Here is a 57,671-nt window from a genome sequence, read left to right on the forward strand (position 1 = left end):
AGAAGTCGCATCACAAATCGCAATAGGTACATCTAAAAATCTTGCTAATGTCTGTGCTAGTAAAGTTTTTCCACTCCCTGTTGGGCCTACTAATAAAATATTTGATTTAGCTAGTTCTGTATCATCATCTTCTAAGTCAGATCTAAAAAGCCTTTTGTAGTGATTATACACCCCTACACTAAAAATTTTTTTAGCCCTATCTTGACCTATTACATATTTATCTAAATATGCTTTTAATTCTTTAGGAGTAATATTTTTAAAATTTTCTTTATCTATTTCTTTATTTTTTAATTCTTTTTCTTCTCCAAAGAAAATATTACAAGCACTCTCAGCACAATATTCGCATATAAAGGCATTATTATAATCATTTACTAAAATTCTTCTTTCACTTGTTTCTATTTCATTGCAAAAACTACATCTTTTAACCATGATTTTTTTCCTTATAAATAGGAATTCCTCTTTTTGTTTCTAAGATAAAATTACACATTTTTTTAACATTACTACTTTGAGTTTCTTCTAATAATCTTAAGGCATTTTCTTTTAAAGAACCATGTCTAAATAAAATTTTAAAGGCTTTACTTAAAATATCTGCTTCGTCTTTATCAAAACGTCTTCTAATGCCTACTAAATTCAAACTTCTAATACTTGCACGATTACCTTCTGCTAAACAAAAAGGGACCACATCTTGAGAAAGTGCACTTGCCCCTGCTATCATACAACCTTCACCTACCTTGACAAATTGATGAATCGGAGTAAGCCCCCCAACAACTGTATAATCTCCAAGCTCAACATGACCTGCCAAAGTGGCATTGTTTGCTAAAATAATATTATCTCCTAAAATACAATCATGCGCAATATGTGAATAAGCCATTATAAAAGCATTATCGCCTATTCTTGTAAATCCATCTCCTTTGGCTGTTCCTGAGTTGATGGTAACAAATTCTCTAATTACTGCGTTTTTACCTATAATAACACCTGAATTTATTTCATCTTTGTAGGAAATATCTTGTGGAATATCCCCAACTATAGCATAAGAAAAAACTTTAGAATTTTCACCAATAATGACATTGGGTAAAATTCTAGCACCTTGCTTAATAACACTATTAGCGCCTATATTAGCGTTTTTTCCAACATAAGCATAAGCTTCTATCACAACATCATCTGCAATAATAGCTCCATCTTCTACAACTGCACTTGGATGAATTTTACTCATTATTTATCTACTATCATAGCTTTTAATTCAGCTTCTGCTACCAATTGTCCATCTACAAAAGCTTTTCCTTGAAAAATCCACATATTTCCGCGATTTTTTACAACGCTCATTTCATAATCAAGTCTATCACCTGGACGCACAGGATTTCTAAATTTAGCATTATCAATGCCTGTAAAGTATACTACTTTAGTGCTTGGATCTACTTTATCATCCATGCTTTCAAACGCTAAAACACCACCTGTTTGTGCCATACCTTCCAAAATCAATACACCTGGATAAATCGGATGATCAGGAAAATGTCCCATAAAAACATGATCACTTATGCTAATATTTTTATAACCTCTAACAACTTCTTTGGTTTTTAATTCTACAATTTTATCTATAAGCAAAAATGGATACCTATGTGGTAAAATTTTTTGAATTTGCATAACATCTATCATAAAAATTAGCCTTAATAATGTATTCAAAATTTAGATTTTACAAAAAAAATATTAACAGATTAATTAAGTCTTATAACTTTACAATTATTTCTTTACTATCAAAATAAATTTCACTTTTTGCTAGAAATTCATATGTACCTTTGGAAATATCTTCTACGATAATTACTGGCGAAAGATTATAAATACCAAAATGTTTCTGTCTTATTTTTATTTCTTGCTCAACTTTTAAAGGATTTTGCAAAAAATCATCAAAATTTTTAAATTTTGCTTTACATAAAGTGTTAAAATACTTAAAACTCCATAAATTTATCTCATCTTTTACACTTTTATAGTACTTTAAATTCTCATCTAAAATACTAAATTTAGTATAAGAATTTTTAAAATGTGAATAAAATAAAACATGAGCTTTTATGGCTTGTTTGTTTTGTTTTATCAAAGCCCTTAGCAAACGGTAATTTAAAAATTTCTCTCTTTGAATTTCAAATTTAATACTTTTTTTTTCTAATTTTTTTACTTGATTGTAAAATTTGATTTTTTCTTCTATACTTGATGGTAATATTTGTTTATTTATAGGACTCATAAGCTCATCCATAAAGGCTTTTTTACCTTTTTGTTTAGAAAGTGCATAAATACATCCACAATAATTTTGATGATAAAGCATATCTTGTTTAGCTAGAGCAAATTGTCTTTGTGTTCCTCCATTTTTCCGAAAATCTAGTGCTAAAAACTCTATATCAAATTTATCACATTCTCTTTGCAATGCTAATTTTAGTTGTTCTAAATCTTTTTTAGGAGAAGCTAAAAGAGTTGTAGTTATTTTTTTTTCGCCTATTTTCTGTGCAAACTCAACACTTTTTTGCATTCTAAAATCAAAACAAATTTGACATCTTGCGCCTTTTTCAGGCTCATCTTCATAGCCCTTTACACTTTCAAGCCATTTTTCGTACTCATATTCACCTTTATAAAGTTTAATACCTAGTTTATCACAACTGCGTTTAACATCTAAAAATCTAAGCTCATGCTCACTATATGGATGAATATTTGGATCATAAAAATACCCGATGATTTTTTCATCAGGATAGGCTTTACTTAATTCTTGTATAAAATAATGACTATCCACACTACAGCAAATATGCACTAGCATAATTCTTTTAACACCTTAAAAGCATGATCTTTAGCTTTTACATTTTTATATATTTTTACAATATTTCCATTTTCATCAACTATAAAAGTAGATCTTATAAGTCCTTCATATTCTTTACCATAATTCTTCTTCAAACCCCAAGCACCATAGAGTTTACAAATTTCTTTTTCACCATCACTTAACAAAATATGCTTTAAATCATACTTTTTTATAAAATTTTCATGTGACTTTATACTATCTGGACTAATACCTATGACAACAGTATTTTGTTTTAGAAATTCCTCATAATTTTGACTAAACTCGCAAGCTTGTGTAGTGCAACCTGGGGTATTATCTTTTGGATAAAAATACAAGATAATTTTTTTGCCCAAAAAATCACTTAAAGAAATTTTAACTCCATCTTGATTTAAAAGCTCAAAAACAGGAGCTTTATCACCAATTTGTAATTCTTTCATTTTTTATCCTCTGCTCTTAATTTTTCTACACTTTTACCACCAAAAGCAATATTGCATGGTTCAATATCTTCTAATATTATGACTATATTTTGTTTTGGTTTATTATATTTTGTGTACAAAAGTTCTGTAATATCTCCTATTAACTCTTCTTTTTGAGTTTTGCTAAATTCTGGTTTAGCTAATTTAATACTTATAATTGGCATTAACTTTCCTTAATTTTTAAACAATGAAGAATTTTACTATATTCTAGCAATTATTAGTATATTTTTGATAAAATTAGTTTTATTTTTGATAAAGGCTTATTTATGATTAAAGCAAAAAAAATTTGGATAGATGGAAAAATCATTGATTTTGATGATGCAAAGGTTCATATTTTAACACATTCATTACATTATGCAAACGCAGTTTTTGAAGGAACAAGAGCTTATAAAACACAAAATGGTTTAGCAATTTTTAGATTAAAAGAGCACACCAAAAGACTTTTAGAGTCTGCAAAAATCACTTTAATCAATTCTCCTTTTTCTCAAGAAGAACTTGAAAATGCACAAATTGAGCTTTTAAGAGCAAATGATTTTCAAAATAACACTTATTTGCGACCTCTAATCTTTTTAGGTGATGGCACTATGGGGGTTTATCACGCTAAAGCTCCTGTTAGAGTGGCTATTGCTGCTTGGGAATGGGGTGCGTATTTAGGTGAAGAAGGTTTAGAAAAAGGTATTAAGGTTAAAATTTCTTCTTTTGCTAGAAATAGCGTTAAATCTAGCCTAGGTAAGGCAAAAGTAAGTGCAAATTATCTAAATTCTCAAATGGCTAAGTATGAAGCTATCGAAGCAGGATATGAAGAAGCATTAATGCTTGATGAAGAAGGTTTTATAGCAGAAGGAACAGGTGAATGCTTTTTTATGGTTAAAGATGGTAAATTAATCACTCCGCCAAATGATTTTTCATTAAAAAGTATCACTCAAGATATGGTTTTAAAAATTGCACACGATCTAGGTGTAAATGTGATGCGTCAAAGAATTTCAAGAGATGAAGTTTATGTAGCTGATGAAGCATTTTTCACAGGAACCGCAGCAGAAATAACACCGATTAATAATATAGATGCAAGAATTATTGGGAATGGAAAAAGAGGTGAGCTAACAACAAAGCTTCAAAATGCGTATTTTGATGTAGTTTATGGACGCAATGAAAAATATGCTTCTATGTTAACTTATATATAAAAAGGAATTAAATGCCAGCTGATTTGAATGATTATTTTAATAAGAAAAACAATCAAAATAATAAACAAAATTTTAATTTCAAGACACCAGAATTTAACTTCAAAGGTTTTGGGAAATTTTCTCCACTTATTTATAGTGCAATTACAATTATTTTAATTTTTGCACTTTTTAAACCTTTTGCAATTGTAAATTCAGGAGAAATGGGAATTAAATCTACTACAGGTAAATATAGTCCAACTCCCCTAGAACCTGGACTTCATTTTTTTATGCCAATATTGCAAAAAATTACTATAGTAGACACTAGAGTAAGACAAATCAACTATGCCTCCATAGAAGGTGTAAATGAAAATTTGCAAATAGGATCTGGAGTTGTAAATAAAAATAGTATTTCAGTACTTGATTCAAGAGGTTTACCTGTATCCATTGATGTAACAGTCCAATATAGATTAAACCCTTTACAAGTTCCTCAGACTATAGCAACATGGGGTTTAAATTGGGAAAACAAAATCATTGATCCTGTTGTTAGAGATGTAGTAAGAAATGTAGTAGGTCAATATACTGCGGAAGAACTCCCAACAAATCGTAATACTATAGCAGTACAAATTGATCAAGGTATTAGAAAAACTATAGAAAGTCAACCAAATGAACCAGCAGAACTTCAAGCTGTTCAACTTAGAGAAATTATCTTGCCTATTAAAGTAAAAGAACAAATCGAAAGAGTACAAATTGCTAAGCAAGAAGCCGAAAGAACTAAATATGAAGTTGAAAGAGCAAATCAAGAAGCACTTAAAAAAGCAGCTTTAGCCGAAGGGGAAGCAAATGCGACTATTATAAGTGCTAAAGGTCGAGCAAGTGCTGTAAAAATAGAAGCTGATGCACAAGCATATTCAAATAAAGAAATTGCAAAAAGTCTAAATAACCCTTTGCTTGATTTAAAACAAATTGAAACTCAAAAGCAGTTTAACGAGGCCCTAAAAGTAAATAAAGATGCAAAAATTTTCTTAACACCTGGTGGAGCTGTACCAAATATTTGGATAGATAGTAAAGATAATAAAAAGACAAGTTCAATAACAAATTAAAAAAAGAGTGATAATGAATGCCCAATATATTCGAGAGCAAATGACTTTTTACATTACTCATTTGCATTTAATTGATTTTTTATTGGCATCCCTAGTTATATTTTTTTTCATTATCACTTTATTTGTCGCTTTAGTTATTAGAAATAAACCTATATTTGCTTTTATTGTTATTTTATTGGGAATTTTATGTTCTGCTAGTATTGCTTATTTAGGTTATTTTCTTATTGATGCCAAAATCAGATCTAGAATTACTAGTTTAGATGATGTTCAATATTTCGTTTATGATAATTCATTAAGTATTAATTATAGCTTAACAAACACTTCTAAAAAAAATTTTAAATATTGCAAAATAAAAGTTGAGGTTTTTAAAAAAATAGATGATAGTAATACCTTACAAAAAATATTACATACTTTAAAACCCTTAAGAAGCAAATCAACCGTTGTAGAAAAAACTATTACACCAAATCAAACTATTAATTTAAAAACAAAATTTTCCGATTTTAAAAATGATCAAAAGTTTGATATAAAAATTAATTCAAAGTGTTTTTAATGGGATCTTTTACTTTTTTTCATATTCTAATTATTTTTATCATGCTAATTTCAACTATTTTAACTTGGATTTTACTCTATTTAAAAATACAAAATAAAAAACATATGATTATTTTTTGCACTATAAGTTTTATGTTGGCTTTAATTTTAACTATTTCTCTATTGCTAACTATAGATCAATATACAAAGAAAGCTAGTCTAAGTAATTTCTCAACATATAGACGTTTAACAACCGAAAGTATTATTGTAAAAGGTAGAGTAACCAATGATACTAATTTTAAAATTTCAGAGTGCTTTTTAGAACTCAGAATTATAGATGATAATAAAAAACATGAAATTAGTGGAGAAATTTTTAATCAGCAGAATTTTGATAGTATAAAAAAAGCAAATCAAAGAAAAAGAGACATTTCATATAGTGTGAATATAGCAAACCAACTATTGGGTCATACATATAAAGACTTTTCTTTTGAAGTAGCATTACCACCTCATTTTCAAAGCTACAAAATCTTTAAACAGCTAAAATGCAAATAAGGATTACTTAATAAAGTAATCCCCATCAAAACTAACCAAAGAGTACTTTCTTTCAGCACCTATACTTGATATAAGCTCATCAATGTCTAAAAATGTTAAACTATCTGCACCTGTGTATTTTCTAACTTCTTCAATATTTTTATTAGCTGAAATTAATTCTTCAAAAGTGGGGGTATCTATACCATAAATATCTGGAAATTTAATCTCAGGGCAAGCAATAGCTAGATGAATTTTTCTAGCACCTGCTTGTTTTAAAAGTGCAATAATTTTCTTAGAAGTTGTACCCCTTACTATACTATCATCAATTATAGCTATATCTTTACCATCTAAAACTTTTTTCATAGGATTTAACTTGAGTTTAACTTTTAAATTTCTCATTTCTTGAGTTGGCTCTATAAAGGTTCTTCCAACATAATGATTTCTTACTATTGCCATTTCAAGTGGAATTTTTAAATGTTGTGCAAAGCCTATAGCAGCACTCACTCCACTATCAGGAACAGGTACTACAAAATCCACTTTTTCTTTAAATTTTTTAGCTAAAGTTTCACCCATTTTTTTACGCACTTCATATACACTTTTACCTTCTATAATACTATCAGGTCTAGCAAAATATATATATTCAAATGCACAAATTCTAGAATTTGCTTCATTAAAAATTTGAATGCTTTCAAAATTATCATTGCCTTGTGTAAAAATTAACATTTCTCCAGGTTTAATATCACGAATAAAATCAGCCTCTATCAAATCAAAAGCACAAGTTTCACTTGCTACAATATATCCACCATCTTTTAATCTCCCCAATGACAAAGGCCTAACACCATATGGATCTCTTGCTACAAAAAGTTGATTTTTACTAGCTAGTATAAAACAATATGCACCTTTACTTTGCATTAAACTCTCTATAAATCTATCTTTTAAAGTTTCTTTTTTACTTTTAGCTATTAAATGTACAACATTTTCTGTATCCATATTAGAATGAAAGATAGCACCATTTTCAATAAGCTCTTTTCTGACTTCTTCTTTGTTGATTAAATTACCATTATGTACCAAAGAAATATCACCCAAAGAACAAGTCGCAGCAATTGGCTGTGCATCATGCAAAGAAGAACTTCCAGCGGTTGAATAACGATTATGTCCTATAGCTATACCACCTTGTAATTGCGATAGGATTTGAGTGTTAAAAATCTGCCCCACCTCACCTTTGGCTTTATATGTTTTTATATTTAAACCATTGCTTACGCTAATTCCACTCGCTTCTTGTCCACGATGTTGCATAGCAAATAAAGCATAATAAGCTATTGTGCTTGCATTTTTTGAATTAATCACTCCAACCACTGCACACATTTAAATTCCTAAACAATCATCTATATCATACAAACCATTTTCTTGATTAATCAACCATTTTGCACATTTTATTGCACCTTTTGCAAAAGTTGCTCTTGAAGTTGCTGTATGATTTAATTCTATAAACTCGCCTTCATTATAAAAACCAACTCTGTGAGAGCCTATTATATCTCCACCTCGTAGGCTTACAACTGCAATTTCATCTTTGCTTCTTTCTCCAATAATTCCTTCTCTTCCACTAACCATAACCTTCTTTAAATCTAAATTTCTAGCTTTAGCAACACTTCGAGCTAAAGTTATTGCCGTACCGCTTGGAGCATCTTTTTTCTTATTATGATGCATTTCTAGTATTTCTATATCAAATTCCCTTAAAGCTTGGCTTGCTAAATAAGAAAGTTTTTTTAAAATTGCCACTCCTAAGGACATATTAGTGGCATACAATATAGGCATAGTAATACTTGCACTCTGCATTAACTCATTTTGTTTAATATCCAAGCCCGTAGTACCTATTACCAAAGGCTTTGGATTACTTCTTGCATATGAAAGCAAACCTTCACAACCTTTTGGAGTTGAAAAATCAATAATTACATCACATTTATTAAAAAAATCTTCGTAATTTGATCCTTGATCAAACAATGCACCAACTTTTGCATGTTCATCATCTTCTAAACAAAGTCTTATTTGATTCCCCATACGTCCATTGCTTCCATGAATTCCAATATTTATCATTTCTTATAAACCTTTATATTATATTTAGATATAATAGCATATAAAAATATACTATAATAATATTAATTCATAATTATATTATTATAGTATTTTATCAGATAGGAGATTTCAAGTGAAAATTTTTTTGTGCATTATTTTTTTTTGTATTTTTACAAATGCTGCTGATGTAAATATTGAAAAATTTATCATAGAATCAAAACAGTTAAATAAAAAAATATCATCAAGTTATGGCTCTGATCTTTTTTTTAAAGGATTGGATCAAAAAGGAAATTTAACTTTTTGGGTCATTAGTGATAGAGGTCCTAATACAAAAGCACCAAAAATTATCAAAAAAAACTCACTTTATGAAGCTAAATTTTTTCCCATTCCTGATTTTACACCTTCTATAGCACTTTTGGTATTAGAAAAAGATAAAGCCTATATAAAAAAAGAAATAAATTTAAAACAAGATGGTGTAAAAGTAAGTGGAATACCGAATAAGACAAATTTAAATAATACAGAATTAGGATTAGACTTTAATTTTAAAGAATTAAATTATGATAAAAATGGTTTAGATACAGAAGGCATAAGTGTAGACAAAAATGGGAATTTTTGGATTAGTGATGAATATGGTCCTTATATAATAAAAGTAGATTCAAAAGGTAATATATTAGAGAAGTATTCTCCAAATGATATACTACCAAGTATCTTAAACAATAGAAAATTAAATAACGGCATAGAAGCTATTAGTATCAACAATAAAGAAGAAATTATATTTGCAATGCAAAGTGTTTTAAATATAAACAATCAAAATTCAAAATATATAAGAATTGTAAAATTTAATCCAAAAAACAAATTAAGCAAAATGTATGCTTATGAAATTGGAAATGGATATAAAAATAGTTCGGATGCCAAAATAGGAGCTATTACTTTTTTAAATGAAGATAAATTTTTAATAATAGAACAAGGAAAACAAAATGGAATAATGCAAAATCTTATTTATATTATAGATTTAAAAAATGCTAGTGAAATTCCAAATACAGAAGATTTAGAATTTAATAATATAAAAAAATTAAAGACTATAGAAAAAAAATTACTTCTTAATTTAAGAGACTATGGTTGGGATATTGAAAAGGCCGAGGGAATTGCTTTAATTAACAATAAAACGTTAGCAATTATCGGGGATAATGACTTTGGGATAAAAACTGGAATTGTTAATAACGAGCATAAAAAAAGTAAAATTAAAAACTACTCTTATGATATCGATAGAAAAGAACTTTACTACAAAAACAAAAAAACAGATGCTGTCTTTTTTATAGAACCTAAGGAAAAAAATGACAATCAAATATGGATTTTTACTTTTGATAGTGATATTAAATAAAGCTAGAAAATTTATAATATTAGTCTAAAAAAAATTTGCAAGAATTCTTCTTATAGCATAATTTAATTATATAAATATAGTGCACATACTAAAATGTCTATTTTAACAAATTCTTATTAAAATAGACAAAAATTAAAATTAGACTGATAAATTTTCTATGTAAGCCAAAGCACTTAATGCTGCTACAGCACCATCACCTGCTGCACATATTACTTGTTTTGGAGCATCTTTTCTTAAATCGCCTGCTGCAAACAATCCTGCAATATTAGTTTGCATTTTAAGATCAACACTCACTTGACCACCATCTTCCATAGCACACAAAAACTTACCATTATCTTGTTTTAAAATTTCATTTCTTACATTTAATCCAACAAAAGTAAAGATTCCAGGCACATCAAGTTCTCTTTTAGATCCATCATTAAATACTACCTTGACTTTATTAACACCCATATTATCACCGCAAACTTCATCAACAACTGCATTAGTGATTAATTCTATTTTTTCATTATTTTTTACTTTTTCTACAGTTGAAGGTGCTGCTCTAAACTCATCTCTTCTATGAATTAAATACACCTTTGAGCAAATATTAGCTAGATACAATGCTTCTTCTAAAGCCGTATCTCCCCCACCCAAAACTGCAACTTCTTTATTTTTATAAAAAAATCCATCACAAGTTGCACACGTGCTTACACCTTTGCCAAAAAATTCGTTCTCTCCTTTAAAGCCAGCACGACGTGGGGTAGATCCAGTACAAACAATAACTGCTTTTGCTTGTTCACTTTTTCCACCTTCAAGTTTTACAGTAAAACTACCATCTAAATTTTTACTAATTTGCTCAACTCCTACCATTTCGTGTTTTAAACCAAAACGCATACATTGTTCATTCCAAGGTGTCATAAAAGAAATTCCATCTAAAACTTGAGCAACTCCAGGATAATTTTCTATCTCAGAACTTGAAGTAATTTGTCCTCCTGGCATACCCTTTTCAAACATAGTAACTTTTTTTAATCCACCTCTTGTAGCATATAAGCCCGCACTTAGTCCGGCAGGTCCTCCACCTATAATAGCTAAATCCAACATAAATATTTTCCTTGTAATTTTGTTTGTAGTTATTATACAAATTTTTCTTTAATTATAAATAATAAAAATTATTAAATAGTAAAATATAGTAGAAGTCGCTAAAAGCGACTTTTAAATTACAAGAGAGAGTTTAACTTATCTGATAAAGCTTGTTTAGACTGGGCTCCAACTAGCTGATCAACAATTTCACCATCTTTAAAGAAAATAATAGTAGGTATAGATCTTACACCAAATTGTGTAGCTAAATCTCCTTGTTCATCTGTATTAACTTTGCAAATTTTAGCTTTGCCATCAAAATCATTAGCAAGCTCATCAATTACCGGAGCAAGCATTCTGCAAGGTCCACACCATGGAGCCCAAAAATCGACTAAAGCCACACCTTCTTTTGCTTGTGCAAAATTTTCTGTAGTTAAATCAATATATTTTCCCATTTTTTCTCCTTTATTTTTCGTAAATTCTATTAAATTAGTATAAATATTATCTTAATAACTAATATTCTCTAAAAGTTTTATATCATCTTTATATACACAAAGCAAATCTAGTTGGAAATTTTCTTGACTTTTATGTTTCATAAAGTAATACTCTACGGCTTTAGTGATTTTATTATATTTTTTCAAATCAAGTCTATAAGCTACTTCATAATTTCCTTGTGTACTCTTAACCTCAATAAAATGCAAAATATTATTTTTTTTAGCAATAATATCAATCTCTCCGAATTTAGAATGAAAATTTCTTTCTAAAATATCAAAACCTTGTATTCGTAAAAAATCACAAGCTTTATTTTCACCTTCGATGCCAAAAATATATTCTTTTAATCCCATTAATTCTCGATTCTCATCATAAAAATATCATCTTTTACAAATTCTTGTTCTCTAAGCTTTTGTATTAAAATTTGTATATTTTTTTCATATGTTTGATGAGTGATGAAAAATAAAGTACTGCAATCTTGTTTTTCCTTTTTAGGTTTTTGTAAAAAAGTATCAATAGAAATTTGATGTTCACTCATTAATTGTGCGATTTTTGATAAAACGCCAATCTTATCTAATACTTTTAGTCTTAAATAATATCTTGTATAGATAGCTTCTTTATCTAAAAGCTCGTAGGAAGTGTCATTTAAATATCCAAAAATAGCACTGCTTTTTTCTTTTCTTGCTATATCAATTAAATCCGCTATAACAGCACTTGCAGTTGCTCTGCCACCTGCACCTGGACCATAATATAAACTTTCACCCAAAATATCTCCATCAACACTAATAGCGTTCATTACTCCATCAACCTTTGCTAACATTTTATCTTTATTTAGCATAGCTGAATGAACTCTTAGTTCTATTTTCTCATCTTTTATTTTAGCAATACCTAAATGCTTTATGGTATATTCAAATTCTTTTGCAAAATAAATATCTTCATCACTTACCTTACTAATACCCTCAATCAAAATATCTTCGGGCTTAACCCTTAATCCATAGGCAATATTGGCCAAAATTAAAAGTTTGTGTGCAGCATCAAATCCTTCTATATCAAAAGTAGGATCAGCTTCAGCATAACCTAATTCTTGAGCCATCTTCAAAACTTCATGAAATTTGGCATTATCTTCAGCCATTTTGCTTAAAATATAATTACTTGTTCCATTTAAAATGCCTTTTATGGAAACAATATTATTAGCACTTAAGCCTTCTTTTAAAATTTTAATGATAGGGATTCCGCCCGCCACACTTGCCTCATAGCCAAAAGCTGTATCTTGCGCTAATTTTTCAAGCTCATAACGATGATAGGCAAGCAAAGCTTTATTAGCAGTTACTACTGATTTTTTTCTTTTTAAAATCTTTGAAATTATCTCAAAAGGTAAATCAATACCACCCATTAACTCCACAAATACATCAATATCTTCACGCTCTAAAACTTCATCAATATCATTAACCACAGGAATTAATGCATTTGGTTTTGGATTTCTTGCTAAAGCAATCACTGGAATAATTTCTTCATCACATCTTGCTTTGATTAAATCTTGATTTTTTAACAAAGTTTCTACAACGGCACTTCCTACGGTGCCATAGCCTAAAATTGCAACTTTCATTTTATTCTCTTAAATATTTTTTAATATTTCTTGCTGCTTGACGAATACGGTTTTCATTTTCTATTAAAGCTATTCTAACATACTCATTGCCCGCTTCACCAAAGCCAACTCCAGGGCTTACTGCTACATTTGCTTTTTGCAAAAGCTGTTTAGAAAATTCCATACTACCAAGATGAGCTTTGCTTTGAGGAAGTTTTGCCCAAACAAACATACTTGCATTTGGTTTTTTTAACTCCCATCCTGCTTGAAAAAACGAATCAAGTAAGACTTCTAATCTTCTTGCATAAATTGCTTTAATCTCTTCAACACAAGTTTGATCTCCGTCCAAAGCTATAGTAGCAGCAACTTGTATGGGAGTATACATACCATAATCAAACCAAGATTTGATCTTTTTCAAAGCCGCAATTAAACGTTTATTACCTACCACAAAACCTACACGCCAACCTGCCATATTGTAAGATTTTGAAAGCGTATAAGTCTCTACTGCTACATCTTTAGCACCTTCAACTTCAAAAATTGAAGGGGTTTTATAAGAACCAAAAGTCAAATCTGCATAAGCAATATCAGAAATAATATAAAATCTTTCTTTTTTTGCCATAGCAACTAATCTCTCATAAAAACTTTTTTCCACTGTAACCGTTGTAGGATTATGTGGAAAATTTACTACTACATATTTTGGGCGAGGAATACTTTCATGTAATGTTTTTTGTAAATTTTCAAAAAAAGTATTTTCTTTTAGCTCATAATTTTCATTAAAATCAAAATTCATAGTTGCTACATTACCGCCTGCTATGATAAAAGCTTGAGTATGTATAGGATAAGCAGGCGTAGGTACAATAGCTACATCTCCTGGGTTAATTACAGCTCTTGCTAAATTCACAAAGCCTTCTTTAGAACCCATCGTTGCAACTACTTCACTTTCAGGTTCTAAATCAACATCGTATTTTCTTTTATACCAATTACAAATTGCAAGTCTTAGTTTATAAATTCCACTCGAAGCAGAATAACCTGAAGTCTTATCTTTATTAGCACTTTCGCAAAGTTTATCTATAATGTGTTGAGGAGTTTTGCCATCAGGATTTCCCATAGAAAAATCAATTATGTCCTCTCCAGCTCTTCTTGCTGCCATTTTAATTGCATTAACTTCAGCAAAAACATAATTAGGAAGTCTCTCTATAGTATTAAAATGAATTTCTTCAAACATTTTCCATCCTTTTTTAGCGTCTTAGGTAAATTTTTAAACCCCTTTTTATATTATCAAGACTAAACATATCTCCTATAATAGCATATTTTGCACCCAATGGAATGTTTATATCTAATTCGTTTTGTTTATGTGTATTTTCTACACCCTGAATATAATTTAAATTTTTATCTAAAAATTGAATTTTGCAAAACCAAGAATCAAGATTATGAGCACTTAGTTCCATACCTTTAGCATCTTGTAAATCAACAACATATTCTCTTAAAGGTTTATTAAGTTGAATAGTTGTATTTAAAGGAATTTGAGTATTTATTTTAAGCTTTGCCTTTGAAAAATCAAGTTCATACTCATAATTTAATTCTGAAAGCTTAGAAATATCTTTTATAAAAACTGAACTTGAAAGCAAGGCTTTATAAAATATCCCAGGGTCAAGCATATATTGAGAATCCACTGCCAATTTATAAGCAATGTAATTTTCCCTTAAAGTTAATTCAATAGGTATAAAATAAACATAACCTAATTCATTTAAAGTATCATTAATAGTTTTAAAAAATAAAACAGAATCAGCTTGTGCCTTAAAACTAAAAATTAAAGTTTTTGGCTCATTAAGTATAAAATTTGCTAAAGAGTTGGTTTTTAGAATTTGTGAAATTGTATAAATATCTACATTTCCACGTTCATCTCTATAATTATTTTTGGCAAATAAAAGTTCTAATTTTGCATCCTTAGAGCTGTCATTTACAATGTGTTTTGCCACTTCTAAAGCACTTAATGCAAAAGTATTGAGAGTCAAAAAAATAGAAAATATAAAAATTCTTACCATAATTTCCCTCTATTTTCTTTAATAAATTCTGTTTTTGTAATTTGCTTAATCTTCCCATCTTTTATCATTAAAAACTTAGATACACCGCTTTTAAATTCTAAAGTATTATTATTTTCATCGTTTAGAATAAAAGCAGCATGACCTGTAGTAATCAACATATCTTTATCTAAAGACAACACATAATCATTTTTTATAGTCATAGAACTTTTTCTAAAAGTTTTTAAATCCACTATACCAAGCCAAAGTTCAGCATTTGGTTTTATAATACTTTCATTGACTAGTGTTATGTCATCTTTGAGATTATTGAAAGTAATATTGTTTTCAGAAGTTTCATTTAGATCTATATTGTTTTCATCTGAAGACACCAAAGTTTCAACACTTGCATTTGTTTCATTGTTCTCATCTGTACTAGAAAAATCATCTACAAAAAAATTAAGCACTTCGTTTTTATTAGTTTTTTCTTCTGATACAACTTGCTCCTGATTTAAAACACTAGTTATATTTTCATCTATAATGGAATTTTGAAAAAATTTTGAAATTCCCCAAGCTAACGCAATTAGAAAAACTACTATAATTATAACAACAATAAACCAAATATTAGAACTTTCCCTAGTATATGAATTTACCCTAGGTGAAATATGCATATGATTTTTCTTTTCCGTACCATTTTCATCTAAATAAGCATGATATTCCTCTAAAAAACTAGTAAAATCAAGTTCATATTCTCTTTGTAAAATTTTTATAAAACCATTTACATTAAAACGGGATATAGACTTAAAATCTTTTTTGACAATAAACTCAAGGCAAGCTAACTCAATTTGAGTTTTTTTTTGAACTTCTAACAAATTCAAATCTTCTAATTTTTTCCAACTATCCATTTTTCATCCTATCACAAAGTATTGCAAACGCTGCGCTTACATTTAAACTATCAAAATCATTATACATTTTTATACCCACACATTCATCACATTTTTTAAGCACTTTAGGAGCTATACCAAAACCCTCGCTTCCCATAATCAAAACTTTTTTCTCTTTAGGCTTTATAGTATGTATATCATTGCCACCACTTGCACTAGCATAGATATAAAAACCTTTTTGCTTTAACTCATTAACCATACTTAAAATATCATCATTTAAAACTATTTTCATATCTAAAGCTGCACCACTACTTGCACGAATTACTCCATCCATAGCCATATTTTTAGCCACTAAAATAATTCCATCAGCTCCTAATGCATACGCACTACGAACAATAGCTCCTATATTTCCTACATCACTAATGTTATATAAAATGATTATAAAATTTTTTTCTTTTAAGCTTTCAAAAGAATCAAAATTAAATTCTTCAATATCCATCAAAAAACCTTGATGATTTCCACCTCTTGCTAAACTTTGTGCGGCTTTAAAATCAAGTTTTTTAATTTTTTTTGAAGCCTTTGCTATTATTGAAAAATCAGCCTTTTTGCATTCTTTTGCTAAATAAATTTCTTTAATTTTTTCTTTGTGCTTTTCTAAGATATAAAAAAACACTTGCTTACCATAAACTATCATTTTTAAATAATAACCAAATTCAACTTAAAAGCAGTTTTTGATAATTTTCTTTTGGAGATTTTGCATTAATCTTAGAAAGTAATTTTGCTTTAGTTTTTAAAGGTAAATCAAGTTCATAAATATCTTGTTCGCATAAAGTATTTTGATGAAATTCTTTTTCTTTGGCACTTATTACCACACACCATTCTCCTCGTAAATCTATTGTTTTTAATTTTTCTAATATTTCTAAAGCATTTGATCTAAATTTACTTTCGTATTTTTTTGTTGCCTCTTTTATAACAAAAATTTCACGCAAAGAATCAATTTTGCTAATTTCTTCTACCAAATTAAGTATCCTAGTAGGTGCTTCATAAACTATACTAGGATAAGGATTAAGCATTAACTTTTCGATATCTTTTTGTCTTTGAGGGTTTTTATTGGCCAAAAATCCCATAAATATAAATTCTTTTTTACAAAGTGCACTCGAAACCAAAGCAAGTAAAGCAGCATTGGAACCTGATAAAACCTCATAATTAATATTATTTTTTATGACATATTCAATTAAAAACTGCCCAGGATCACTAATACCTGGCATACCCGCATCACTTAAATATGCAACATCTTGTTCAAAAAAATTTTCATCTATTTTTGCTAAAAAATCTTTTTCATTGTGAGTGTGCAAGGCTATATATTTATCAGGTTTTATTTCTAAATTAAATTTTTCGTTAATAAGACGAACTAAAGATTTGCAAACTCTTGTATCTTCACATAAAAAGAGTTTGCATTTTTGTAAAATTTCTAAAGAATGAAAAGAAATATCGTTTAAATTTCCTATAGGCGTAGGAATAAAATATAACATTATTGCATTGCGTATTTTTTCTTAAATTTCTCCACACGACCTGCAGCATCTACAATTTTTTCACTTCCTGTAAAAAATGGATGACAATTTGAACAAATATCTACTTTAATTTCTGATTTATTTGATTTAGTAGTAAAAGAATTTCCACAAGCACAACTTACTTTACATTCTACATATTCTGGGTGAATTTCTTTTTTCATTGTTTATCCTTTTTGAAAACATTAAGGCGTAATTATATAAATTTTTATATAAAAAATAGATAAATTTAAGCATATTTTTAAATTAAAAATTTTGAAGCAACTCCTACTAAAGCTGTTTGTGCTTTAAGTATAAAATTGGCTTGTAATTTTGCTTTTTTTACATTCTTTTCTCTTTCTTTTTGCGAAAATCCTCCTTCAGCTCCAATTAAAAATATATACTTGCTAGGTTCAAAGCTCATTAAATCTTCACCTTCAAAGTCTATCAAGACAATATTTTCATAAGTTTGCTGAAATTTTTTAAAATCATCAAAAATTTCCAATTCCATTAAAGAAGCACGACCACATTGTTGGGATGATTCTATAAGAATTTTTTCCATTCTTTTAAAATCCAACTTAAAATTTTTTTGTGAAAATTCCATATATACAAAAGAAAGTTTAACAACACCAAGTTCATTTAAAAAAGGCAAAGTTTTTTCTATAATTTTTGGTTCAACTACCGCTAAAGCTAAATGAAGATATTTCTTTTGTTCTTGCTTTTCTTTTTGTTTATCTTGCAAATTTAATATACAAGAATGTCTAGAAATTTCAACACATTTATAAATATACGCATAAGAATCTTTCAAGTTTTTAAGCACAATGTCATCACCAACTCTAACTCTCCTAACTTTTAAATGTAAAAAAATCTCATTTTTTAATTCTAAACAAGTATCTCCACTTTGAGAGTGATATAAAAATTGCATTAAAAATAAAACCTTTTAAGCAAATAAGGTATAAAAAGTAAAAATATATCCAAACACAAAATAAAAAAGCTTAAAAATCTAAATTTAGCATAATGTTTATACAACCTTGCTTTTTTAAATAAAACAAATTGATAAATTGCCAAAATAAAAATCAAAAACCAACAAATCCACATAGAAAGCACATATAAATTAACTTCAAAATACTTTAAAGCCCAAAGCAAATTCCCCGTAAAAAGAGTAATTGCTAAAAATAAATAATAAATTGGCAAAAACAAACGAATTTTCTTTATAAATATAAATTCTTGTGAAAAACTACTTTGAGTTAGATATAAATAAAACAACATTAAAAAACCATTTGCATATAAACTATACACATGTAATGCTAAAAAAAACTCATAACTTTGATCCATCACTATCCTTGTGTGCTGTTTTCATCTTTAACATCATCATCCACAGGTATGGGAAGTGTTTCATCATCTATAATAACATTAGAATCACTTTGTTCAATTTGAACTTGCTCTGTTTGTACTTCTTTTTTTGTATTTTTATTTTCTTGATTTGAGCAAGCCATAAAAAGTAATAATGGCACAATTAGTAAAACCCTTTTCATCACACCTCCTTTTGATTGACAAAAACAAAATTTGTATCTTGAAGTTTCTTAAAGAAATCTTTATCTTTCCACTCATCATTTATAGCTTTTGAGAATTCAATATCTCCTAGATTAATCTTTGGCAAAAACTCATTATAAGCATCTTCTCTAAAACCCTGTGCATATCCTGTTCTTGTTTCATGTACAATAATACTTTTCAAATTTACACCTTGTTCTCCATTAATCATTTTTGTCTTTAAGAGCAAAGTATCAATCAAAACAAAAAATATGCGTACAAAATTTTCCGCACTTACATTCACAGGTAAACTTACCCATCTTTGTGAGTGCTTTTTCATATTTTCTAAATAAACTTTATCATCATCTTTAAAAAGCGTAATAGCATGATCAAAACTATCAATAATTTGTTTTATCTCATCTTTTAACAAACCAAAATCATATACCATTCCAGCATTATCAAGGTATTTACTCTCAAGTAGAATTTCTACCTTGTAAGAGTGTCCGTGTATGCTTGTTTTACATCGCTTGGAGCTACAAAATCTAACAATATGAGCATTTTCAAATTCAAACATTTTTCTAATAATCATACGCCTTCTTTATCTCCCCAAATTCTAATATGTAATCTATCAGAGTAATTATATCCATTTTTTATACAAAATTCAGCAACACTTAAGGCATTTTTAGAAATCTCTAACTCATTTGCTCCCATAGGCATACAAAATACTTTATTTTCACAAATTTGTAAAATTTCATTAATTTCTTCTAAGGCTTTATTTTCTTGTAAAAAATTCTTATCTAAAACAAATTTATAAAAACTATCCTTGGCATAGTTTTTAAATGCTTTTAAAGCTTTTTCATTAATCCTTTTTTCTTTTTTTACACCACTATTACTAAGCTTTACACCTAAAGCAAAATAGCATTCTTTATATAAAGGATATTTTTCAAAATCAACTTCAATACTTGCATTAGTTTCAAAATGCGTTTTAAATCCACTTTGCAAAAGCACATTAATAAAATTTAAAAATTCTTTATCTTTATAATACAACAAAGGCTCTCCACCGGTAATTACAACAATAGGTTTATACGCATTCGATAAGTTTAAAACCTCATCGAAAAGCTCTTTAGCTGTATATGTTTTATAGCAAGATTTAAATTCTTTAGTAAAAACAGCTCTAATAGTATCACAACCTAAAAGCATTTTAGAATTTTTTTCTTTTTTTACACCAAAACCCACGCAATTAAAATTACATCTAGCAAATCTTACAAATACAGCTAAATTTCCACTGTATTTTCCTTCACCTTGCAAGCTTAAAAAAGTTTCAACAATATCCATTATCCACCTGTTTGATAAAAGGCTCTTGTGGAACTTTGGTTATTTTCGTTTTCTGTCCATCTATTTTTTTCTGATTTATTTTTAATCACGGTTCTTAAAACTTCACAAGCTCCGGCTATATCTTTATTGCGTATAGCTTTTTTAATACTTAAAGCCTCATCATAATACAAACAAGGTATTAAAAGCCCTTCAGCAGAAAGTCTTATACGGTTACAACTATCACAAAAATCATGACTATGCGGATCAATAATACCAAATTTATATCCATCATTAAGTTCATAAATAGTTGCGGGGGAATTTGGACTTTTTTGTCCTTGTTTAAAAGAATACTTTTGAGCAATAATATTTAAAATTTCTGCTGATTTTAAGCCTTTCAAATCCCCATAAGCATGGTAATTTTCCATAAACTCTATAAAGCGAATTTGACTTTTACGTACTTTGGCAAACTCTAAAAGATCGATAAATTCACTATCATTAATCCCTTTAAGAGCTACGGTGTTAAATTTAATATTAAAGCCTAATTCTAAAGCCTCATCAATACCATTTAGTACATCTTTAAGTATGTTTTTTTGAGCTAATTTAAAAGCCACCTCTTCTTTTAAGGTATCTAGTGAAATATTGATTCTTTTTAAACCGGCTTGTTTTAAATCTTTTGCTTGTTGTTTGAGCAAAGAAGCATTTGTTGTAAGTGCTAAATCTAAATCTTGCTTATATTCATTGATCATAGCAATAAATTTATATAAATCTTTTCTTACTAAAGGCTCACCACCAGTAATACGAATTTTTTTAACCCCTTCATCTATACAGACTTTTACAAACATAAAAAGCTCTTCAAAAGATAAAAGATTTTCTTTAGCTCTCCATTCAAAAGGAGTTTTTGGCATACAATAAAGACAGCGAAAATTACATCTTTGTGTTACAGATATTCTTAAATAATCAATAACTCTTCCATAACTATCCACTAGCATTCAAAAGTCTTTTCTATATTAATTTATTAAATTTTAAAATCAGCTCAACCCTACCTGTACCTATACGCATATCTTTTGCAATTTGCTCTATAGACTTTTTTTGATTAAAAAGCTCTATAACTTTTTGCTCTTCATTATCATAACTTGGACTTAATTTTGTAATACTTTGAGTCTTTTGTTCTAAATTTAATAAACGATTTTTTTGTTCGCTTTGAAATTCTTCAATTATCTCTTCTACTTCTTTTAAAGTATTTAAAATAGGAACAATATTTTGATTTATTTTTTGTTCTAATATTTGTAAAAGCTCTTCTTTTAATTCTTCTTTAATGGTTTTGATGTCTATTTCTTCTTTTTCTTGCTCTTGTTCATCTAGACTTTCTTTTTTTAAGTAATGATATTGTTTATTTAAATCTTCAATCATTTTACCAAGTTCATTAATTTTACTAATATTTTCTTTTTCTTTAATTATCATATAAGCAAATATGGCAAAAATCAGCAAAGCTACTACTAGCCATAATAACAAATCACTATCCATTTTCTTGCTCCTTTAAGATTTTAATCATTGCTCTTTGCATATTTGTCACAAAATTATCATATGCAAGTTCATCTTCGGCTTTTATTTGAGAAATTTTTGCTTCATATTCATTTAATGCTTTAAAAAAAATACTAATTTTTTGTCCGTTAATTTCAAATCTAGCATAATAATCTTCATCTTGTCTTAAACATTTATCCTTAAATTGAATATGTGCAAAATTTACACCCACCACAAATGCTTTGTATTTTAAATCTGTAAATAATTTTGTTTTATTAATATCATTTTTTATTAGATATAATTCTTGCTTTATATCCATAAGCAAATCAAAAATAATCCGCTCACCTTCGCTAAAATCTACTCTTGAAGCAAGCTTTTTCCATTTACTTAAATTAATATAATTATTACTTGAAAGATATTCTTGCAAAAATTCTTCATATCTTTCTTTACTCTCTTCAAATTCAAATTCTAAAGAACTTTTAAAAAACTTTATTTCCATAAAAGATCAACCCATATAAAAATAAAAAATACTATACTTAAATACCCATTTAAAGTAAAAAATGCTTTGTCAATTTTTGCAAAATTCTTTCTAACAATGTGGTGTTCAAAAAACAAAATCACTGCACTAATTATCACACCCAAAAAAGCAATATTTCCCGTTGGAGCTACCCAAACAAATAAAAGCCAAAAAAGTACAGCCAAAACATGACAAAATGCTGAAATAAATAAAGTTGCTTCAAGTCCAAATTTAGCAGGTATAGAATACAAACCCGTTTTTTTATCATACTCCATATCTTGCAAAGCATAAAGCAAATCAAAACCAGCTGTCCAAAAAGTAACACCCAAACACAAAATCACACTATAAATTTCAATACTTCCCAAAACTACAATACTACCTGCAATAGGAGCAAGCCCTAGGCAAAATCCTAATACTAAATGTGCTAGGGATGAAAATCTTTTAAAAGCTGAATAAATAGCTAAAATAAACAATACCGGTAAAGAAAGTGCAAAGGCTAGTTTATTGATAAAATAACTTGCCAAAACAAAAACAATAGCATTTATAATGATGAAAAGTAAAATACTAGTTTTTCCTATACGTCCATCAATATTGGGTCTATTGGCACACCTTGGGTTGTTTTTATCAATATCCTCATCCATCAAGCGATTGATTGCCATAGCAAAATTTCTTGCACTCACTGCACAAATAACACCCAATAATAAAGCCTTAAATCCAAACCATGTGCTATTATTTAAAATCATAGATGCGACTATCATCGAAACAAATAAAAACGGCAAAGCAAAAATAGAATGTTTAAAAACAATTAAATCTAAAATATCTTTTAATTTTTCTTTAAATAATAAAAGCATTTTTTCTCTTTATAATATATTTTTGTTATGATTTTACTAAAATAATTTTAAATTTAGGATATTTTTACGATGTTTTTTGAATTTGCTCTCATTGGAACCACTGCAAGTGGAAAAACAGAACTTGCAAATAAGCTTGCTTATGAATTTAATGGGAGTATTTTAAGTCTTGATAGTCTTTGTGTATACAAACAAATTAATATTGCTTCTGCAAAAACTGATGAGAAAACCTTAAATGAACTTGATTATTTTGGCATAAATTTATTAAATGTTGATGAGCATTTTAATATTGCTTTATTTTTTGAAGAATACAAAAAGGCAAAAGCTTTTGCTCAAAAAAATAATCAAATGCTTATTATCACGGGTGGGACTAGTTTTTATTTAAAAGCTCTAATAGATGGATTAAGTGCAAATTTTAAAGAAAGCCAAAGTTCTTTGAGTAATGATGAAATTTATAATTTAATGATAAAAATTGATCCACATGTAAAAATAGGAAAAAATGATAGTTATCGTTTAAAAAAATGGCTTGGAATTTATGAGCAAACCCATAAAATTCCAAGTGAAGTCTTAAAAGAAACCAAACAAGAACCACTTATTAAAAAACTTGATATTTTTGAAATTTCTTGGCAAAAAGAACTTTTAGAAAAACGCATTATTGTACGCACGAAAAATATGTTAAATGAGGGCTTAATAGATGAAGCTAAAATGTTATTTGATAATTATGATAACAATTTAAAAGCGTTAAATTCAATAGGTTTAAAAGAATGTAAAGAATTTTTAGATGAAAAAATAAATTTAAAAGAACTCGAAGAGCTCATCATCATTCACACAAGACAACTTGCCAAAAGACAAAGAACTTTTAATAAAAAATTTATAAAAAAAAACTTACATTTTGAAAAATCTTATGAGATTTTGAAAAATTACATTTTGAAAAATTATGGTTGAGTGTTTAAAATATCCATCTTATCTTTACACAAATTCTGCCAACTACTTGTTATATTAATATCAATACAATTTTGCAAACTTTGCTTTTGATTTTTTATGTCTTTTAAGTTCTCATAAATGCCACTTTGTATATAAAAAGCTCTTGCTCGCTCATCATCTTTTAAAGGATTAGCCAACAAATCTTTAAACAAGTTTAGTGATTCTTGGGTTTGATTATTTTGTTTTAAAGCTTCAATATATATAAATTCGAGATCTGGTGTAAAAAGATTCACTCCTTTTAAATTTTGATAATCAATTGCCTTTGGAGCATAAGTTAAAATACTCGTTAAAAAATTATTTTTTTCACAGTAACGTAAAAATTCATAATAAAGTTCAACCATACGATAATTCATAGGGAATTGTTCTAATTTTTGTAAAGTTTTTATCATAGCATTATAATCTTGAAGTCCAAGCTCGGCAAAAAATTTAATATAATTTGCTTCAAATTTTTCATTATCACTAATAATAGTTCTTGTATTTAAAATATCATTTATAGCTTTAACAACAAAACTATAGCGCTTATCTTTCAAAGCTAATTCAGCATTTTGAAGTTTATAAAAAATCAAGTCATCTTTTTCGTTCTCTACTATATATTTTTTAGCTTCTTCTATACGAGTTGTTCGTTTAAAACATTCAAGCATTTGTTTTTTGTTGTCAATTTTGCTCCCTATATTATAAACTTTAAAATCATCATATATTTTAACTGCAGCTAAACATTCATCTTTTTTTAACTTTTCGCTTAAAACAAAAATAGCCGCCTCTTCCAAGAGATTTTTTATTTCTTTATTGGAATATTTTTCAATATCTTGTTGGTAACTAATAACTTTTTCATAATTTTTTTCTTGAAAATATAATTTAATATTATCAAATAAAGCTTTACTTGAAATTTCACCTGCATATTTTTGCATAATTTCATCATATCTTTGATGTAGAAAACTAGCATTCGCATCTTTTAAATATAAAAAATTTTTATCTTGTGCTTCTTTAATTAAACTTATATATTCACCCAAAGGAAAATCTTCTGCGTAAAGATCAAGATATTTTTGAGCTTTGGTATATTCATTTGCATTCAACAAAGACAAAGCAAGATCTTTTAATACTCTTTCATATTCTTTATCTATCTTGGTAAGATTTGCAAAAATATACTCATAAATTTTAGAACTTAAATCATAAATTCTGTTGTTTTCAAAAGTTTTTGCTAACAATAAAGAATTGTCTAATTCACTCAAGAAAAAATTAGGGTTAGAATCTAAAATCTTTTTTGCCAACTCTTTAGCTTCACCTATGTTTTGCTGTTCTAAAAAATTCTTTGATAAAAACAACGCTGCTCTACTAGCTAAATCTGCATTAGGAGTAGAATAATACACATCTTGATAAATATTATTAGCTGTAGTTTTTTTACCCAAATTATATAAATAATCTGCATAATCAAGTAAAGCCATTATAGTAAATTTATCATTCTTATGTTCAGTTTTTAAAGTATCTACAACATATTCTACATTAGATCGTTGTGATAAGCCCATATAAATTCTCATCATAATATACATTACTTCAGTATAATCTTTATCATTAATATAAGTTCTTACCCATCTTTTTGCATCATCTAGCATTTGCTCCAAAATTTGCTGATCTTTATCAAGCTCATAAGTGTAGAGTTTATTTTGTGCTCTAAGTTTATAAAGCTCAAACTCATTCATAAAAATGCTGCCTTGATAACGATTAATTGCGTTGGTGGTATCTCTTAAAACTTGATCATATTTTTTTGCATCATATTCTTGTTTAATATTAAAATATGTATTAAAATCCGCACTTTTTGATGTTTCCATAGGATTAGAATTTAAATCTAAAGCACCAATAAATGGCATTAAAGCATCTTCAAAATAAACATTAAAATCAAGTCCATCACTTGGTTTGTAATATCTTAAATCCTCTGTGAAAATAAAAACGAAATGCTTAGATGTATCGTTATTTTGAGTTTGAATTTCTTTAATATTAAAAATATTTTGAGAATAATTAAACATTTTTGCTAAAATTTTAGGATAAATTTTAATTGTTAAAAAAGTCTGCTGTTTTTCAAAATAAATTGCAAAAGTATCAAATTCTTTATTTTGAAATTGCATATTACTCACACCTAAAACATTGCATTCAAAATGTGTTTTTTCAAATTCAAAAACACTTTTACAAGTAAATTCTTTATCATCTTTTAAATGCAAGAGAGTAAAGGGGTGTTTATTTTCCTCTCCTTTATTAACAATGATTTCAAAAGAAAATGCATATATTACACCTAAAAAAATCAAAACAAATATTCTTATCATGAACGTGATTATAGCAATATTATTTTACAAAAGCAAAAAGATACAAAAAAGACTTCCCATAAAACATATACTTAAAATAATTTTTTGTCTTACATCTAAATTGAGACTTTCTATCACTTGTCCTTGCTTAAAAAATATATAAATTAAAATTTTTAAATAAGCATACAACATTATCATAGAACTTAAAGCAATGGCAAATACAAGCACATAATAACCTGAATTTAAAATAGAAGCTAAAATCAAAATTTTACCCCAAAAAATCCCAAAAGGTGGAATACCTGCGATACATAAAATAAATATAGCAAGCATTATCGATAATGCTGGTCTTTGGTCAAACAAGCCTGAAAAACTTTCAAATGAGCTTTTTTGAAATAAACTTAAAATCAAAAAAATTCCATAATTTGCAAAAGCAAATGAAATCCAATACAAAAATAAAGCAAAAACAGATAATAAATAAGAAGTTCCATCACCTTGAGAACTAACATTCATACTAGAAACAATAACCGCTAATACAAATGAAGAATGTGTAATAGAACTATATGCAAGCATTTTTTTTACATCTTTTTGAATTAAAGCAACTATACTAACTGCAAGCATAGAAAAAATAGCCAAAAATGCTACAATATATTCAAATTTTACTCCACCACCTAAAGCAGAAAAAATCCTCAAAACCACTATAATCATAGCAATCTTTGGAACTACTGAAATAAAAGCAATAAAATTAGTATGTACACCACAATATACATCCTTTAGCCAAAAATGAAAAGGTGCAATAGAAAGTTTTATCCCCACAATAACCAAAAACATTACTCCAGAACAAAGTAGAATAGGATCTGATATATACTCTGAGCGTAGCAAATTATCTAAATCTAAAGATTTTGTTTTTAAATATACAAAAGCACATGCAAAAACAAAAAATCCAGCACCAATTGCCGCCAAAGTAAAATACTTTATACTAGAACTAATAGCATTATGAGTCCCTCTTATAGCTATCAATGTATAAAGAGCTAAAGAGGAACCCTCTAAAGCTAAAAAGATTATAATTAAATTGGTACTTGATACCATTAAAATTAAAGAAGCTACCATAAATAAAAATAAAGCAAAAAAATCAACTTTTTGCTCATCTTTATCTATTAGCAAGTAAAATATGGAAAATACCAAAATTACAATTTGAGCAAAAATGGCATAATTATCACTTACAAACAGACCAAAAAAAGCATGAGATTCATTTAACACAAAACCATTATAGGTCAATAAAAAACATAAAGTACTTAATAAAGCTATAACACTGACTCCTATATAAAAATTTCTTGAGAATTTTGTCCACACACTCAACAAAAGCATTGCAATAGCCCAAAAAATCAAACATAATAAAGGAAATAATAATACAAAATTTAATTTTTCTAAACCAAAATTATCCATTAAAAACCTCTTATATTATCAAGTATTTTTTGATTTTCTATAACAATATTTCTTGTTTGTACAATTTCAAAAATACTACTCACATTAGATGCAATTTGATCGAGTATCACGCTTGGAAAAACTCCAAAATAAATTACTAAAGCACTCAAGATACTTAAAACAAAAATTTCACTTTTTTTCAGTACAATTTTTTCGCTTATTTTATCTTCACAAGTAGCAAAAAACATATTTCTATATATATTTAACATATAAATAGCCCCTAAAATGATCACTCCACCAGCAAGTAAAGCATACCATAAATTCACACTTGCTACACCTTGTAAAATTAAAAATTCCCCTACAAAAGAGATAGTCAAAGGTAATGAAATAGATGAAAACAACAACACCGCAAAGAAAAAGCTAAATAGCGGAGCTGTTTTAGCTAAATTTTTATAAAAATCTAATTCAAAAGTATGATATCTTTTATAAAGCATATAAGCAGTCAAAAATAAACCACCTGTTACTATACCATGCGCAAACATATAAAATACAGATCCACTAACTCCATTGTAAGTAAAAGTTACAATACCCAAAACCACCACACCTAAATGTGAAATTGAACTATAAGCTATTAATTCTTTTAAATCTTTTGTTTTAAAAGCAATTAAAGCCGCATATAAAATCGCAATGATACATAAAAGAGAAAGTAAAAAACAATAATGAGTTAAAGTGTCGGGAGTTAAAGGTAGAATAAATCTTAAAAACCCAAATGGAGCCATTTTAAAACTTACAAGCATAACAGACACTAAAGTTGGACTTTTTGCATAAACTTTTGGAGCCCAAGTGTGAAATGGAAACAGAGGGCTTTTGATTGCAAAAGCAATAAAAAAACCTATAAAAATTAAATTTTGTATATTTTCAGGTATTGTAAAATCATTTTTATACCAAGCAAGTAAATCAAAACTCCAATATCCAAAATTTTGATAATACAAAAACCCTGTATAAACAATAGATAAAAGCATGAGTATAGAACCACAAAATGCATAAATAAAAAATTTAATCCCTGCTTTATAATTATCTGAGTATCTTCCTATTAAATAAATAAGCGGTATAAGAGAAAATTCCCAAAACACATAAAACAATAATGCATCTAATGATGAAAAAAGCCCTATAATACAAAATTGCAATAAAAATATACTCACCACAACACTTTTATCTTTTATATCTAAACACACAAAAGATAAAAAAATCATTATAGAACAAAGCAATATCAAATAAAGTGCTATGGCATCTACACCTATATGAAAATTAACTATCAAAGAATTTAAGCTAAATTCATAAGCTATATTACCTTGATAATTTAGTAATAAAAAGATATTTAAAGCTAAAATCAAAAAACTAACCAAAATAGCAAAAAACCTACTATCTTCTTTTTGCAAAAATAAAGCTACAAAAGAGGCAAAAAAAGGAAATAATATTAACAAACTAAGCATTCTACACCACCATAGCTAAAAAAAGCAAACAAATAAAAGCAAAAATTGAAATTCTTAAAGCTAAAGAAAAATTTTTATCTACGCCAATTTTTTTTGCGAAAGCTTTCAAGAAAAACGCAACACTATCAATTAAAGTATCTAAAACTTCTTTATCAGCTTTTCTTAAAAATTCACAAAACAATACATATTTATCCACTATAAAATGATGATAAAATTTTGGTATATGATATTCATTAGACAAAATCTTGTATACGCTAGTTTTTGAAAAACCAAACTTAAACCAATTCCTCTTATAAACAATAACTGCTAAAAATATACCCAATATTGCAACAATACTTGAAAGTATCATTACTAAAAAATTTTGTGCATTAATAAAAGCTACTTTTGAACTCATAAACTCCATAAAATTGTGCTCAAAAAATCCTGATATAATTGCGAGTAAAGCTAAAGGAATCATTGCAAGCAAAGCTATTTTATCAACCTCATGTGGACATTCTTCGTATCTTTTTGGAGTAAAAAATACAAGCATTAAAAGTCTAAAGCTATAAAATGCTGTCATAAAAGCTGTTATTAAAAGTATTAAAAATATTCCATGGTGATGACTTATAAAAGAAAAACCTAAAATTAAATCTTTAGAAAAAAATCCAGCAAAAGGATAAATTCCTGATAAAGCTAAAGAACCAATAAGCATCAAAATAGCACTAATTTTCATACTTTTATACAGTCCACCCATTTTACTAATATCAAGCTTATTGTTCATTGCATGCATAACATTACCTGCACCTAAAAATAATAATGACTTAAAAAAAGCATGTGTTGTCAAATGAAACAATGCAATTGCATAAGCTCCAAGACCTGCTGCTACAAACATATACCCAAGTTGAGAAAGTGTTGAGTAAGCAATAATTCTTTTTAAATCTTTAGCCACCATAGCCATAGAGGCAGCAAAAAGTGCTACAAAAGTTCCAAGTATAGCGATAAAATACCCTACTTCAGGAACTTGCAAATAAAGTTCTCCTGCACGAATTACCAAATAAACCCCTGCAGTAACCATAGTAGCAGCATGGATTAGTGCTGAAACTGGCGTAGGTCCAGCCATTGCATCAGCAAGCCAAGTATGAAAAGGAAATTGTGCAGACTTTCCCATAGCACCTATAAACAATAAGATAGCAATTACTATTAAAGTATCGTTATTTTCATAGTCTAAAGATAGTAATACAAAAAATTCATCATATTTTAACGAATTAAATTCTCTATAAATTAAAAAAATACCCAAAAGCAAAGCTAAATCCGCAATTCTATTCATAATAAAAGCTTCATTTGCCGCAAAAGTATATTTTTTATTATGATACCAAAAACCAATTAAAAGCCAAGAGCAAAGTCCAACACCTTCCCAGCCTATAAAAAGACCTAGAAAATTATCACTCATAATCAAAAACATCATAGAAAAAACAAAAAGCCCTAAATAGCTAAAATATCTATTAAAACCTTTATCATTTTTCATATAAAATATGCTATATAAATGTACAAAAGTTGCGACAATACCAACAACATTCATCATAATAAGTGTTATAGAATCTATTTTAAATCCAAAATTTGCATCAACTAAAGAAATCCAAACCCCAAGCTTAAAATCAAAAGATGCACCATTGATGAGCAAAATCAACGAAGCAATCGCCGAAACTGCTATTAATAAAGTAGCCATATAACCCAAGAAAATTCTTTTAATACCAAAAGAAAAAATTCCTAAAATAATAGCTGATATTAAAGGAGAAAAAAGTGCAACTAAAGCTAAATTTTGCATTTTAGCTCTCCTTTTTCAGCTAGAGAGCTAAGCTCTAGTGTTCCTGTTTTTCTATACCATAAAACACAAAGTGCTATCCCAACAGCTACTTCGCAAGCTGCAACCCCCATTACAAATAAAGCAAAAATTTGTCCTTCTATGTCTTTGTGAGAAGCTCCTGCTGTAACTAAAGCTAAATTAGCAGCGTTTAATAAAATTTCACTTGAAATAAAAAGCATAATTAAATTTTGGCGTTTTATAATACCTATTAGACCAATGATAAACATCAAAATAGCCACAATGTAGTATTTTTCTAACATCATTACTCATCCTTTTTTATATTTTTTTGAGTAAGTGCTATAGCACAAATTAAAGCTATTAAGAGTAAAATTGCCATAAATTCAAAGGCGAGCATATATTTTGTAAATAAAGCAAAACCTATTTGCTGGGTAGAATCAAGACTATAAATTTCACTTGTTTCATTTAAATCAAAATTATAGCCCACAATAATGCTAATTAACAAAATCGCACTAAAAATCACGGCAAAGATAAATATTCTCTTTCCTTTTAAACTCTCTTTTACTTTTATCGAAGCATCAAAAAACATCATAGCAAAACTATAAAGACCCAAAATAGCTCCACTATAAACGATAATTTGTATTGCTCCAATAAATTCAGCATTAAGTAAAAAATAAAATCCACTTAAAAAAATCATAGCAGCAGCCAAAGAACTAATAGCATAAAGCACGCTAGTACTTAAAACGCTAATTAAAAAAAATCCCAACACCAAAACACTTAACAAACAAAAAGCTATAGTTTCAAACATTTTCTTCCTTTGGGGTATCTTGCTGTCTTTGTAAATCTATCTCATAATAATTTGGAGTTTTCTTTACTAAAATATCAGCATCTTTTCTTAAACTACCACTTCCTTCAAACACTACTTGATTTTTAAGCTTATCAATAGGGGTTAAAAAGTCTTGCTTTTGACCAAAATAAGATCTTTGCTCTGCTGCATTTTCATACTCTTTACCATGTACAATGGCAAGTTCAGGACAAACATCAGCACAAAATCCACAATAAATACAACGCCCTAAATTAATACTATAATTTTCAACCTTTTTACGCTCATCTTCGCCTAAAGATGTTTCCATTCTTATACAATTACTAATGCAAATTTTTTCACACAACCCACAACCGATGCAGCATTCATTTTCACTTTCAATAAAACGCATTAAACGATGTACTGCACGGTAGCGATTATCTAGCGAAACTTTTTCCAATGGATATTTAATCGTTGCACTGTTATTTTTTTTAAACATTTCTCTTAGTACTACAAATAAACCTATAAAAAGTTCTGTATTTAAAGAACGCTTGATTATTTGTACGAATTTTTCATAAGCATTTTGAGGATTTTTACGTTCAAAATCTACTTTAAAATAACCTTTTTTCATTGTTTTTTCCTATATCACAAGCACTAAAGCACTAATTAATAAATTTAAAACTGCCAAAGGTATTAAAATCAAATAACACATTCTCATTACTTGATCAGGACGTAATTGCGGAAAAGCCCCTCTAGCCCAAAAATACCAAAAGAACACAAAAGAAACTTTCAAAAGCATCATAATAGACCCTGGTATAATCCAAAAATCATTAAAACCACCCAAAAACAAAAGCGATATCATAATCGCTCCAGTTATCATAGCGGTATATTCGCCAATAAAAAACATACCCCATCTAAGCCCACTATATTCAGTACCATAACCCGAGACAAGTTCAGTTTCATTTTCACTTAAACAAAGTGGGGTTCTATTAGTTTCTATAAAAATAGCTATCACAAACAGTATAAAGGCTAAAGGTTGTTTAAAAATAAGCCAAGAAAGGATGCCATCACTTTGATAATTATTAATATCTACCAAAGATAAAGAGCCAACAAGCATTACAACGCATACCAAAGAAAGTCCCGCAACACTCTCATAAGAGATGATAGAAACAAGCCCTCTTGCACCACCCAGCAAAGACCATTTATTGTTACTAGCCAAACCTCCTAAAAAAATTGCATAAAAACTAACCCCACCCATACCTATAACAAAGAGTAAAGCCACATTAATATCAGCTATGATAGGGCGAATTACCCTACCAAATAAAGTAAATTCAGGAAAAATAGGTATAGCTGCAATTGCTACAAAAGCACAAATTGCCGCTATTAATGGAGCAATTAAAAATACCACTTTTTGAGCATAAGTTGGCACTATATCTTCTTTAGTAAAAAGCTTAATCATATCAGCAACCACTTGAAGCAAACCAAAAGGACCTACCATATCAGGCCCCAAACGACGATGAAATAAAGCTAAAACCTTTCTTTCAAGGTAAGTTGCTAAACCTGCTAAAGTAGCAAAAATAGCTATAACAAGCACACATTTAATAATCGTCTCTATAACAAAAAAAGTAATATCACTCATATTTTAGCTCCTGCTTTTTCAAGCCAAACTTTTATATACCGAGTATTATTAAATAAAGATTTATAATCAATCTTGCTATCATAATTGCCCAAATATGCACCATTTTCTAAAGATTCATCACATTTTACACTTATAGCAATTTGAGTTTTTTCATTTTTTAAAATAACACTATCATCTTGATTTAAGTCAAATTTTTGCATTATATCAGACGATAAAAATAAAGCTCCAACCTCATTAAAAGCTCTATTACTAAGCTTTGAAAACTGATGAATACTATTTGCATGATATAGGGTTAAATTTCCTTCATTTTGCTCTTTGATTTCTTGAGTATTTAAGATTTTTTCAAACTCAAAATGAGAAAAATCAAGCTCATAGCCACGATAGTTTTTTCCACCATTGTCATAATAATTACTTAAATCATCAAAATCAATTGCCCTAAAGCCTTTATTTTGTGGTAAAAGCTTAGTATAATTGATCGTAAATTCTTCATCAAAACCTAAAGCATTTGCCAGATCATTTAAAAAATAACCTTTAAATTCTAAAGCCGCATTTGTAGGAACTAATCTTTTATCATAATTTACAAAGCTACCTTCTTGTTGATTTAAACTAGAACTTGCAAGATTTCCTTCATAAGAGAAACTAAAATCACCTTTTTCATTGTAGCCTAGTGTTTTTCCTGCTTGAAAATCCTGATTTAAATCACAAATCAAACTCACACCTAAAGTATTTGTGCAAGTTGGATTTAAAAAGACTTTAAATTCGGTATATTTTTGCACCATAGCACAAAGTTTTGCTAATTTAGCACTTTGCTCATCATAGTAAAAATCACTTCCTATAATAAGTGTAAATTTTTGCTTTTTAGCCAATAAAGTTTCTAAAGTATCCTCATCTATACCAAGATTTTTCGCATAATTTGATCTTTGTACTTCTATGCTTTTTTTAATCTTTTTAGGCACAAGTTTTTTAATTTCTTCTATAATGGTTTGACCATCTTCACTTTGCTTTTCTATCTTTTCTATCACTTCTTCATTGATAGTTTCTTCTATTTCTTTAGTACTTTGACAATACGCATTTTCTAATATATTTCTAAATTCTTGTGGAAGTTCTTTGGCAAATTTTTGCAAGATAAATAATAAAATACTTTCATTATCTTTAATATCATGGTTAATCTGCAAGAAATTTTTAGAGTATTTATCTATACCTTTATCTTTTATAGGATGAAAATAAAGTCCTGCACCTTTATTCATCACTAAAGCATTATTAACTTTATATCCTAGTGTTGGTGCATCATAACGCAAAAACGAACCTGTGATGATTAAAAAATCACTTTGGGTAATATCATCTGTATTTGCATTATACATCATATTTGCATTTTGATGAAAACAAGCTAGAAAATCTTGGAATTTTTTAGCTTCGTGGTTGATAAGATTAAGATTAAATTTTTTGCTAAGATTTTGCAAAATTAAAGCTTCTTCATTAGTAATAAAACTATTAAATAAAATATTTTTTATTTCACTATTTTTTATCATTTCTACCAATTTTCCAAAAGCTTTTTCATCTTTACCTTGAACTTCATTTTGGGTATTAAAACCATATCTTGCAGCTTTATTTAGCGTAGCAAAAGCAAAGTCATTACTCACTCTATAAATTTTTTCCTTTTGATTATTAATGCTAGTTTGTTTTATATCATAATACATCAACTCACAATCACTAGAATGTGGATTACTAGCTGGTATTTTTTTTAACTCCCAAGCATTAGATGTATATTGAAAAGCTGAACCCACCAAAGCTCCAGTTGGGCATACACTTGTACATTCTCCACAAAAAGAACAATCAAGCATATTACCACTGCTTGGTGCAATCAGGCTTTTTTGAAATTTAGTCCAAATCGCTAGCGCGTCTTTGCTCATACTCTCTTTAAAACTTGTATCAGGTGCATCTGCTCCTCTTGGAGTAGTTTTTAAAGCACTTTCACCTATCTTATCTTTACAAACTGTGATACATCTTTCACACACTATACATAAAGCAGGATCATAATTAATCTCGCCCCATTTTTTACACTCTTTATGAGTATCTTTGATCCAATAATTTTGCACACTTACTCTTGCTTTATGCGTAAAATTTTGAAGCTCACACTCGCCAGATTTATCACAAACTCCACATTGTAAAGGATGATTGATACAATAAGCTTGCATGATAGCATTGCGCTCATCCCATAAATTTGGTAAATCGCTCTCTACTACCATACCTTCTTTTACTTTGGTATTACAAGAATAAACCTTTTTACCATCAGCTTCAACCATACACATACGACATGCAAGTGTTGGAGAACAGCCATTTAAATAACAAATTGCAGGAATGAAAATATCATTTTTTCTAGCTACATTTAAAATATACTCACCCTCATTGGCTTCGCACTCAATACCGTTAATGATAACTTTCATTTTATAACCTTAACTTGAGCTTTTGAAAAAGCAAAATCAGTACTTTCATAATCAAACAAAGCTACCGTGCCTTTTAAATCATGATCAATTTTTACCATAGCTGTAAATTCTTGAGTGTTTATTTTTAAATTAATTTTATCCTCATCCTTAACCTTAGCAATCAAAGCAAAAGAAGAAGAGCAGTGTAAATTTTTATCCTCTAAAGGAGCTTGCATGATGATAGTTCCATCAAAATTATCAAGTTCTAAAAGTCCATTAAAAGAATTTTGTATTGTTAAGATTTCTTCTTTTTCATTAGAGCAAATCAATAAAAGATTAAAATGCTCACAAAGCTTTTCTAAAAAATACTTAATATTTTCAAAGTCTTTATGTTGGTATAAATTTTCATCAAAAATAATACATTTTGCTTCTTTTAAAAACTCCAAAATCTCTAAAGCTTCTTCTTCTCCAAAACAAGATTCAGCACTTAAATACCCCTCATCAAGCTCATTAAATTCAGCCTCTAAGCTCATCTTACAAAGCAAAGCAAGTATAAAAGGCACACTTGCAATTTCACACTTATAAAAATCTGCATTTAAATTTTTATCCTCAATACAGGAAACATTGTAATTTTTACTTTTGCTAAGTTTTACACAAAGTGAAGGATTTTTTAAAGAAAGTAAATCCAAAAAACATAAAGCATTTAATCCTTCTTGATATTTTGCTAATTTCATTGTCCTGCCTTTTTAAATACTATAGTCCAATCTACTTGATTAAATTTTAAAGAATTTAAAAGCTCACATTTTTGCTCTTTTATGAAAGCAAAACTTTTTTCTACATTAGAAAAATCTCCTATTTCAAATAAAACCACTAAGACTTCATCTGTATAAGCATTTTTGACAACTTGCTCTAAGTCTTTAAATAAATCTTGACTTTTTCTTAAATCTACGCGTCTCACCTGTCTATCTCACCTAAAACTATATTAATACTTCCTAAAATCGCCACCGCATCAGCTAGATATGATCCAACAAGCATTTCTTCTAAAAATGCACAATGAAAAAAACTTGGGGTTCTAGCTCTTAATCTATATGGCCTACCGCTACCATCTGAGTGGATAAAAAATCCAAGTTCGCCTTTTGGACTTTCAGTTGGCACATACACCTCTCCTTTTGGTGGTTTTAAGCCTTGTGTTACTAGGACAAAATGTTGCATAAGCGAATAATTTTGTGTCATAATTTGCTCTTTTGAAGCACTTACATATTCAGGATGATTACATAAAATTTCAGGTGGAGTGTCTTGATAAAGCTTAGCACATTGAACTAAAATTTTCAAACTTTCTCTAAATTCTTGCATATAAACTTTATATCTTGCATAAGAATCACCCATTTTAGCCACAGGCACGCCAAAATCTACCTCATCATAAAGTAAATAAGGCTCTTCTTTTCTAACATCATAAGCAATCCCGCTTCCTCTTAGCATAACCCCGCTACAACCCCAGCTTAGTGCTTGTTCTTTGCTTACCACTCCTACATTTTCAGTTCTTGCACGCCAAATTCTATTATCATCAAGTAAGGCTTCATAGTCTTTTATATCATTTGGAAATTTATTGCAAAATGCTAAAAGCTCATCTAAAAAACCTTCAGGTAAATCAAGCATTACCCCACCTATTCTCATAGATGAATGTGTAAGTCTTGCCCCGCAATATTTTTCTATTAGATCAAGCACATATTCACGCTCTCTAAAGCAGTATAAAAATACTGTCATCGCACCAATATCAAGTGCATGTGTAGCAAGCCATAATAAATGCGATGCTATACGATTTAACTCAAGTAAAATCATTCTTATAACACATGCTCTTCGTGGGATTTTTAAGCCACAAAGCTTTTCTACAGCGGCTACATAAGCATAATTATTTGCACTAGCTGCAATATAATCCATTCTATCGGTAGTTGGGATAAATTCTTGATAAATCATATTCTCAGCCATTTTTTCCATACCACGATGCATATAGCCTATGCAAGGTACAGCTTTGGTAATTTCTTCTCCATCAAGCTCTAAAATAAGGCGTAAATTTCCATGAGCACTTGGGTGTTGAGGGCCAAGATTTACTATCATGGTGCCATCTTCACGCTCAAAGTTTATATTTTCATAATAAGGCTTAAGTTTTGTAGGAATTTGCATTTTATCTTCTCTTATCTAAAATTTTAGCTTGATTTCTTTTAACTTTTTTCACAAACACAACGCCATCTTCTTCTTGATATTCTTGTAGGTATTTATCTTCTCTTAAAGCCTCGCCTTTTCCAACTTCATGATAAATCCGACTAAAATTTAAAGTATCTTTTTCATTTACAAAGCCTGGATCTCTATTTTCTTCACCCACTACTTGGCGATATTCTTTACCAAAAATTTTATCAATCTCATACCATTTGGCAAATTCATCACCTTGTAAAGGATAGCTTTTTAAAAAAGGATGACCATACCAATCATCAGGCATTAAAAGTCTTTTTAAATTCGGATGATTGATAATGAAAATCCCGAACATATCATATATTTCTCTCTCACACCAATTAGCACCCTTAAAAACACTCATAACACTTTGAAGTCTTTCTTTTAAACCAACAAAAGTTTTTACTCTAACTCTTAAATTTTTATCCATATTTAAAAGCTGATAATACACTTCAAAGCCTTGTTTTTGAGCGACAAAGTCAATTGCACTTGCATCAGTAAAACAGCTATAGCCTAAATTTTTAAGCTCGTTTAGCAAAATTACATTATCTTCTTTTTCTATTTCAATCACCCAAAAATCGAGCTCAATAAAAGAATTTTTAATCTTAAATTTTTGAGAAATTTGAAGAAAATCTTGCTCAAAAACACTATTTTCTAAATTTAATTTTTGAGTTTTTGGAGCATGATAAAATCTATCTTCATAATAATTTTTTAATTGAGCATTTTTTTTATCGCTGTATTTTCTCATCATATAAGCCTTTTTGGAGCGATTTTTCTACTTGCTTTTTCTTTGCGAATTCTTTTTTGCAAAATCATCAAAGCAAACTGAAAAGTTTCAGGGCGTGGTGCACAACCTGGCACATAAATATCTACAGGTATAATTCTATCTACCCCTTGGACTGTAGAATAAGTATTAAACATACCGCCAGTATTTGCACAAGAACCCATAGAAATAACCCATTTTGGATCAGGCATTTGATCATAAAGCCTTCTTGTAAATTCAGCGTGTTTTTTACTTAAAGTGCCTGCTATAATCATCACTTCAGATTGTCTAGGACTTGCTCTAAAAATAGTTCCAAATCTGTCAAAATCATATCTTGCACCACCTGCTGCCATCATTTCAATAGCACAACAAGCAAGCCCATAAGATAGTACCCATAAAGAATTACTTCTTCCCCATTGAACTAACTTATCAACCGTGGTTAAAACAACTGGTGCATTACTCATTTTTTGATACTCTGCCACTTAAATGCTCCTTTTTTATAAGCATACAAAAATCCCACCGCAAGTAAAAATATAAAAATAAAAACTTCAATCAAGACAAATAAAGATAAACCATATTTTGAAAGCTCTGCAGTTAAGTCTTTAAAAATCACTGCCCAAGGAAATAAAAAAACAACTTCAATATCAAGCAAAATAAAAATCAAAGCAAAAACAAAAAATTGAGAGTTAATTTTATTTGCTTGTTTAGAAGCCATAGGGCCACACTCATAAATTCCAAGTCCAAGTTTTTTTCTATTATGTGAGGCTAGTTTAGAACCTATCTTTGAAGAAATATATACCAAAGTAAAAAATATAACACTTGCAATAACAAGCATTACAAATATACCAAAGTATTGATGCTCTATAGTTGCATGAGTCATAATAAACCTTTAAAGCATAAATTAAAATTTATTTTACTTTAACTTAGCTATATAAAAACTTATTGATAAGAAATAATTTTTAGTTATTTCAAAATGAAACAATTTTTATCTTTTATAAGATTATTTTTTTATGAGTTATCTTTTGTAGAATTTTTTCTTGGTGAGATATAAAAATATAAGTTATATCATGAATTTTTTGATAATCATACAAATAGTTTAAAATTTTATATGCAGTTGGTATATCAAGCGCTGCTGTAATTTCATCTAAAATAAGTAATTTTGGCTTTAAAATCAAAGCTCTAATCAAGCCTAGTCTTTGACTTTGCCCACCACTTAATTTAGAAGGTTTTAATTCTAAAATATCTCTTTCAAGTTCAAAATCATCAAAAAGCATAAATAATTCATCAAAATCAAGTTTGATTTTAAAATTATCATACACATCAAACAAAAGCTTCTTAGTTGTTTTATAAGGATTTAAAGCTAGCTTTTGATCTTGAAAAATGTATTGAATTTTTTGGCGTAATTTTCTTTGAGAGTTAAAATCTAATTTTAATATATTTTCATTTTCAAACAATACTTCGCCAAAATTTGGCTTTTCTAACATGCAAAGAATTTTAGCTAAAGTACTTTTACCACTACCACTTTCCCCACAAAGCAATAAATTTTCATTTTGATTTAAAGAAAAACTCACATCTTTAAAAACAAAATTTTCTTCTTCCTTTAAATACCAGTGTTTTTTAAATTTATAAGATTTGCTTAAATTTTTAACTTCTAAAAACATTTTCACTCTCAAAAAGCCCTAATAATTCTTTAGCAAAAACACCTTTTGGATTGTTTAAAAAATCCTTTATAGACATTTGATAAACCGAGGTTTTTTCTTCTATGATAACTACCTCATCGCAAAGCTCTTTTGCTAAATTCAAATCATGCGTTATAAAGATTAAATTTTTAAATTGCTGTTTTAGTGTCTTTAAAATAGTTATAATTTTTTCTTCATTAACTCTATCAAGTGAGCTTGTAATCTCATCACATAATAAATACTGTGCCCCGCTAAGCAAAGCCAATGCTATCTGAATTCTTCTTGCCATACCACCACTTAATTGATATATAAAAGAATGCCACAAAAGGTCATGATTTTTAAGTCCCAAACATTCAAAAAAATAAAAAGCCTTTTCTTTAATTTCTTTTGCACTTAAATCAGTATGAGTTTTTAAAACTATATTAAAATAACTCCCTATATCAACAAGTGGATAAAAACTCCCATATACATCTTGAAAAAGTAAATTTACCTTAGCTCTTAGAGCGTTTAGTTCATTTTCTTTTAAATCTAAAATATTTTTTTGACCAATCTCAAATTTTTGCGCAGAAAGTTTATAGTGCTTATCAAAAAGCCTAATCATGCTTTTTAAAAGCAAACTTTTACCTGCCCCACTTTTACCCATAATAGCCAAAGATTTACCTTCTTCTAGGCTAAGATTTATATTTTTTAATAAAATCTTATCTTTAAAACTAAGATTTAAATTTACAATTTTTATCATGCTTTTATCTCTTCTTGTAAATCATTACCCAAAGCAAGCAAAGGCAATATAAGCATAAGTATAAAAGCTACTGGAAAAACTATCATCCACCAAAATCCTAAAAACACAGCCTTACTTGCTTCATTTAGCATGTTGCCTAAACTTGGAATCCAAAGCTCCACGCCCAAACCAAAAAAACTCAAAGTGGCTTCACTTGTAATAGCATGGGCGATATTTAAAACAAAAAGCACAAAAAGCAAATTCCAACAAGCAGGTAAAAGCTCACTAAGCAAAGCTTTCATTCTACTAGAACCTAAAATAATAGCATTTTGATAAAATTCAAGTTTTTGAAATTTATTAAGTTGCGTATCAAGTACTTTTGCCACAAAAGCAAAATGCCCCAAAGCAATAATAAAAATCATACTCCACAAAGATCCTACTAGAAAGCTTTGAAAAAACATAATCACAAGTAAAGATGGTAGTGCCAAAAGCATATCAATTACTCTAGCAAAAAAAGCATAAGCAAAAAATCTTGTTAAAAACACATATATACAAGCAAAAAGCACACTAAAAAAAGCTGCCATTACTCCCACAAATAAAGAAATGCGTAATGCGTATAAAATACGCGTAAAAACATCTCTACCAAGCATGTCTGTACCAAAAATATGAGTTAAATTTGGAGCTATTTTAGCTTTACTTAAATCTACCAAATTTGGATCATATGAACTAATCAAAGGTGCAAAAAGTGCTAAAATAAAGCTTAGCAAAATCATCATTACACAAAATTTACGCATTAGCAAACCTTGGATTTATCATCTTACAAATCATTTCTACAATCAAATTTACAAACACCACCACCAAAATACTAAAAATCACTACAGCTAGCACCACAGGATAATCTTTAAACAATATGCTTTTAATCACTAAATTTCCTACACCCTCATAAGAAAACACGCTTTCTACTATATAAGTTCCCATTAAAAAACTTACAAAAGAAGCACCAAAATACGCAAGTATAGAACCAAAAGCATCTTTTAACACAAAGTGTAAATAAATTCTTTTTTTACTAAGCCCTCTTGCAAATGCACTTTCTATAAAACTTTGATTTAAACTATCAATCAAACTTGTTCTTATAAAACGCACAAAAACTGCTAAATGCGAAAGAACCAAAGCACACACCGGTAAAAACAAATGCCACAAACGATTAAGCACATCATCTTCAAAGCCAATATCAGCGATTGCCGAACTTGGAAAAAGCTTAAAAAATACCGCAAAAATCAAAATAAGCATTAGCGATAAAGAAAAAGCAGGTAATGCAAAAAAACTCATTGTCAAAAAGGTAATAGTTTTATCTAAAAAACTATCTTTATAAATTACACACAAAAGTGCCAAAAACAAAGATAATACAAAAAGTACAAAAAAAGCCAAACTTCCAAGAATAATAGTATATGGAAGTTTTTCTTTTAAAATTTCACTAACCTTTTCTCCACTGATTAAAGAGTAGGAAAAGTCGCCTTTCAATGCTTTAAAAGCCCAATTTTCATACTGCTTTAATAAAGGTTGATCTAAATTTAAATTACGCTCGATTTCTTCTTTTATTTTAAGGCTAGTTCCTTGAGGCACACTGGCAAAAACTACGCTTCCTTTAGCATGATAAATCATAATAAAGCACAAAAAACTTGCAAAAACTATCAAAAAAAACGCCCACAAGAGGCGTTTAAAAATGAGTTTTAGCACTAATTTTTGCTCCACTCATAAGCATTCCAAGTAAAACCTACTCCATGATGACCTAAAATGTGAGGTTTTATACCTTGAATATTTTTAGCAAAAACTAAAGGATAATCAATATAAGCTATAAATAAAAATGCAGGATCTTCATATAAAGCATTGATAAATTCTTTGTAGTATTTTTTTCTCTCATTTGCATCAAGTGAATTTCTAGCTTTTGTTAAAGCTTCATCAACTTTAGCATTTTGATAATGACCAAAATTCCATCCGCTTGAGTTTAAAGCACTATCTTCAGAACTTGCAAAAACTCTAAAGGTATGAAAATCAGGATCATAAGGACTACCCCAACCTACTAAAAAGCTATCGATTTTCGTATAGTCAAAACTTCCACTTGGCTTAGCCACGGCTTTTGCTTTAATGCCAAGCTTTAAAAACTCACTTTGTAAGATATTTACCAAAGCCACTCTTAAAGGATCTTCGCTCATTGCATACATCTCAAAGCTAAATTCTTTGCCATTTTTTTCTAAAATGCCATTTTTATTTTTTACAAAATCTGCTTTAGCTAAAAGCTCGTTTGCTTTTTTTACATCATAAGTATAAGTTGCAAATTCTTTAGGGTTTGCCCATGATTTTTCTAAAGGATGATTGGCCACTTTTCCAAAAGAGTGCAACAATGAATTTATAATAGCTTGTTTATCGATGGCATAATTTAGCGCCAAACGCACATTTTGGTCTTTTAAAAATTCATGATTAAGATTAAACATCAAAGCACGATAATCAGCTGAAGGCTCTATAAGCATTTTAAAATTTTTATCATTTTCAAAATTTGAAGCTAGTGCAAAATCCACCAAAGCTACATCTATAGAACCATTTTTAAGCTCGATAGAGCTAATGCTTGGATCTTTAATGTGTTTTAGTATAAGTTTTGGAGTTTTTACCTTAGCTAAATGATAATTTTCGTTTGCTTCTAAAGTCATATACTGACCTTGTTTCCATTGTTTTAGTTTATAAGAACCTGTTCCTATAGGCATTTGATTAAACTTAGTAGTATTTAAATTTTCTTTTTCAAGCAAATGTTTTGGTAAAACACCCACACTTAAAGCATCTAAAAATGCTGGAAAAGGCTTTGAAAGAGTAATGATTAAATGATAATCATCAATGATTTTTACTTCTTTAACCGCATCAAAATTTACCTTTGATGGTGAGTTTAGTTTCTCATCTTTTAGAGCATTTATACTAAATTTTACATCTTTAGCACTAAATTTAACACCATCATGCCAAAGAACATCTTTTCTTAGTTCAAACTCATATACCAAACCATCTTTGCTAACTTTCCAAGAACTAGCAAGATCAGGTGCTAGGTTCATGTTTTCATCAAAGCGTGTAAGCCCTGAAAACACAAGAGCAATCGCCACATCATGATCTTCGCTAAAAAGCGGGTTTATACGCTCTGGCTCATTTTCTACTGCGATGATGATAGTATCTTTTGGCGTAGTGGCAAAAAGATTTAAAGCACAAAAAAGCATGATAAAAAATCGTAACATAATTTTCCTTTCTTTTTAAATAATTTCAAATTATATCATTAACTTGGCACTATGGAATTTTTTCGTGCGGTTTTTTGAAGTGAGAATATCACTAAAGCTATAAGTATAGTATATAATATATATAGCGTCATCAAAGACGGATAATTAAAATTTTTATCAGGTTCATTTGTGATTTTTCCAATCAATGGATGGATTACACTAGGTTGCTCAATCAATATCACAAAAAAATACATATAAGATAAAATAAGCACCACATATCTACCAAAAAACAAAGATTTGGTATAAACCACACAAATATATAAGCTAACAAACAAAATATTTACAAACAACGAGTATTTATCCAAATTAAAAATAGGTGTAAAAATCTGCCCTAAAATAACATAAAAAATACAAGGAATAAATACTGCTAAAAATAAACTTTTAATAAAATTCCAAAAATCGTTGATAATATATATAAAATTTATTTCTTGTTTGTTTAAAATATTATTCTTTGATTCATATGCTTTTAATTTATAAAGAGTAAACATACACCCCAATAATAAAAAAATCACTACCCCTCTATCAACATAAGAATGAAAACCATCAAAAAATTCATATACGGTTAAAATTACTCTTGTATCTTTAAGCTTATCACTATGAACCCAAATAAAACTCGAAGAAAACAATACATATAAAGCAACTAGCAATATAAGATTGTTAAAAACTTTAAAAACATCTGTGTGGTGATCGCATAATTTTCTATAAAACCCTAAAAGCAAAAAATCAACAAGTTCTCGGACTCTCCACATATTCTTTTCCGTATCTATCACATTCTCTACATACTCATCTTTTTTACTTTGATTTTGTTTCAACTCTATCTCTTTACAATAAAGCTCATATTTATGAAAATTTGAAGCTTCCAGAAGATTATTTTCTTTTATCAATGCATTTTTAAAAACCCTAAAAGAATCTCTAAAATCATTTGCAAATTTATTTAAAGATTTTTTATTTTGTTCATTTTTATCTTTATTAAAATTTTCTTGTTCTTCTTCTATTTGTGTTTTTAAATCATCAAAAGTAAAATTTAAATTTGTGTTTATAACATTTAGATTTCCTTTGAAAATCACTTGAGAAAAATTCGGAGCTTTATCAAAAGTTACTCCGTAAAAACAAGCTATTTTTTCAAATTCACACTCGTGAAAATCAGCGTAATTATAAAATTTAGAATTGTTAAAATAAGCATTATCTTTAAAATTGGCATTTGAAAAATTTAATTTTGTTTTATTATTCTCATCTCGTTCATATCCAAATTTAGAATCTACAAAATAACATCTTTTTGTAAAATCATTTTTCCACAAGTTAATATTTCCTATAACGCAATCTTGTATAAAAAAATACTTACTAAATTTATTTAATTCTACATATAAACATTCTATTTTAGTTTTTTCTAAAAATTTGATATTTTCCGAAAAAGTACTATTGTTCAAATATAATTCTTTAAATTCACAAGCATTAAATATTATTGATTTTTTTCGTTCATTCCTGTATTTATATCCGCTTATCTCAAAATTCTCAAAACAAATATTTTTTAGTTCAATTGCCGTGAAATCACAATTGCTAAAATATAAATTTTGCTTAATTTTTGTTTTATCCTCAAGCCAAGAGTCAGCAAATGTTATTCTACAATTTTCAAATTTTATTTGAAAATCTATATTATCAATCAAACTAGATAAATCTTTTAAATTTATTTTTAAATCTAAAAGCTCACTTTCTTTATTACTTATGATAAATAAATTTTTATATTTTTTTATATACTCATTACTGTTACTAGCAAAATCATTTATATTTGTATTATTTATTACTTCTATTTTATTTTTACAAAAATTTATGATTTTAGCTAAGGATTGTTTTGTTCTATCAATCTCATTATCTGATAAAGTTAAAAATTTAGATTTCATTTTACCTCTCTTCTTTTATACAACTTTACAATTTCCATAGTTAAAAATGTTTTGCCTACACCAGCACTACCACTTAGAAATACATTATTGTTTTTTAAAAATTTAATCAATCTATCTAATACCATTTTGTTATTATATTATGTTTTTTAAAAATACTTAAATGATCAAATAAATTAACCTAATTATATTTTCTTGTGATAAATCCCAAAAAACTTTAAATCTCATAATCAAATAACATATAAACTAAATAAGTATATTTTTTAATCATCTTATTCACTAATATACTAATCCAATCAAATAAATTTACCCTAACTCTTATAATCTAAACACCAAACTACAACACCACAAAAAACACAAACAATTAGTCTTTACCAAGTATATTTATTCTAATCCAACAATAAATTTTACTTAACTATATACAAATAAGACAAGCCTAACTAATTTTATAAAAACAATAACACTATTTAATCCAAACACCAATCTTTCCAACCCAAACAAATAACAATCTAAGTAATAATTAACAATAAAAATAAAGATTAATTAAACAACCACTAAAAACCATAAGCAAATCAAAAAACCCAAATAATATAAATAATATAAATAATATAAATAACAAGAATAAACTAAATCAAAAAAATGAATATAAGTAGTAGTAAGAATAATAAAAATTAACAAGTCCGCAATGAGCTACTTTCCCCCTGCCAGTAAGGCGTAGTATCATCACCCACGATGTGCTTAGCTTCTTGGTTCGGGATGGGACAAGGCGTCTCCACATCTGTATAATCACGGACATTGTTATTTAAATATTCTTTTTAGACTTTATACTATCTTTAGTAAGAATACTTAAAAAACAATGTTAAGAGCAAATTCTAATATAAACTTTACTTGTAAAGATTTTATCAAGCTTAAATATCATTTATTGAAATATTTTATAAAAAACATTTAAAGCTTTATAAAAACCTTAACAAGGAAGTGATGCTTATAAAAAAGATAAGCCAAACGCTCTATTAGTACTGGTCAGCTAAAGGACTTTCATCCATTACACACCCAGCCTATCAAACTAGTAGTCTTCTAGAGAGCTTAGAGAAGATTCATCTTAGAGTTGGCTTCACGCTTAGATGCTTTCAGCGTTTATCCGTTCCAAACTTAGCTACGCTGCGATGCTCTTGGCAGAACAACAGCTACACCAGTGGTTTGTTCAACCCGGTCCTCTCGTACTAGGGTCAAATCTCTTCAATCTTCTTACGCCCACGGCAGATAGGGACCGAACTGTCTCACGACGTTCTGAACCCAGCTCGCGTACCGCTTTAAATGGCGAACAGCCATACCCTTGGGACCTGCTCCAGCCCCAGGATGCGATGAGCCGACATCGAGGTGCCAAACCTCCCCGTCGATGTGAGCTCTTGGGGGAGATCAGCCTGTTATCCCCGGGGTACCTTTTATCCTTTGAGCGATGGCCCTTCCACACAGAACCACCGGATCACTAAGACCGACTTTCGTCTCTGCTTGACTTGTATGTCTTGCAGTTAAGCTGGCTTATACCTTTATACTCTACGAACGATTTCCAACCGTTCTGAGCCAACCTTTGTAAGCCTCCGTTATTATTTGGGAGGCGACCGCCCCAGTCAAACTACCCACCAGACATTGTCCCACTTGAGGATAACTCAAGCTGGTTAGCTACCCAAATAAGAAAGAGTGGTATCTCAACAACGGCTCATATACAACTGGCGTCATATACTCAAAGCCTCCCACCTATCCTGCACATTCTTATCCAAATAGCAGTGTCAAGCTGTAGTAAAGGTCCACGGGGTCTTTCCGTCTTGCCGCGGGTAGGAGGAATTTTCACCTCCACTACAATTTCACTGGATCCCTCTTTGAGACAGCTCCCATCTCGTTACGCCATTCATGCAGGTCGGTATTTAACCGACAAGGAATTTCGCTACCTTAGGACCGTTATAGTTACGGCCGCCGTTTACTCGGGCTTCGATCAAGAGCTTCGCTAATGCTAACCCCATCAATTAACCTTCGAGCACCGGGCAGGCGTCACACCCTATACATCCTCTTACGAGTTAGCAGAGTGCTGTGTTTTTGGTAAACAGTCGGGAGGGACTCTTTGTTGTAAGTTTCTTTGCTTTCGGAGTAAATCCTAATACAAAGCGAACCACACCTTATACCGAAGATACGGTGCTATTTTGCAGAGTTCCTTAAAGAGAGTTCTTCCACGCGCCTTAGAATACTCATCCCACCCACCTGTGTCGGTTTACGGTACGGGCAACATTAGCTAAACTTAGAAACTTTTCTTGGCTCGACGGCATCAGCAATTCTCCTCGCTGTCCGAAGACTTTGAAGAGCCTTTCAGATCTCGGAGTATTCTTATACGGATTTGCCTATATAAGCTCCTACTTCCTTAGACTAGCACTTCCATCCGCTAGCTTGCTTAGCCCTAAGCGTCCTTCCATCGCACACTAATGTTGGTATTGGAATATTAACCAATTTGCCATCGCCTACCCCTTTCGGACTTGGCTTAGGACCCGACTAACCCTACGATGACGAGCATCGCGTAGGAAACCTTGGGTTTACGGCGTTAATGATTCTCACATTAATTATCGCTACTCATGCCTGCATGCTCACTTCTATTCGCTCCAGCACTCCTTACCGGTATACCTTCGACGCAAATAGAACGCTCTCCTACCACTTAGTAAAACTAAGTCTACAGCTTCGGTACTTACTTTAGCCCCGTTATATTTTCCGCGCAAAATCACTAGACCAGTGAGCTATTACGCTTTCTTTAAAGGATGGCTGCTTCTAAGCCAACCTCCTGGTTGTTTAAGTAACTTCACATCGTTTTCCACTTAAGTAAGATTTAGGGACCTTAGCTGGTAGTCTGGGTTGTTTCCCTCTTGACGACGGATTTTATCACTCGCCGCCTGACTGCTGTGATTACACTAAAGGTATTCGGAGTTTGATAGGGTTTGGTACATTGGTGTATGCCCTAGCCCATTCAGTGCTCTACCCCCTTTAGTTACGACACAACGCTATACCTAAATATATTTCGGAGAGAACCAGCTATCACGAAGTTTGATTGGCCTTTCACCCCTATCCACAAGTCATCCCATAGCTTTTCAACGCTAGCGGGTTCAGTCCTCCACTAGTTCTTACACTAGCTTCAACTTGCTCATGGATAGATCACTTCGTTTCGGGTCTGCAGCATCTGACTTAATCGCCCTATTCAGACTCGCTTTCGCTACGGCTTCGCGTGTGCTTAACCTTGCCAGACACCACAACTCGCAGGCTCATTATGCAAAAGGCAGTCCATCACACTGTATTGCTACATAGTGCTCTGAATGATTGTAAGCAAATGGTTTCAGGTTCTATTTCACTCTGATCACCTCAGTTCTTTTCACCTTTCCCTCACGGTACTTGTGCACTATCGATCTGGTATTAGTATTTAGGGTTGGATCGTGGTCGACCCAGCTTCAGACAAAATTCCACGTGTTTCGCCCTACTCAGGATACTGCTAGCTAAGGTTTGGTTTTCGTATACGGGACTATCACCCTCTATGGCTACACTTTCCAGAGTGTTCTACTAACCTTACCTATTGCACATTGCAGTCCTACAACCCCCAGTGCAAGCACTGGGTTTGCCCTCTTACGCTTTCGCTCGCCGCTACTGACGCAATCTCTATTGATTTCTTTTCCTGTAGGTACTAAGATGTTTCAATTCCCTACGTTCGCTCCATTATGGTAGTATATATCTCTATATACTGGGTTGCCCCATTCGGAAATCTACGGATCAAAGCTTCTTGACAGCTCCCCGTAGCTTATCGCAGTCTAGTACGTCCTTCATCGCCTTTACCAGTCAAGGCATCCACCATTCGCTCTTAGTAGCTTACCTTTTTTACCTTTTATTCTAAAACGCATCACTTCCTTGTTAAAGTTTTTATGATAAGACTTTTACTATCTTAAGACGGAAAGCATTTAAACACTTAATAAAAATACCAAAAGTTTATTTTAGATTTAAACTAAGTTGTGAGTTTAAAACTTATCTTTAACTAAAAGCTAAAGAAAAGATAGTTAGGTTTTATCCTTTAACAAGTCCTGTAAAATTGTTTTTATTAAAACTTGCTTGTGACTCTTAACAATGATAATTCAAATAACATTAAATAACTAATTCAATATAACCCACTTTAAGACTAATGCAAATCTTTATAAGCTTATATATTTTATTATTTATTTAACTTAGGTCTTAAAACCTAAAGCAAGTATATATAAAGAGTTTAAATAGTTTTAAAAATATAATAAATACTTTTAAATATTTATATACTTGCTTTAAGTTTTAAAACTTATTAATATTTAAATTGATAAACAAATCTTTTTTGATGGTGGGCCTAACAAGACTTGAACTTGTGACCTCACCCTTATCAGGGGTGCACTCTAACCAGCTGAGCTATAGGCCCTTAATAATGGTGGAGAATAGCGGGATCGAACCGCTGACCTCCTGCGTGCAAAGCAGGCGCTCTCCCAGCTGAGCTAATTCCCCAAAATTAGCTTTTCATCAATCTTTGAAATCTAAACAAGGATGATTGAGTTTATATATGAACTGATAGTTGTGAGACTTATCAGTTTGTACTCTAGAAAGGAGGTGATCCAACCGCAGGTTCTCCTACGGTTACCTTGTTACGACTTCACCCCAGTCGCTGATTCCACTGTGGACGGTAACTAGTTTAGTATTCCGGCTTCGAGTGAAATCAACTCCCATGGTGTGACGGGCGGTGAGTACAAGACCCGGGAACGTATTCACCGTAGCATGGCTGATCTACGATTACTAGCGATTCCGGCTTCATGCTCTCGAGTTGCAGAGAACAATCCGAACTGGGACATATTTTATAGATTTGCTCCACCTCGCGGTATTGCGTCTCATTGTATATGCCATTGTAGCACGTGTGTCGCCCTGGGCATAAGGGCCATGATGACTTGACGTCGTCCACACCTTCCTCCTCCTTACGAAGGCAGTCTATTTAGAGTGCTCGGCCGAACCGTTAGCAACTAAATACGTGGGTTGCGCTCGTTGCGGGACTTAACCCAACATCTCACGACACGAGCTGACGACAGCCGTGCAGCACCTGTCTCTAAGTTCTAGCAAGCTAGCACCCTCATATCTCTATAAGGTTCTTAGGATATCAAGCCCAGGTAAGGTTCTTCGCGTATCTTCGAATTAAACCACATGCTCCACCGCTTGTGCGGGTCCCCGTCTATTCCTTTGAGTTTTAATCTTGCGACCGTACTCCCCAGGCGGTATGCTTAATGCGTTAGCTGCATTACTGAGATGACTAGCACCCCAACAACTAGCATACATCGTTTAGGGCGTGGACTACCAGGGTATCTAATCCTGTTTGCTCCCCACGCTTTCGCGCCTTAGCGTCAGTTAAGTTCCAGCAGATCGCCTTCGCAATGGGTATTCTTGGTGATATCTACGGATTTTACCCCTACACCACCAATTCCATCTGCCTCTCCCTCACTCTAGATTACCAGTTTCCCAAGCAGTTTAATGGTTAAGCCATTAGATTTCACAAGAGACTTGATAATCCGCCTACGCGCCCTTTACGCCCAGTGATTCCGAGTAACGCTTGCACCCTCCGTATTACCGCGGCTGCTGGCACGGAGTTAGCCGGTGCTTATTCCTTAGGTACCGTCAGAATTCTTCCCTAAGAAAAGGAGTTTACGCTCCGAAAAGTGTCATCCTCCACGCGGCGTTGCTGCGTCAGGGTTTCCCCCATTGCGCAATATTCCCTACTGCTGCCTCCCGTAGGAGTCTGGACCGTGTCTCAGTTCCAGTGTGACTGATCATCCTCTCAGACCAGTTAAGCGTCATAGCCTTGGTGAGCCATTACCTCACCAACTAGCTGATACTATATAGTCTCATCCTACACCGAAAAACTTTCCCTACTCAACTTGTGTTAAGCAGGAGTATAGAGTATTAGCAGTCGTTTCCAACTGTTGTCCTCTTGTGTAGGGCAGATTAACTATACCTTACTCACCCGTGCGCCACTAATCCACAACTAGCAAGCTAGTTGCTTCATCGTTCGACTTGCATGTATTAGGCACGCCGCCAGCGTTCACTCTGAGCCAGGATCAAACTCTCCATAAAATTATAGATAGTTTAATCTTTTTCTTCAAAGAAAAAGTATTTAAAAGATTAATAAAAATAATCTTTAATTATTTAATTGATAGATTTACATAAATAAAGTAAATCTCTGGCTCAATCGATCACTTATTTAGATTTCAAAGATTGACTATAAGATTTGATTAACAATATTAATAATTTAAAGAACAATTAAAAATTAGAGATTGAAATATCTTAATTTTTACTTACCTTTTTTTAAGAAAAGGAAATGAAATTATATCTATATAAGCTTAAAGTTTTATTAGGATAGAAAGAAATTTGGATAGTTAGAACAAGAAAGATAAAAAATGAATAGGTGTTTTTTAAAGGTTAAAAAACCTAGGGTGTTAAAAATACACCCCACCACTTAAATATAATTTCATTCTATGATCATCATCTAATTTGTATTTGTGTAATGCTCTTGCTCCATCAAGTTTTATATAATACTCATTAGCTTTATTATAAAGTATTTGTAAGCCTAGTGCATCTAAGAAATGATCATCTACTAATCTATTACCTGAATCTTTTTCATACCAAGCATAACCTATATCATAAAAGGGAGTAAAATAAAAATTAGTATTTGGTATATTTATTCTTATACCAAAGTTAGCTACTATAGTATTATCTCCATCACCTTCTCCATTATCATAAGCTCTTACTCCATAAGCTCCACCCAAAGATGAACTTTCAGAAGAATCAAGCTCAAAATTCCCTAATACCTTTTGATAGTTTATATTAATAGTATGAGTAATATACTCATTAAAACTATAATAATTATTCAAACTAGCATTGAGTTTTCTAAACCAACCAAAGCCATTACCACCACTTTTAGATGTATCTCCAAATATAGTAGTTCCATCATCTTTTACCTTACCTATGCTTATTTTAGCACTATAACTTAAGGTATTGTTTTCAAAGCCTCTAAATAAACCTTCTAAACCCATACTTCCTACATTAGAACTTTTATCAAAGGTTAAAAGATCTAAGGTTACATCACTAAGTATTTTATGATATATACTAGAAGTTATATAAAAAGATGAATTAGTATTAATCCATATAGGATAAGAAAAATCTATACCAAAATTCCTAGAAGTACCACTAAAACCTAAACCCTCATATTCTCTTCCTAAATAATAAGTTCCTTGAGATATACTAGGAGTAATTTTTAAATTACCTACAAAGAAAGTATAACTGGCTCCATAATTGATTTGTTTTTCATCACTAGATTGTAAGTAAAAATTATAATAATCTCCCATATTAAGTATAGAATTAAATCCCATACTAATACCAGCTCTATATTCTCCTGCACTCTTAATACCATAATTATCACTATATATTAATACATTAGCCTTAGTATCAGGTTCTACTTCTATAAGAATATCAGTTTCACCTACATTCTCTCCTGCTTGTAAACCTGCTAAGGTTTGAAGTCCATACATTTCATTGACTTTATATACACTATCTTCTATTAATTTAGTAGAAATGATTTTACCTTTGATTCTTTGATTGAGCTTACTTTCTAAAAAATGATCTTTTATAGTAGTTTTATTTTTTATTATATACTTACCTAATACTCCTAAAGAAATATTAACTTGAATGTTTTTTCCATCAAATTCTTGTTGAGGAATATAAGCTGTTGCTGCAGGATAACCATTTACTTGAAAATAATAAGCAATGATATTAGATATATCTTGTAAATCTTGTAAGCTAAATCTTCTTGTTTTAAACTCACTCACTAAGCTTTGTAAATCTTCTTCTTTAATACCTAGTTTTTCAAAGCTAGTGTTTTCATTAGTAAGAACAAATTTATATTGAGTGAGTATTTTTTTATTAGTAGTAGTATTGGTTAAATTAGTATTATTAGTAGTATTATTAACTTTATTGTTTGAAGTATTAGTATTATTATTTATATTAGTATTATTTTCTTTGGTAGTATTGGTTTTATTAGTAGTATTAGAATTAGTTTTATCTTTTGTATTAGAATTAGTATTAGTTTTATTATTGTTTGTATTAGTGGTTGGGTTGGTATTAGTTTGATTGTTTAAGTTATTAGTAGATGATTTAGCTTTTTCATCTTCTTGTTTAAATTTTTCTTCTAATTCTTGTTTTTTTTCTTCAAAGTCTTTTTTAGCTTCTTGGCTTTTTTTATAATCATCTTGGGTTTTTAGATTTTCTTTGATAGCTTTGTTTTGAGGGATGTTTTTATCAGGGGATAATTCTATAATTTTTCCTATATCATTTTTAGTTATAGTGATACTTCCATTATTAGCATAAACTAAAGAACTAATTGCTATGGTGCTAAGTAAAAGTTTTTTCATATTGGTTTTTTCCTTTATTTTAATTAATGGGCTTTATATAGTTTTAAAATCTATTGTTGTTTTTATTATACAAAGAAGTTAAAACTATTAAATAAATATTAAAATCAAAACTTGGTAATAAATTAAATATCTTTGCTTTTAATACTTATTTAAATATTTTTATCAATCTATATGCCTTTTTATTTGTTTATTAAAATTGATTAAATAATGAGCTGTTAAACTCATTTAAAACTACTAGAAAAATCTAGTAGTTTATATATATTAGATTGTTTTAAAAACTTCTAACTATGCAAGGATTCATAGTTTTAAAATTATCACTTACTATACAAATCTTTCCTTTTTGCATTAGGGCTGTTTCTTCTACTTCTTGCTTTTCACTTTCTTCTTCTAAAGTATTATCACCTATTAGATTGAGTGAGGCAGTTTGTTCAAAATCTAAATCAGTTTTTGGAAGATCAGGTTTGTTTGGATCTTCTCCATCGCCACCACCACTAATTGGTTTATTTACATCAGGCACAACAAGCAACATATCTTTAAAATTACCTACAACACTTACCTTAGTAGTATTATTTGCAGTTTTAAAATCTTTAAGATCTTTTTTATAAACTGATAAATTAGCATAAAGCTCTTTAGCTTCTTTGTTTAGTTTTGTGATATTATCTTTTATAATGATAAAAGCTGGATCATTTTCATTTTTAAGTCCTTTTTTTATTAGCATTACAAAATTATCATAAGCTTTTATTGCTTGATCTAATTTATTTTGATTAGCTAATAATTGTTCTTCAATCAAAAGACCATCTTTAACTGTATCATTATAAAGAGTAATTAATTTATTATGCCATAAGTTTTTATTAGTATTAAAAACATTAACTTTATTTCCAGCATTATTAAACGAAGTTTCAAATTTTGTTTTTACGCTATTATCTTTAAAATTAACACCAGTTGTTGTGTTGTCTTTATATGCATTTAAAAAGCTTAAACTTTGTAGTAATGCTCTAGCATCTGTTTCATTAACACCTAAATAAGAAGTCATAAATTTAACTTGCTCATTTTCTGTTTTACTAGCAATTCCTGGATATTCTTTTAATAGTTTAGCCAATAATCTCATATTTATTTTATAATTAACTTTATCAATATCTTTGATAATATATTCATCCCATATATCATTGCTAATTAAATCATCATTGTCTAATTGTGCTTGTTCGTTTTTAATGCTGTTAATATCAGGTAAATATACTGGTGTTTGAATGATAGTAAAATCTGTAGTAAAGGTAAAACTATCTCCATCTTGGTGTAAACCACTACCAAATTTGCTTTGAATATCGCTTTTAAAACTGCCATATCCACTTGTTTCATTTGAATATTCATGTTTAGTTAAATCTGTAATATTAGCAACACTACTTGATTGATTTATAGAACCATTTTTATAATAAATATGAATATTGTTGTATGTTGAATCTGCTTTTTTAGCAGCATGGAAAAATCCAGTCACAGCTCTATTGCTTCCGCCGCTAGGATCATCTTTTGCTTGTATTTTTGCACTATCATTCATAAATATATAAATATTTTTAAAAGTTTCATTTTCTTGATCAATACCTATAAATCCCGCAGCTCTTGTGGTTCCACCAAGCCAATATCCACTACCATCTGCGATAATAGAACCCATTTTATTTAAAATAATATTAGAATATTGTGCATCTCTAGTAAATCCACTAGAATATCCTATGAAACCAGCAGCATAACTTGACTCTGCTTTGTTTTTACTATTGCTATGAATATTTTTAATATCATTTAGCACTATATTATTAAAATTATTTTGACCTAATGCATATGCTGCAAATCCACCTGCCATAGAATCATCATTAAACAATCCAGGAAAATCTGGATCATCATAAGTTCCTTCATTAATGGCTTCTATTTTATCAGTTCCACTGATAACTATGTTATCATACGTATCAATTCTATCACCGACAAAACCAATCTGAGTATCATTTGTAATCATCCCTGCAAATCCACCAGCTCTTGCTCTTTGTGTTTTTGTATGTGCACTAATATTTTTAATGTTTTGCAAAATAATATTATTAAACACATTTCCATTGTGAGTATAATTATAATTTCCAACCCAAACAGTACCAGTAAAACCACCTATATATGCTAAATCTCCGCTACCATAAATAGAGTTTATATTAGAAACTTTTATATTTTTAAATGAACTTCCATCTATCTTACAAGTTCCATCTTCATAACAATTTTTTCCATAGTACTTATCTAAATCACCAGCCCAATCAACTACTATTCCACTAAATCCACCAATATAAGCAATATGAGTCTTTGATCGTGCATCTATTTTGTTGATATTTTT

General features: G+C 29.7%; 56 protein-coding genes, 2 tRNA genes and 3 rRNA genes (2 of these 61 only partly in view). 6 read left to right on the forward strand and 55 right to left on the reverse strand.

Annotation, left to right across the window (positions count from 1 at the left end; translation table 11 throughout):
* From clpX to CAQ16704_RS07045, 6 genes are all read right to left on the reverse strand, one after another.
* Window positions 1-429 carry the beginning of an ATP-dependent Clp protease ATP-binding subunit ClpX gene (gene clpX, locus CAQ16704_RS07020; protein WP_039667516.1) on the reverse strand. Its footprint begins 801 nt before the window's first position, so the window shows 429 of its 1,230 coding nt (coding positions 1-429); the start codon lies at window positions 427-429; its stop codon lies beyond the left edge, outside the window.
* Entirely contained in the window at window positions 422-1,213 is a 792-nt protein-coding gene (lpxA, locus tag CAQ16704_RS07025) for an acyl-ACP--UDP-N-acetylglucosamine O-acyltransferase (RefSeq protein WP_039667517.1), read from the reverse strand. Before lpxA ends, clpX begins: the two co-directional genes overlap by 8 nt.
* A complete protein-coding gene (gene fabZ / locus CAQ16704_RS07030) occupies window positions 1,213-1,653 on the reverse strand; it encodes a 3-hydroxyacyl-ACP dehydratase FabZ (protein ID WP_039667518.1) in 441 nt (146 codons plus the stop codon). Before fabZ ends, lpxA begins: the two co-directional genes overlap by 1 nt.
* A 70-nt stretch (window positions 1,654-1,723) precedes the next feature.
* Window positions 1,724-2,797, reverse strand: coding sequence for an epoxyqueuosine reductase QueH (locus CAQ16704_RS07035; RefSeq protein WP_039667519.1), 1,074 nt, complete (start codon window positions 2,795-2,797; stop codon window positions 1,724-1,726).
* The gene (bcp, locus tag CAQ16704_RS07040) at window positions 2,791-3,252 is read right to left on the reverse strand and encodes a thioredoxin-dependent thiol peroxidase (RefSeq protein WP_039667520.1); all 462 of its coding nucleotides are present in this window, start codon (window positions 3,250-3,252) and stop codon (window positions 2,791-2,793) included. The genes CAQ16704_RS07035 and bcp overlap by 7 nt, the downstream gene beginning before the upstream one ends.
* Window positions 3,249-3,455 (reverse strand): tautomerase family protein, encoded by a 207-nt coding sequence (locus CAQ16704_RS07045; RefSeq protein ID WP_039667521.1) that lies wholly within the window; start codon window positions 3,453-3,455, stop codon window positions 3,249-3,251. The genes bcp and CAQ16704_RS07045 overlap by 4 nt, the downstream gene beginning before the upstream one ends.
* A gap of 102 nt (window positions 3,456-3,557) precedes the next feature.
* Here CAQ16704_RS07045 and ilvE point away from each other — a divergent pair, with 102 nt between their 5' ends.
* Genes ilvE through CAQ16704_RS07065 form a run of 4 tightly spaced genes read left to right on the forward strand, consistent with a single transcriptional unit; the run spans window position 3,558 to window position 6,631 of the window.
* Window positions 3,558-4,472: a branched-chain-amino-acid transaminase gene (gene ilvE, locus CAQ16704_RS07050; RefSeq protein WP_039667522.1), complete on the forward strand. Its 915-nt coding sequence runs from the start codon at window positions 3,558-3,560 to the stop codon at window positions 4,470-4,472.
* An 11-nt stretch (window positions 4,473-4,483) separates the two neighbouring features.
* Window positions 4,484-5,551, forward strand: a complete 1,068-nt coding sequence (locus CAQ16704_RS07055; RefSeq protein ID WP_039667523.1) for a prohibitin family protein — start codon at window positions 4,484-4,486, stop codon at window positions 5,549-5,551.
* 13 nt (window positions 5,552-5,564) lie between these two features.
* Window positions 5,565-6,101 carry a DUF2393 domain-containing membrane protein gene (locus CAQ16704_RS07060; protein WP_039667524.1) on the forward strand — a complete coding sequence of 179 codons (537 nt, stop codon included), beginning with the start codon at window positions 5,565-5,567 and terminating at the stop codon, window positions 6,099-6,101.
* Complete coding sequence (locus tag CAQ16704_RS07065) at window positions 6,101-6,631, forward strand: DUF2393 domain-containing membrane protein (RefSeq protein ID WP_039667525.1); 531 nt, start codon at window positions 6,101-6,103, stop codon at window positions 6,629-6,631. The genes CAQ16704_RS07060 and CAQ16704_RS07065 overlap by 1 nt, the downstream gene beginning before the upstream one ends.
* A 3-nt stretch (window positions 6,632-6,634) precedes the next feature.
* On the opposite strand, the gene purF is transcribed toward CAQ16704_RS07065, so the two are convergent.
* Together purF and dapB are read right to left on the reverse strand one after the other, a co-directional pair.
* Window positions 6,635-7,975, reverse strand: a complete 1,341-nt coding sequence (gene purF, locus CAQ16704_RS07070) for an amidophosphoribosyltransferase (protein ID WP_039667526.1) — start codon at window positions 7,973-7,975, stop codon at window positions 6,635-6,637.
* Window positions 7,976-8,704 carry a 4-hydroxy-tetrahydrodipicolinate reductase gene (gene dapB / locus CAQ16704_RS07075; protein WP_039667527.1) on the reverse strand — a complete coding sequence of 243 codons (729 nt, stop codon included), beginning with the start codon at window positions 8,702-8,704 and terminating at the stop codon, window positions 7,976-7,978.
* A 112-nt stretch (window positions 8,705-8,816) separates the two neighbouring features.
* On the opposite strand from dapB, the gene CAQ16704_RS07080 reads away from it, so the two are divergent.
* The gene (locus CAQ16704_RS07080; protein ID WP_039667528.1) at window positions 8,817-10,064 is read left to right on the forward strand and encodes a phytase esterase-like protein; all 1,248 of its coding nucleotides are present in this window, start codon (window positions 8,817-8,819) and stop codon (window positions 10,062-10,064) included.
* 138 nt (window positions 10,065-10,202) lie between these two features.
* Here the strand turns inward: CAQ16704_RS07080 and trxB are convergent, their stop codons facing one another.
* The 19 genes from trxB to mqnP all read right to left on the reverse strand — a co-directional run bounded on the left by trxB (window position 10,203) and on the right by mqnP (window position 23,379).
* Window positions 10,203-11,144, reverse strand: coding sequence for a thioredoxin-disulfide reductase (gene trxB, locus CAQ16704_RS07085; RefSeq protein WP_039667529.1), 942 nt, complete (start codon window positions 11,142-11,144; stop codon window positions 10,203-10,205).
* Window positions 11,145-11,260: 116 nt separating this feature from the next.
* Window positions 11,261-11,575, reverse strand: coding sequence for a thioredoxin (gene trxA, locus CAQ16704_RS07090; protein WP_039667530.1), 315 nt, complete (start codon window positions 11,573-11,575; stop codon window positions 11,261-11,263).
* Window positions 11,576-11,626: 51 nt separating this feature from the next.
* The gene (locus tag CAQ16704_RS07095) at window positions 11,627-11,965 is read right to left on the reverse strand and encodes a YraN family protein (RefSeq protein WP_039667531.1); all 339 of its coding nucleotides are present in this window, start codon (window positions 11,963-11,965) and stop codon (window positions 11,627-11,629) included.
* The gene (locus tag CAQ16704_RS07100) at window positions 11,965-13,218 is read right to left on the reverse strand and encodes a homoserine dehydrogenase (RefSeq protein ID WP_039667532.1); all 1,254 of its coding nucleotides are present in this window, start codon (window positions 13,216-13,218) and stop codon (window positions 11,965-11,967) included. The genes CAQ16704_RS07095 and CAQ16704_RS07100 overlap by 1 nt, the downstream gene beginning before the upstream one ends.
* A gap of 1 nt (window position 13,219) precedes the next feature.
* Window positions 13,220-14,422, reverse strand: coding sequence for an LL-diaminopimelate aminotransferase (locus tag CAQ16704_RS07105; RefSeq protein WP_039667533.1), 1,203 nt, complete (start codon window positions 14,420-14,422; stop codon window positions 13,220-13,222).
* A gap of 13 nt (window positions 14,423-14,435) precedes the next feature.
* Window positions 14,436-15,245: a hypothetical protein gene (locus CAQ16704_RS07110; RefSeq protein ID WP_039667534.1), complete on the reverse strand. Its 810-nt coding sequence runs from the start codon at window positions 15,243-15,245 to the stop codon at window positions 14,436-14,438.
* Window positions 15,236-16,120, reverse strand: coding sequence for a hypothetical protein (locus CAQ16704_RS07115; protein ID WP_039667535.1), 885 nt, complete (start codon window positions 16,118-16,120; stop codon window positions 15,236-15,238). The genes CAQ16704_RS07110 and CAQ16704_RS07115 overlap by 10 nt, the downstream gene beginning before the upstream one ends.
* Window positions 16,113-16,793 carry a 23S rRNA (guanosine(2251)-2'-O)-methyltransferase RlmB gene (gene rlmB, locus CAQ16704_RS07120; protein WP_039667536.1) on the reverse strand — a complete coding sequence of 227 codons (681 nt, stop codon included), beginning with the start codon at window positions 16,791-16,793 and terminating at the stop codon, window positions 16,113-16,115. The genes CAQ16704_RS07115 and rlmB overlap by 8 nt, the downstream gene beginning before the upstream one ends.
* A 19-nt stretch (window positions 16,794-16,812) precedes the next feature.
* Window positions 16,813-17,631: a 16S rRNA (cytidine(1402)-2'-O)-methyltransferase gene (rsmI, locus tag CAQ16704_RS07125; protein WP_039667537.1), complete on the reverse strand. Its 819-nt coding sequence runs from the start codon at window positions 17,629-17,631 to the stop codon at window positions 16,813-16,815.
* Window positions 17,631-17,831, reverse strand: coding sequence for a 50S ribosomal protein L31 (gene rpmE / locus CAQ16704_RS07130; protein ID WP_039666086.1), 201 nt, complete (start codon window positions 17,829-17,831; stop codon window positions 17,631-17,633). The genes rsmI and rpmE overlap by 1 nt, the downstream gene beginning before the upstream one ends.
* Window positions 17,832-17,908: 77 nt before the next feature.
* Complete coding sequence (locus CAQ16704_RS07135; RefSeq protein WP_039667538.1) at window positions 17,909-18,571, reverse strand: 16S rRNA (uracil(1498)-N(3))-methyltransferase; 663 nt, start codon at window positions 18,569-18,571, stop codon at window positions 17,909-17,911.
* Window positions 18,571-18,981, reverse strand: coding sequence for a hypothetical protein (locus tag CAQ16704_RS07140; RefSeq protein ID WP_039667539.1), 411 nt, complete (start codon window positions 18,979-18,981; stop codon window positions 18,571-18,573). Before CAQ16704_RS07140 ends, CAQ16704_RS07135 begins: the two co-directional genes overlap by 1 nt.
* A gap of 2 nt (window positions 18,982-18,983) precedes the next feature.
* Window positions 18,984-19,181, reverse strand: a complete 198-nt coding sequence (locus tag CAQ16704_RS07145) for a hypothetical protein (RefSeq protein ID WP_039667540.1) — start codon at window positions 19,179-19,181, stop codon at window positions 18,984-18,986.
* The gene (locus tag CAQ16704_RS07150) at window positions 19,181-19,765 is read right to left on the reverse strand and encodes a 6-pyruvoyl trahydropterin synthase family protein (RefSeq protein ID WP_039667541.1); all 585 of its coding nucleotides are present in this window, start codon (window positions 19,763-19,765) and stop codon (window positions 19,181-19,183) included. Before CAQ16704_RS07150 ends, CAQ16704_RS07145 begins: the two co-directional genes overlap by 1 nt.
* Window positions 19,762-20,511, reverse strand: coding sequence for a 7-carboxy-7-deazaguanine synthase QueE (locus tag CAQ16704_RS07155; protein WP_039667542.1), 750 nt, complete (start codon window positions 20,509-20,511; stop codon window positions 19,762-19,764). Before CAQ16704_RS07155 ends, CAQ16704_RS07150 begins: the two co-directional genes overlap by 4 nt.
* Window positions 20,511-21,479 carry a GTP 3',8-cyclase MoaA gene (gene moaA / locus CAQ16704_RS07160; protein WP_039667543.1) on the reverse strand — a complete coding sequence of 323 codons (969 nt, stop codon included), beginning with the start codon at window positions 21,477-21,479 and terminating at the stop codon, window positions 20,511-20,513. Before moaA ends, CAQ16704_RS07155 begins: the two co-directional genes overlap by 1 nt.
* 13 nt (window positions 21,480-21,492) lie before the next feature.
* A complete protein-coding gene (locus tag CAQ16704_RS07165; protein ID WP_039667544.1) occupies window positions 21,493-22,014 on the reverse strand; it encodes a hypothetical protein in 522 nt (173 codons plus the stop codon).
* Window positions 22,007-22,510, reverse strand: coding sequence for a hypothetical protein (locus CAQ16704_RS08245; RefSeq protein ID WP_039667545.1), 504 nt, complete (start codon window positions 22,508-22,510; stop codon window positions 22,007-22,009). Before CAQ16704_RS08245 ends, CAQ16704_RS07165 begins: the two co-directional genes overlap by 8 nt.
* The gene (mqnP, locus tag CAQ16704_RS07175; protein ID WP_039667546.1) at window positions 22,501-23,379 is read right to left on the reverse strand and encodes a menaquinone biosynthesis prenyltransferase MqnP; all 879 of its coding nucleotides are present in this window, start codon (window positions 23,377-23,379) and stop codon (window positions 22,501-22,503) included. The genes CAQ16704_RS08245 and mqnP overlap by 10 nt, the downstream gene beginning before the upstream one ends.
* A 69-nt stretch (window positions 23,380-23,448) precedes the next feature.
* Here mqnP and miaA point away from each other — a divergent pair, with 69 nt between their 5' ends.
* Window positions 23,449-24,321: a tRNA (adenosine(37)-N6)-dimethylallyltransferase MiaA gene (gene miaA / locus CAQ16704_RS07180; RefSeq protein ID WP_039667547.1), complete on the forward strand. Its 873-nt coding sequence runs from the start codon at window positions 23,449-23,451 to the stop codon at window positions 24,319-24,321.
* Here miaA and CAQ16704_RS07185 read toward each other — a convergent pair.
* The 28 genes from CAQ16704_RS07185 to CAQ16704_RS08045 all read right to left on the reverse strand — a co-directional run.
* Window positions 24,312-26,675, reverse strand: coding sequence for a tetratricopeptide repeat protein (locus tag CAQ16704_RS07185; RefSeq protein ID WP_148308484.1), 2,364 nt, complete (start codon window positions 26,673-26,675; stop codon window positions 24,312-24,314). The genes miaA and CAQ16704_RS07185 overlap by 10 nt on opposite strands.
* A 24-nt stretch (window positions 26,676-26,699) precedes the next feature.
* Window positions 26,700-28,097 (reverse strand): NADH-quinone oxidoreductase subunit N, encoded by a 1,398-nt coding sequence (locus tag CAQ16704_RS07190; protein WP_039667548.1) that lies wholly within the window; start codon window positions 28,095-28,097, stop codon window positions 26,700-26,702.
* Window positions 28,097-29,569, reverse strand: coding sequence for a complex I subunit 4 family protein (locus tag CAQ16704_RS07195; protein WP_039667549.1), 1,473 nt, complete (start codon window positions 29,567-29,569; stop codon window positions 28,097-28,099). Before CAQ16704_RS07195 ends, CAQ16704_RS07190 begins: the two co-directional genes overlap by 1 nt.
* A 1-nt stretch (window position 29,570) precedes the next feature.
* The gene (gene nuoL, locus CAQ16704_RS07200) at window positions 29,571-31,373 is read right to left on the reverse strand and encodes an NADH-quinone oxidoreductase subunit L (RefSeq protein WP_039667550.1); all 1,803 of its coding nucleotides are present in this window, start codon (window positions 31,371-31,373) and stop codon (window positions 29,571-29,573) included.
* A complete protein-coding gene (nuoK, locus tag CAQ16704_RS07205) occupies window positions 31,361-31,672 on the reverse strand; it encodes an NADH-quinone oxidoreductase subunit NuoK (protein WP_039667768.1) in 312 nt (103 codons plus the stop codon). Before nuoK ends, nuoL begins: the two co-directional genes overlap by 13 nt.
* Before the next feature lie 2 nt (window positions 31,673-31,674).
* Entirely contained in the window at window positions 31,675-32,178 is a 504-nt protein-coding gene (locus CAQ16704_RS07210; protein WP_039667551.1) for an NADH-quinone oxidoreductase subunit J, read from the reverse strand.
* Entirely contained in the window at window positions 32,171-32,803 is a 633-nt protein-coding gene (gene nuoI, locus CAQ16704_RS07215; RefSeq protein WP_039667552.1) for an NADH-quinone oxidoreductase subunit NuoI, read from the reverse strand. The genes CAQ16704_RS07210 and nuoI overlap by 8 nt, the downstream gene beginning before the upstream one ends.
* Window positions 32,804-32,812: 9 nt before the next feature.
* Window positions 32,813-33,811 (reverse strand): NADH-quinone oxidoreductase subunit NuoH, encoded by a 999-nt coding sequence (gene nuoH, locus CAQ16704_RS07220; protein WP_039667553.1) that lies wholly within the window; start codon window positions 33,809-33,811, stop codon window positions 32,813-32,815.
* Window positions 33,808-36,255: an NADH-quinone oxidoreductase subunit G gene (locus tag CAQ16704_RS07225; protein ID WP_039667554.1), complete on the reverse strand. Its 2,448-nt coding sequence runs from the start codon at window positions 36,253-36,255 to the stop codon at window positions 33,808-33,810. Before CAQ16704_RS07225 ends, nuoH begins: the two co-directional genes overlap by 4 nt.
* A complete protein-coding gene (locus tag CAQ16704_RS07230; RefSeq protein WP_039667555.1) occupies window positions 36,252-36,968 on the reverse strand; it encodes a hypothetical protein in 717 nt (238 codons plus the stop codon). The genes CAQ16704_RS07225 and CAQ16704_RS07230 overlap by 4 nt, the downstream gene beginning before the upstream one ends.
* Entirely contained in the window at window positions 36,965-37,192 is a 228-nt protein-coding gene (locus tag CAQ16704_RS07235) for an NADH-ubiquinone oxidoreductase subunit E family protein (protein WP_039667556.1), read from the reverse strand. Before CAQ16704_RS07235 ends, CAQ16704_RS07230 begins: the two co-directional genes overlap by 4 nt.
* Window positions 37,189-38,415, reverse strand: a complete 1,227-nt coding sequence (nuoD, locus tag CAQ16704_RS07240; protein WP_039667557.1) for an NADH dehydrogenase (quinone) subunit D — start codon at window positions 38,413-38,415, stop codon at window positions 37,189-37,191. Before nuoD ends, CAQ16704_RS07235 begins: the two co-directional genes overlap by 4 nt.
* Window position 38,416: 1 nt before the next feature.
* On the reverse strand, window positions 38,417-39,208 hold the full coding sequence (locus CAQ16704_RS07245) for an NADH-quinone oxidoreductase subunit C (RefSeq protein ID WP_039667558.1): 792 nt from the start codon (window positions 39,206-39,208) through the stop codon (window positions 38,417-38,419).
* Window positions 39,208-39,687 carry a NuoB/complex I 20 kDa subunit family protein gene (locus CAQ16704_RS07250; protein WP_039667769.1) on the reverse strand — a complete coding sequence of 160 codons (480 nt, stop codon included), beginning with the start codon at window positions 39,685-39,687 and terminating at the stop codon, window positions 39,208-39,210. Before CAQ16704_RS07250 ends, CAQ16704_RS07245 begins: the two co-directional genes overlap by 1 nt.
* Window positions 39,684-40,103 carry an NAD(P)H-quinone oxidoreductase subunit 3 gene (locus CAQ16704_RS07255; protein WP_039667559.1) on the reverse strand — a complete coding sequence of 140 codons (420 nt, stop codon included), beginning with the start codon at window positions 40,101-40,103 and terminating at the stop codon, window positions 39,684-39,686. Before CAQ16704_RS07255 ends, CAQ16704_RS07250 begins: the two co-directional genes overlap by 4 nt.
* Window positions 40,104-40,215: 112 nt before the next feature.
* Window positions 40,216-40,884: an ATP-binding cassette domain-containing protein gene (locus CAQ16704_RS07260; RefSeq protein WP_039667770.1), complete on the reverse strand. Its 669-nt coding sequence runs from the start codon at window positions 40,882-40,884 to the stop codon at window positions 40,216-40,218.
* Window positions 40,868-41,641, reverse strand: coding sequence for an ATP-binding cassette domain-containing protein (locus tag CAQ16704_RS07265; RefSeq protein WP_039667560.1), 774 nt, complete (start codon window positions 41,639-41,641; stop codon window positions 40,868-40,870). The genes CAQ16704_RS07260 and CAQ16704_RS07265 overlap by 17 nt, the downstream gene beginning before the upstream one ends.
* On the reverse strand, window positions 41,638-42,414 hold the full coding sequence (locus CAQ16704_RS07270; protein ID WP_039667561.1) for an ABC transporter permease: 777 nt from the start codon (window positions 42,412-42,414) through the stop codon (window positions 41,638-41,640). The genes CAQ16704_RS07265 and CAQ16704_RS07270 overlap by 4 nt, the downstream gene beginning before the upstream one ends.
* Window positions 42,407-43,345, reverse strand: a complete 939-nt coding sequence (locus CAQ16704_RS07275; protein ID WP_039667771.1) for an ABC transporter permease — start codon at window positions 43,343-43,345, stop codon at window positions 42,407-42,409. The genes CAQ16704_RS07270 and CAQ16704_RS07275 overlap by 8 nt, the downstream gene beginning before the upstream one ends.
* A gap of 11 nt (window positions 43,346-43,356) precedes the next feature.
* A complete protein-coding gene (locus CAQ16704_RS07280) occupies window positions 43,357-44,892 on the reverse strand; it encodes a nickel ABC transporter, periplasmic substrate-binding protein (protein ID WP_039667562.1) in 1,536 nt (511 codons plus the stop codon).
* A gap of 38 nt (window positions 44,893-44,930) precedes the next feature.
* On the reverse strand, window positions 44,931-46,829 hold the full coding sequence (locus CAQ16704_RS07285; protein ID WP_235361600.1) for a pentapeptide repeat-containing protein: 1,899 nt from the start codon (window positions 46,827-46,829) through the stop codon (window positions 44,931-44,933).
* A gap of 674 nt (window positions 46,830-47,503) precedes the next feature.
* Window positions 47,504-47,620, reverse strand: a 5S ribosomal RNA gene (gene rrf, locus CAQ16704_RS07290).
* Window positions 47,621-47,815: 195 nt separating this feature from the next.
* Window positions 47,816-50,723, reverse strand: a 23S ribosomal RNA gene (locus CAQ16704_RS07295).
* Window positions 50,724-51,208: 485 nt separating this feature from the next.
* Window positions 51,209-51,285, reverse strand: a tRNA-Ile gene (locus CAQ16704_RS07300).
* Window positions 51,286-51,292: 7 nt separating this feature from the next.
* A tRNA-Ala gene (locus tag CAQ16704_RS07305) sits at window positions 51,293-51,368 on the reverse strand.
* A gap of 95 nt (window positions 51,369-51,463) precedes the next feature.
* Window positions 51,464-52,976: ribosomal RNA gene (locus CAQ16704_RS07310) — 16S ribosomal RNA — on the reverse strand.
* The 16S, 23S and 5S rRNA genes sit together here with 2 tRNA genes alongside, the layout of an rRNA operon.
* A 362-nt stretch (window positions 52,977-53,338) precedes the next feature.
* Window positions 53,339-55,309, reverse strand: a complete 1,971-nt coding sequence (locus CAQ16704_RS07315) for a ShlB/FhaC/HecB family hemolysin secretion/activation protein (RefSeq protein ID WP_039667563.1) — start codon at window positions 55,307-55,309, stop codon at window positions 53,339-53,341.
* 271 nt (window positions 55,310-55,580) lie between these two features.
* Window positions 55,581-57,671, reverse strand: the 3' portion of a protein-coding gene (locus CAQ16704_RS08045) for a two-partner secretion domain-containing protein (protein WP_052245034.1). 1,227 nt of this gene lie beyond the right edge of the window; only the last 2,091 of its 3,318 coding nucleotides appear in the window; its start codon lies beyond the right edge, outside the window — the gene reads right to left on this strand; its stop codon occupies window positions 55,581-55,583.

The organism is Campylobacter sp. RM16704, from assembly GCF_000816245.1.
Taxonomy (GTDB): domain Bacteria; phylum Campylobacterota; class Campylobacteria; order Campylobacterales; family Campylobacteraceae; genus Campylobacter_D.

Excerpts from the sequence above, each read along its gene's own strand:
- CAQ16704_RS07245 (WP_039667558.1), bottom strand. The coding sequence starts at position 39,208 with ATGAGAAAATACAGCGATAAAAAAAATGCTCAATTAAAAAATTATTAT.
- CAQ16704_RS07095 (WP_039667531.1), bottom strand. The coding sequence starts at position 11,965 with ATGGGATTAAAAGAATATATTTTTGGCATCGAAGGTGAAAATAAAGCT.
- CAQ16704_RS07195 (WP_039667549.1), bottom strand. The coding sequence starts at position 29,569 with ATGCTTAGTTTGTTAATATTATTTCCTTTTTTTGCCTCTTTTGTAGCT.
- CAQ16704_RS07035 (WP_039667519.1), bottom strand. The coding sequence starts at position 2,797 with ATGCTAGTGCATATTTGCTGTAGTGTGGATAGTCATTATTTTATACAA.
- CAQ16704_RS07155 (WP_039667542.1), bottom strand. The coding sequence starts at position 20,511 with ATGGATATTGTTGAAACTTTTTTAAGCTTGCAAGGTGAAGGAAAATAC.
- CAQ16704_RS07265 (WP_039667560.1), bottom strand. The coding sequence starts at position 41,641 with ATGATAAAAATTGTAAATTTAAATCTTAGTTTTAAAGATAAGATTTTA.
- miaA (WP_039667547.1), top strand. The coding sequence starts at position 23,449 with ATGTTTTTTGAATTTGCTCTCATTGGAACCACTGCAAGTGGAAAAACA.
- CAQ16704_RS07260 (WP_039667770.1), bottom strand. The coding sequence starts at position 40,884 with ATGTTTTTAGAAGTTAAAAATTTAAGCAAATCTTATAAATTTAAAAAA.
- CAQ16704_RS07100 (WP_039667532.1), bottom strand. The coding sequence starts at position 13,218 with ATGAAAGTTGCAATTTTAGGCTATGGCACCGTAGGAAGTGCCGTTGTA.
- CAQ16704_RS07280 (WP_039667562.1), bottom strand. The coding sequence starts at position 44,892 with ATGTTACGATTTTTTATCATGCTTTTTTGTGCTTTAAATCTTTTTGCC.
- purF (WP_039667526.1), bottom strand. The coding sequence starts at position 7,975 with ATGTGTGCAGTGGTTGGAGTGATTAATTCAAAAAATGCAAGCACAATA.
- bcp (WP_039667520.1), bottom strand. The coding sequence starts at position 3,252 with ATGAAAGAATTACAAATTGGTGATAAAGCTCCTGTTTTTGAGCTTTTA.
- CAQ16704_RS07210 (WP_039667551.1), bottom strand. The coding sequence starts at position 32,178 with ATGTTTGAAACTATAGCTTTTTGTTTGTTAAGTGTTTTGGTGTTGGGA.
- nuoI (WP_039667552.1), bottom strand. The coding sequence starts at position 32,803 with ATGAAAAAAGGTTATTTTAAAGTAGATTTTGAACGTAAAAATCCTCAA.
- moaA (WP_039667543.1), bottom strand. The coding sequence starts at position 21,479 with ATGCTAGTGGATAGTTATGGAAGAGTTATTGATTATTTAAGAATATCT.
- CAQ16704_RS07150 (WP_039667541.1), bottom strand. The coding sequence starts at position 19,765 with ATGATTATTAGAAAAATGTTTGAATTTGAAAATGCTCATATTGTTAGA.
- nuoD (WP_039667557.1), bottom strand. The coding sequence starts at position 38,415 with ATGCAAATTCCTACAAAACTTAAGCCTTATTATGAAAATATAAACTTT.
- CAQ16704_RS07285 (WP_235361600.1), bottom strand. The coding sequence starts at position 46,829 with ATGAAATCTAAATTTTTAACTTTATCAGATAATGAGATTGATAGAACA.
- CAQ16704_RS07045 (WP_039667521.1), bottom strand. The coding sequence starts at position 3,455 with ATGCCAATTATAAGTATTAAATTAGCTAAACCAGAATTTAGCAAAACT.
- CAQ16704_RS07185 (WP_148308484.1), bottom strand. The coding sequence starts at position 26,675 with ATGATAAGAATATTTGTTTTGATTTTTTTAGGTGTAATATATGCATTT.
- nuoK (WP_039667768.1), bottom strand. The coding sequence starts at position 31,672 with ATGTTAGAAAAATACTACATTGTGGCTATTTTGATGTTTATCATTGGT.
- trxA (WP_039667530.1), bottom strand. The coding sequence starts at position 11,575 with ATGGGAAAATATATTGATTTAACTACAGAAAATTTTGCACAAGCAAAA.
- lpxA (WP_039667517.1), bottom strand. The coding sequence starts at position 1,213 with ATGAGTAAAATTCATCCAAGTGCAGTTGTAGAAGATGGAGCTATTATT.
- CAQ16704_RS07165 (WP_039667544.1), bottom strand. The coding sequence starts at position 22,014 with ATGGATAGTGATTTGTTATTATGGCTAGTAGTAGCTTTGCTGATTTTT.
- CAQ16704_RS07105 (WP_039667533.1), bottom strand. The coding sequence starts at position 14,422 with ATGTTTGAAGAAATTCATTTTAATACTATAGAGAGACTTCCTAATTAT.
- CAQ16704_RS07315 (WP_039667563.1), bottom strand. The coding sequence starts at position 55,309 with ATGAAAAAACTTTTACTTAGCACCATAGCAATTAGTTCTTTAGTTTAT.
- CAQ16704_RS07190 (WP_039667548.1), bottom strand. The coding sequence starts at position 28,097 with ATGGATAATTTTGGTTTAGAAAAATTAAATTTTGTATTATTATTTCCT.
- dapB (WP_039667527.1), bottom strand. The coding sequence starts at position 8,704 with ATGATAAATATTGGAATTCATGGAAGCAATGGACGTATGGGGAATCAA.
- rpmE (WP_039666086.1), bottom strand. The coding sequence starts at position 17,831 with ATGAAAAAAGAAATTCACCCAGAATATGTAGAATGTAAAGTAAGTTGT.
- mqnP (WP_039667546.1), bottom strand. The coding sequence starts at position 23,379 with ATGCTTTTATTATTTAAAGAAAAATTAAAAGATATTTTAGATTTAATT.
- CAQ16704_RS07135 (WP_039667538.1), bottom strand. The coding sequence starts at position 18,571 with ATGCAATTTTTATATCACTCTCAAAGTGGAGATACTTGTTTAGAATTA.
- CAQ16704_RS07230 (WP_039667555.1), bottom strand. The coding sequence starts at position 36,968 with ATGAAATTAGCAAAATATCAAGAAGGATTAAATGCTTTATGTTTTTTG.
- rlmB (WP_039667536.1), bottom strand. The coding sequence starts at position 16,793 with ATGATAGTTTATGGTAAGCAAGTGTTTTTTTATATCTTAGAAAAGCAC.
- nuoL (WP_039667550.1), bottom strand. The coding sequence starts at position 31,373 with ATGCAAAATTTAGCTTTAGTTGCACTTTTTTCTCCTTTAATATCAGCT.
- CAQ16704_RS07270 (WP_039667561.1), bottom strand. The coding sequence starts at position 42,414 with ATGCGTAAATTTTGTGTAATGATGATTTTGCTAAGCTTTATTTTAGCA.
- ilvE (WP_039667522.1), top strand. The coding sequence starts at position 3,558 with ATGATTAAAGCAAAAAAAATTTGGATAGATGGAAAAATCATTGATTTT.
- CAQ16704_RS07065 (WP_039667525.1), top strand. The coding sequence starts at position 6,101 with ATGGGATCTTTTACTTTTTTTCATATTCTAATTATTTTTATCATGCTA.
- nuoH (WP_039667553.1), bottom strand. The coding sequence starts at position 33,811 with ATGAGTGATATTACTTTTTTTGTTATAGAGACGATTATTAAATGTGTG.
- CAQ16704_RS07055 (WP_039667523.1), top strand. The coding sequence starts at position 4,484 with ATGCCAGCTGATTTGAATGATTATTTTAATAAGAAAAACAATCAAAAT.
- CAQ16704_RS07140 (WP_039667539.1), bottom strand. The coding sequence starts at position 18,981 with ATGGATCAAAGTTATGAGTTTTTTTTAGCATTACATGTGTATAGTTTA.
- CAQ16704_RS07145 (WP_039667540.1), bottom strand. The coding sequence starts at position 19,181 with ATGAAAAGGGTTTTACTAATTGTGCCATTATTACTTTTTATGGCTTGC.
- CAQ16704_RS07255 (WP_039667559.1), bottom strand. The coding sequence starts at position 40,103 with ATGACTCATGCAACTATAGAGCATCAATACTTTGGTATATTTGTAATG.
- fabZ (WP_039667518.1), bottom strand. The coding sequence starts at position 1,653 with ATGATAGATGTTATGCAAATTCAAAAAATTTTACCACATAGGTATCCA.
- rsmI (WP_039667537.1), bottom strand. The coding sequence starts at position 17,631 with ATGTTATATTTTATTCCTACGCCTATAGGAAATTTAAACGATATTTCT.
- CAQ16704_RS07250 (WP_039667769.1), bottom strand. The coding sequence starts at position 39,687 with ATGAGTAATGCACCAGTTGTTTTAACCACGGTTGATAAGTTAGTTCAA.
- CAQ16704_RS07115 (WP_039667535.1), bottom strand. The coding sequence starts at position 16,120 with ATGGATAGTTGGAAAAAATTAGAAGATTTGAATTTGTTAGAAGTTCAA.
- trxB (WP_039667529.1), bottom strand. The coding sequence starts at position 11,144 with ATGTTGGATTTAGCTATTATAGGTGGAGGACCTGCCGGACTAAGTGCG.
- CAQ16704_RS07060 (WP_039667524.1), top strand. The coding sequence starts at position 5,565 with ATGAATGCCCAATATATTCGAGAGCAAATGACTTTTTACATTACTCAT.
- CAQ16704_RS07225 (WP_039667554.1), bottom strand. The coding sequence starts at position 36,255 with ATGAAAGTTATCATTAACGGTATTGAGTGCGAAGCCAATGAGGGTGAG.
- CAQ16704_RS08245 (WP_039667545.1), bottom strand. The coding sequence starts at position 22,510 with ATGGAAATAAAGTTTTTTAAAAGTTCTTTAGAATTTGAATTTGAAGAG.